The 54,704-nt window shown below is 65.4% G+C and carries 58 protein-coding genes and 1 tRNA gene (2 of these 59 cut by a window edge); 25 read left to right on the top strand and 34 right to left on the bottom strand.

Going from position 1 to position 54,704, the window contains the following annotated elements; all coding sequences use genetic code 11:
* The 3 genes in view from FFS35_RS15205 to FFS35_RS15195 are tightly spaced (at most 5 nt apart) and all read right to left on the bottom strand, a layout consistent with a single transcriptional unit that may run on beyond the window.
* Positions 1 to 404, bottom strand: the 5' portion of a protein-coding gene (locus FFS35_RS15205; protein ID WP_137787939.1) for a cytidine deaminase. 58 nt of this gene lie to the left of the window's left edge; the window shows 404 of its 462 coding nt (coding positions 1–404); the start codon lies at positions 402 to 404; its stop codon lies beyond the left edge, outside the window.
* The gene (locus FFS35_RS15200; protein ID WP_137787938.1) at positions 401 to 1,075 is read right to left on the bottom strand and encodes a GH25 family lysozyme; all 675 of its coding nucleotides are present in this window, start codon (positions 1,073 to 1,075) and stop codon (positions 401 to 403) included. Before FFS35_RS15200 ends, FFS35_RS15205 begins: the two co-directional genes overlap by 4 nt.
* A 5-nt stretch (positions 1,076 to 1,080) precedes the next feature.
* Positions 1,081 to 1,563, bottom strand: a complete 483-nt coding sequence (locus FFS35_RS15195) for a UPF0262 family protein (RefSeq protein WP_137787937.1) — start codon at positions 1,561 to 1,563, stop codon at positions 1,081 to 1,083.
* Between the two features lie 111 nt (positions 1,564 to 1,674).
* Between FFS35_RS15195 and FFS35_RS15190 the strand changes: the two genes are divergently transcribed.
* A complete protein-coding gene (locus tag FFS35_RS15190) occupies positions 1,675 to 3,171 on the top strand; it encodes a replicative DNA helicase (protein WP_137787936.1) in 1,497 nt (498 codons plus the stop codon).
* Positions 3,172 to 3,266: 95 nt separating this feature from the next.
* Here FFS35_RS15190 and FFS35_RS15185 read toward each other — a convergent pair whose 3' ends face one another.
* The 5 genes from FFS35_RS15185 to cobA are packed head-to-tail and all read right to left on the bottom strand — an operon-like array spanning position 3,267 to position 7,160.
* Positions 3,267 to 4,025, bottom strand: a complete 759-nt coding sequence (locus FFS35_RS15185) for a phosphoadenylyl-sulfate reductase (RefSeq protein WP_137787935.1) — start codon at positions 4,023 to 4,025, stop codon at positions 3,267 to 3,269.
* Positions 4,018 to 4,455, bottom strand: coding sequence for a DUF934 domain-containing protein (locus FFS35_RS15180; protein WP_137787934.1), 438 nt, complete (start codon positions 4,453 to 4,455; stop codon positions 4,018 to 4,020). Before FFS35_RS15180 ends, FFS35_RS15185 begins: the two co-directional genes overlap by 8 nt.
* A complete protein-coding gene (locus FFS35_RS15175) occupies positions 4,448 to 6,079 on the bottom strand; it encodes a nitrite/sulfite reductase (RefSeq protein WP_137787933.1) in 1,632 nt (543 codons plus the stop codon). The genes FFS35_RS15180 and FFS35_RS15175 overlap by 8 nt, the downstream gene beginning before the upstream one ends.
* Positions 6,079 to 6,375 (bottom strand): DUF2849 domain-containing protein, encoded by a 297-nt coding sequence (locus tag FFS35_RS15170; RefSeq protein WP_137787932.1) that lies wholly within the window; start codon positions 6,373 to 6,375, stop codon positions 6,079 to 6,081. The genes FFS35_RS15175 and FFS35_RS15170 overlap by 1 nt, the downstream gene beginning before the upstream one ends.
* A complete protein-coding gene (gene cobA, locus FFS35_RS15165) occupies positions 6,372 to 7,160 on the bottom strand; it encodes a uroporphyrinogen-III C-methyltransferase (RefSeq protein ID WP_137787965.1) in 789 nt (262 codons plus the stop codon). Before cobA ends, FFS35_RS15170 begins: the two co-directional genes overlap by 4 nt.
* A 116-nt stretch (positions 7,161 to 7,276) precedes the next feature.
* Here cobA and FFS35_RS15160 point away from each other — a divergent pair, with 116 nt between their 5' ends.
* The gene (locus FFS35_RS15160; RefSeq protein WP_137787931.1) at positions 7,277 to 9,112 is read left to right on the top strand and encodes a DUF885 domain-containing protein; all 1,836 of its coding nucleotides are present in this window, start codon (positions 7,277 to 7,279) and stop codon (positions 9,110 to 9,112) included.
* A 42-nt stretch (positions 9,113 to 9,154) separates the two neighbouring features.
* Here FFS35_RS15160 and astD read toward each other — a convergent pair whose 3' ends face one another.
* Positions 9,155 to 10,567, bottom strand: a complete 1,413-nt coding sequence (gene astD / locus FFS35_RS15155) for a succinylglutamate-semialdehyde dehydrogenase (protein WP_137787930.1) — start codon at positions 10,565 to 10,567, stop codon at positions 9,155 to 9,157.
* 72 nt (positions 10,568 to 10,639) lie between these two features.
* Positions 10,640 to 11,998, bottom strand: coding sequence for a protein adenylyltransferase SelO family protein (locus FFS35_RS15150; protein WP_137787964.1), 1,359 nt, complete (start codon positions 11,996 to 11,998; stop codon positions 10,640 to 10,642).
* A gap of 37 nt (positions 11,999 to 12,035) precedes the next feature.
* On the opposite strand from FFS35_RS15150, the gene FFS35_RS15145 reads away from it, so the two are divergent.
* From FFS35_RS15145 to FFS35_RS15125, 5 genes are all read left to right on the top strand, one after another.
* Positions 12,036 to 12,911, top strand: a complete 876-nt coding sequence (locus FFS35_RS15145) for an alpha/beta hydrolase (protein ID WP_137787929.1) — start codon at positions 12,036 to 12,038, stop codon at positions 12,909 to 12,911.
* A gap of 31 nt (positions 12,912 to 12,942) precedes the next feature.
* On the top strand, positions 12,943 to 14,058 hold the full coding sequence (locus tag FFS35_RS15140; protein WP_137787928.1) for a glycosidase: 1,116 nt from the start codon (positions 12,943 to 12,945) through the stop codon (positions 14,056 to 14,058).
* Between the two features lie 47 nt (positions 14,059 to 14,105).
* A complete protein-coding gene (locus FFS35_RS15135; protein WP_137787927.1) occupies positions 14,106 to 15,245 on the top strand; it encodes a glycosyltransferase in 1,140 nt (379 codons plus the stop codon).
* A gap of 83 nt (positions 15,246 to 15,328) precedes the next feature.
* Positions 15,329 to 16,732 carry a nitronate monooxygenase gene (locus FFS35_RS15130; RefSeq protein ID WP_137787926.1) on the top strand — a complete coding sequence of 468 codons (1,404 nt, stop codon included), beginning with the start codon at positions 15,329 to 15,331 and terminating at the stop codon, positions 16,730 to 16,732.
* A gap of 133 nt (positions 16,733 to 16,865) precedes the next feature.
* A complete protein-coding gene (locus FFS35_RS15125) occupies positions 16,866 to 17,045 on the top strand; it encodes a hypothetical protein (RefSeq protein ID WP_137787925.1) in 180 nt (59 codons plus the stop codon).
* Here the strand turns inward: FFS35_RS15125 and FFS35_RS15120 are convergent.
* Complete coding sequence (locus FFS35_RS15120; protein ID WP_137787924.1) at positions 17,042 to 18,040, bottom strand: D-glycerate dehydrogenase; 999 nt, start codon at positions 18,038 to 18,040, stop codon at positions 17,042 to 17,044. The genes FFS35_RS15125 and FFS35_RS15120 overlap by 4 nt on opposite strands.
* A gap of 96 nt (positions 18,041 to 18,136) precedes the next feature.
* Between FFS35_RS15120 and FFS35_RS15115 the strand changes: the two genes are divergently transcribed.
* The 4 genes from FFS35_RS15115 to FFS35_RS15100 are packed head-to-tail and all read left to right on the top strand — an operon-like array spanning position 18,137 to position 20,666.
* The gene (locus FFS35_RS15115) at positions 18,137 to 18,625 is read left to right on the top strand and encodes an SH3 domain-containing protein (protein ID WP_137787923.1); all 489 of its coding nucleotides are present in this window, start codon (positions 18,137 to 18,139) and stop codon (positions 18,623 to 18,625) included.
* A complete protein-coding gene (gene nadC / locus FFS35_RS15110; RefSeq protein WP_137787922.1) occupies positions 18,622 to 19,467 on the top strand; it encodes a carboxylating nicotinate-nucleotide diphosphorylase in 846 nt (281 codons plus the stop codon). The genes FFS35_RS15115 and nadC overlap by 4 nt, the downstream gene beginning before the upstream one ends.
* A gap of 57 nt (positions 19,468 to 19,524) precedes the next feature.
* Complete coding sequence (locus tag FFS35_RS15105; RefSeq protein WP_137787921.1) at positions 19,525 to 19,953, top strand: hypothetical protein; 429 nt, start codon at positions 19,525 to 19,527, stop codon at positions 19,951 to 19,953.
* Positions 19,950 to 20,666: a ribonuclease T gene (locus FFS35_RS15100; RefSeq protein WP_137787920.1), complete on the top strand. Its 717-nt coding sequence runs from the start codon at positions 19,950 to 19,952 to the stop codon at positions 20,664 to 20,666. The genes FFS35_RS15105 and FFS35_RS15100 overlap by 4 nt, the downstream gene beginning before the upstream one ends.
* Before the next feature lie 45 nt (positions 20,667 to 20,711).
* Here the strand turns inward: FFS35_RS15100 and FFS35_RS15095 are convergent, their stop codons facing one another.
* The 8 genes from FFS35_RS15095 to FFS35_RS15060 all read right to left on the bottom strand — a co-directional run bounded on the left by FFS35_RS15095 (position 20,712) and on the right by FFS35_RS15060 (position 29,272).
* On the bottom strand, positions 20,712 to 22,847 hold the full coding sequence (locus tag FFS35_RS15095) for a TonB-dependent receptor (RefSeq protein WP_137787919.1): 2,136 nt from the start codon (positions 22,845 to 22,847) through the stop codon (positions 20,712 to 20,714).
* Positions 22,848 to 22,928: 81 nt separating this feature from the next.
* Entirely contained in the window at positions 22,929 to 23,141 is a 213-nt protein-coding gene (locus FFS35_RS15090; protein WP_137787918.1) for a hypothetical protein, read from the bottom strand.
* Between the two features lie 60 nt (positions 23,142 to 23,201).
* Positions 23,202 to 24,458 (bottom strand): N-succinylarginine dihydrolase, encoded by a 1,257-nt coding sequence (locus FFS35_RS15085; protein WP_137787917.1) that lies wholly within the window; start codon positions 24,456 to 24,458, stop codon positions 23,202 to 23,204.
* Entirely contained in the window at positions 24,458 to 25,474 is a 1,017-nt protein-coding gene (locus tag FFS35_RS15080; RefSeq protein ID WP_137787916.1) for an arginine N-succinyltransferase, read from the bottom strand. The genes FFS35_RS15085 and FFS35_RS15080 overlap by 1 nt, the downstream gene beginning before the upstream one ends.
* Positions 25,471 to 26,670: a hydrolase gene (locus tag FFS35_RS15075; protein WP_171007649.1), complete on the bottom strand. Its 1,200-nt coding sequence runs from the start codon at positions 26,668 to 26,670 to the stop codon at positions 25,471 to 25,473. Before FFS35_RS15075 ends, FFS35_RS15080 begins: the two co-directional genes overlap by 4 nt.
* An 18-nt stretch (positions 26,671 to 26,688) precedes the next feature.
* Entirely contained in the window at positions 26,689 to 27,627 is a 939-nt protein-coding gene (locus FFS35_RS15070) for a DUF481 domain-containing protein (protein ID WP_137787915.1), read from the bottom strand.
* Between the two features lie 70 nt (positions 27,628 to 27,697).
* Entirely contained in the window at positions 27,698 to 28,177 is a 480-nt protein-coding gene (locus FFS35_RS15065) for an RNA pyrophosphohydrolase (RefSeq protein ID WP_137787914.1), read from the bottom strand.
* A 78-nt stretch (positions 28,178 to 28,255) separates the two neighbouring features.
* Entirely contained in the window at positions 28,256 to 29,272 is a 1,017-nt protein-coding gene (locus FFS35_RS15060; RefSeq protein ID WP_137787913.1) for an alpha/beta hydrolase, read from the bottom strand.
* A 190-nt stretch (positions 29,273 to 29,462) separates the two neighbouring features.
* On the opposite strand from FFS35_RS15060, the gene FFS35_RS15055 reads away from it, so the two are divergent.
* From FFS35_RS15055 to FFS35_RS15025, 7 genes are all read left to right on the top strand, one after another.
* Positions 29,463 to 31,331, top strand: a complete 1,869-nt coding sequence (locus FFS35_RS15055; RefSeq protein ID WP_137787912.1) for a 2-oxoacid:acceptor oxidoreductase subunit alpha — start codon at positions 29,463 to 29,465, stop codon at positions 31,329 to 31,331.
* A gap of 28 nt (positions 31,332 to 31,359) precedes the next feature.
* On the top strand, positions 31,360 to 32,394 hold the full coding sequence (locus FFS35_RS15050; protein ID WP_137787911.1) for a 2-oxoacid:ferredoxin oxidoreductase subunit beta: 1,035 nt from the start codon (positions 31,360 to 31,362) through the stop codon (positions 32,392 to 32,394).
* A complete protein-coding gene (locus tag FFS35_RS15045; RefSeq protein ID WP_137787910.1) occupies positions 32,394 to 32,816 on the top strand; it encodes a hypothetical protein in 423 nt (140 codons plus the stop codon). Before FFS35_RS15050 ends, FFS35_RS15045 begins: the two co-directional genes overlap by 1 nt.
* Before the next feature lie 24 nt (positions 32,817 to 32,840).
* Entirely contained in the window at positions 32,841 to 34,196 is a 1,356-nt protein-coding gene (locus FFS35_RS15040; protein WP_137787909.1) for a deoxyribodipyrimidine photo-lyase, read from the top strand.
* Positions 34,197 to 34,292: 96 nt separating this feature from the next.
* Entirely contained in the window at positions 34,293 to 35,465 is a 1,173-nt protein-coding gene (locus tag FFS35_RS15035) for a cyclopropane-fatty-acyl-phospholipid synthase family protein (protein WP_137787962.1), read from the top strand.
* A gap of 14 nt (positions 35,466 to 35,479) precedes the next feature.
* The gene (locus FFS35_RS15030; RefSeq protein ID WP_249341684.1) at positions 35,480 to 36,697 is read left to right on the top strand and encodes a serine hydrolase domain-containing protein; all 1,218 of its coding nucleotides are present in this window, start codon (positions 35,480 to 35,482) and stop codon (positions 36,695 to 36,697) included.
* A 77-nt stretch (positions 36,698 to 36,774) separates the two neighbouring features.
* Complete coding sequence (locus FFS35_RS15025; RefSeq protein WP_137787908.1) at positions 36,775 to 37,800, top strand: choice-of-anchor A family protein; 1,026 nt, start codon at positions 36,775 to 36,777, stop codon at positions 37,798 to 37,800.
* A 19-nt stretch (positions 37,801 to 37,819) separates the two neighbouring features.
* On the opposite strand, the gene obgE is transcribed toward FFS35_RS15025, so the two are convergent.
* From obgE to hspQ, 6 genes are all read right to left on the bottom strand, one after another.
* Complete coding sequence (obgE, locus tag FFS35_RS15020; protein WP_137787907.1) at positions 37,820 to 38,869, bottom strand: GTPase ObgE; 1,050 nt, start codon at positions 38,867 to 38,869, stop codon at positions 37,820 to 37,822.
* 1 nt (position 38,870) lies between these two features.
* Complete coding sequence (locus FFS35_RS15015; RefSeq protein WP_137787906.1) at positions 38,871 to 39,461, bottom strand: TetR family transcriptional regulator; 591 nt, start codon at positions 39,459 to 39,461, stop codon at positions 38,871 to 38,873.
* Between the two features lie 72 nt (positions 39,462 to 39,533).
* The gene (locus FFS35_RS15010) at positions 39,534 to 40,079 is read right to left on the bottom strand and encodes a GNAT family N-acetyltransferase (RefSeq protein WP_249341683.1); all 546 of its coding nucleotides are present in this window, start codon (positions 40,077 to 40,079) and stop codon (positions 39,534 to 39,536) included.
* A 177-nt stretch (positions 40,080 to 40,256) separates the two neighbouring features.
* Positions 40,257 to 40,526 (bottom strand): 50S ribosomal protein L27, encoded by a 270-nt coding sequence (rpmA, locus tag FFS35_RS15005; RefSeq protein ID WP_137787904.1) that lies wholly within the window; start codon positions 40,524 to 40,526, stop codon positions 40,257 to 40,259.
* A gap of 13 nt (positions 40,527 to 40,539) precedes the next feature.
* On the bottom strand, positions 40,540 to 40,911 hold the full coding sequence (rplU, locus tag FFS35_RS15000; RefSeq protein ID WP_137787903.1) for a 50S ribosomal protein L21: 372 nt from the start codon (positions 40,909 to 40,911) through the stop codon (positions 40,540 to 40,542).
* Positions 40,912 to 41,043: 132 nt separating this feature from the next.
* Positions 41,044 to 41,421 carry a heat shock protein HspQ gene (hspQ, locus tag FFS35_RS14995; protein ID WP_137787902.1) on the bottom strand — a complete coding sequence of 126 codons (378 nt, stop codon included), beginning with the start codon at positions 41,419 to 41,421 and terminating at the stop codon, positions 41,044 to 41,046.
* A 112-nt stretch (positions 41,422 to 41,533) separates the two neighbouring features.
* Between hspQ and FFS35_RS14990 the strand changes: the two genes are divergently transcribed.
* The 6 genes from FFS35_RS14990 to FFS35_RS14965 all read left to right on the top strand — a co-directional run bounded on the left by FFS35_RS14990 (position 41,534) and on the right by FFS35_RS14965 (position 46,658).
* Positions 41,534 to 41,623: transfer RNA gene (locus FFS35_RS14990), tRNA-Ser, on the top strand.
* Between the two features lie 110 nt (positions 41,624 to 41,733).
* Positions 41,734 to 42,591, top strand: coding sequence for a 3-methyl-2-oxobutanoate hydroxymethyltransferase (gene panB / locus FFS35_RS14985; protein ID WP_137787901.1), 858 nt, complete (start codon positions 41,734 to 41,736; stop codon positions 42,589 to 42,591).
* Between the two features lie 66 nt (positions 42,592 to 42,657).
* Complete coding sequence (locus FFS35_RS14980; RefSeq protein ID WP_137787900.1) at positions 42,658 to 43,365, top strand: tetratricopeptide repeat protein; 708 nt, start codon at positions 42,658 to 42,660, stop codon at positions 43,363 to 43,365.
* Complete coding sequence (locus tag FFS35_RS14975) at positions 43,365 to 44,690, top strand: PQQ-like beta-propeller repeat protein (protein WP_137787899.1); 1,326 nt, start codon at positions 43,365 to 43,367, stop codon at positions 44,688 to 44,690. Before FFS35_RS14980 ends, FFS35_RS14975 begins: the two co-directional genes overlap by 1 nt.
* Positions 44,691 to 44,721: 31 nt before the next feature.
* Positions 44,722 to 46,098, top strand: a complete 1,377-nt coding sequence (gene der / locus FFS35_RS14970; RefSeq protein ID WP_137787898.1) for a ribosome biogenesis GTPase Der — start codon at positions 44,722 to 44,724, stop codon at positions 46,096 to 46,098.
* Between the two features lie 128 nt (positions 46,099 to 46,226).
* On the top strand, positions 46,227 to 46,658 hold the full coding sequence (locus FFS35_RS14965; protein WP_249341682.1) for an Hpt domain-containing protein: 432 nt from the start codon (positions 46,227 to 46,229) through the stop codon (positions 46,656 to 46,658).
* A 30-nt stretch (positions 46,659 to 46,688) separates the two neighbouring features.
* Here FFS35_RS14965 and bfr read toward each other — a convergent pair whose 3' ends face one another.
* From bfr to bamD, 7 genes are all read right to left on the bottom strand, one after another.
* Entirely contained in the window at positions 46,689 to 47,171 is a 483-nt protein-coding gene (gene bfr / locus FFS35_RS14960) for a bacterioferritin (RefSeq protein WP_137787896.1), read from the bottom strand.
* A gap of 99 nt (positions 47,172 to 47,270) precedes the next feature.
* A complete protein-coding gene (locus FFS35_RS14955) occupies positions 47,271 to 47,441 on the bottom strand; it encodes a (2Fe-2S)-binding protein (protein WP_137787895.1) in 171 nt (56 codons plus the stop codon).
* Positions 47,442 to 47,524: 83 nt separating this feature from the next.
* Positions 47,525 to 48,766: a DUF418 domain-containing protein gene (locus tag FFS35_RS14950; RefSeq protein WP_137787894.1), complete on the bottom strand. Its 1,242-nt coding sequence runs from the start codon at positions 48,764 to 48,766 to the stop codon at positions 47,525 to 47,527.
* Positions 48,763 to 49,212, bottom strand: a complete 450-nt coding sequence (locus FFS35_RS14945; protein ID WP_137787893.1) for a hypothetical protein — start codon at positions 49,210 to 49,212, stop codon at positions 48,763 to 48,765. The genes FFS35_RS14950 and FFS35_RS14945 overlap by 4 nt, the downstream gene beginning before the upstream one ends.
* A gap of 155 nt (positions 49,213 to 49,367) precedes the next feature.
* Positions 49,368 to 50,318, bottom strand: a complete 951-nt coding sequence (locus tag FFS35_RS14940) for a cation diffusion facilitator family transporter (protein ID WP_137787892.1) — start codon at positions 50,316 to 50,318, stop codon at positions 49,368 to 49,370.
* Entirely contained in the window at positions 50,318 to 51,973 is a 1,656-nt protein-coding gene (gene recN / locus FFS35_RS14935) for a DNA repair protein RecN (protein WP_137787891.1), read from the bottom strand. Before recN ends, FFS35_RS14940 begins: the two co-directional genes overlap by 1 nt.
* Before the next feature lie 57 nt (positions 51,974 to 52,030).
* Complete coding sequence (bamD, locus tag FFS35_RS14930) at positions 52,031 to 52,963, bottom strand: outer membrane protein assembly factor BamD (RefSeq protein WP_137787890.1); 933 nt, start codon at positions 52,961 to 52,963, stop codon at positions 52,031 to 52,033.
* A 101-nt stretch (positions 52,964 to 53,064) separates the two neighbouring features.
* Here bamD and FFS35_RS14925 point away from each other — a divergent pair, with 101 nt between their 5' ends.
* Complete coding sequence (locus FFS35_RS14925) at positions 53,065 to 53,889, top strand: phosphoheptose isomerase (protein WP_137787889.1); 825 nt, start codon at positions 53,065 to 53,067, stop codon at positions 53,887 to 53,889.
* A gap of 46 nt (positions 53,890 to 53,935) precedes the next feature.
* Here FFS35_RS14925 and FFS35_RS14920 read toward each other — a convergent pair whose 3' ends face one another.
* Complete coding sequence (locus tag FFS35_RS14920) at positions 53,936 to 54,469, bottom strand: hypothetical protein (RefSeq protein WP_137787888.1); 534 nt, start codon at positions 54,467 to 54,469, stop codon at positions 53,936 to 53,938.
* Positions 54,466 to 54,704 carry the 3' end of a phosphoribosylformylglycinamidine synthase subunit PurL gene (gene purL / locus FFS35_RS14915; protein WP_137787887.1) on the bottom strand. The gene runs 1,975 nt beyond the window's last position, so the window shows 239 of its 2,214 coding nt (coding positions 1,976–2,214); its start codon lies beyond the right edge, outside the window — the gene reads right to left on this strand; the stop codon is at positions 54,466 to 54,468. Before purL ends, FFS35_RS14920 begins: the two co-directional genes overlap by 4 nt.

The following is a 54,704-nucleotide window of genomic DNA, read 5'->3' as shown; positions in this document are numbered from 1 at the left end:
AACTCGGAAAGGCGATAGGTGATGACCGCCCCGCCCTCCGCCGCGCCACAATGGACAATCAGATCGCGTCCGCCCATCTGTGCCGCCTCGTTCAACACTTGTCGGCACCGGCCGCAGGGGTTCACCGTCGTCGTGCCGATGGGGACGCCGTGCGTATCCATCAGGCCGCCGATCACGGCAACTTCGACGATCTCGGCGAGAAAGCCCGCCGCACTTGCGCTGGCCACCGCGACCGTTTCGGCGCACAGCGACAGGCCATAGCTGGCATTCTCGACATTGGCGCCAGTCACGATCGATCCGTCACGCATCAGCAGCGCCGCCCCCACCGCGAAGCGCGAATAGGGCGCATGGGCGTGGAGCGCGGCCGCGCGAGCGGCGGCGATGAGTGTGGCGCGATCGGTCATGGTGCGGCGACGTCCCAATTGGCCGGGCCGTCGATCCCGTCGACGCGGCGCATATCGTTGGCGCGCCACAGCCGCCACGGGCGCGCGGCATAAGATGGCGCGATGAAATTGCCGCTGGCCCACAGGTTGCGCGGCAGCGCGGCGCTGATGTCGTAATCCATTTCCACCGCGCGCGATATTCGCAGCAACACCGGCTTGCGCATATGCGCCTCGATCGTTCCGGCGAGCAGCTTCAGCTCGCTCACCAGCGTGTCGCGCTCCGGCCGGGTGGTGCAGCCTGGATCGTAGCTGATGTCGATCGCCACCGGCAGCGCGTCCGCATCGGCCGGGACGAACGTATTGAACGCATTAGCCTGCTCTCGCGCCGGCTGGCAGAAGGAATAGAGGTGCACAGCGCCGCGCCGCATGCCGACCGCTTCCATGCCATGCCAGTTCGTCTCGAACGCCGGGTCGCGCTCGCGTGCGCCGCGGGTTGCGACGGCATAGGCGAAATCGGCGCCGGCGGCGGATACGTTGTTCCATTCGATCGCGCCGTCGCTTGCGCTTACGTCGACGCCCTGCACCGGATAGCGCTCGGTCGAGGGGCGCCAGTGCGTCGCATATTGCCACGCGGCCACGCCCGACAAGGCTAGCGCGGCGACGATCAACGCGAAACGTCCCAACCCCCACATCGACGTCAGCCTTTGATATGCAGGACGCAGATGAGCGTGAACAGGCGCCGCGCGGTATCGAAGTCGATCTCGATCTTGCCCGCCAGCCGCTCCTTGAGCATTTCCGCCGCTTCGTTGTGTATTCCCCGGCGAGCCATATCCACCGTCTCGATCTGCTGCGGTGTCGATTGGCGGATTGCCTGGAAATAGCTGTCGCAGATCGCGAAATAGTCGCGAATCGGCCGGCGGAACCGACCCATCGCGATGATGTGCGTCTCAAGCGGTGCGCCATCCTCGCGCCGGATCGCCATCGACAGCCGCCCCTCCTCCACCGACAACGCGAGCCGATATGGCCCGGCGTAACCGTCAGGGTGGACCTTTTGCGGCGCGAAGTGATTGCCCTCGATCAGATCGAATATCGCAATCCGCCTTTCCTGCTCGATATCCGCCGAACGCCACAATATTGTGTGCTCGTCCAGCTCGACATCGATGATCCGGGGATCGGCCATTAGCGTTGCGATAGAGGTGAACGGCGCGCGCGACAATCCACCCGCATTATCCACATCATTTGACGCAAGACGGTTGAGCCGCCGGGGGACGCGAGCGTAGAAGCCGGTGCGATGGCCACGCTCGCATTCACCCACCCCGCCGCAAATTCCGCCGAGCCGATCCACCTGCCACGCAACGTGGAGGCGGAGGCCGCGCTGCTCGGCGCGATGATGATCGACAACCGGCTTGCCGACGATATCGCCGACCGGCTTGAGCCGGCGCATTTCTACGAACCGTTGCACGGACGGATCTTCGCCGCGATCAAGACGCTGCGCGGCAGCGACATGCTCGCCACCCCCGTCACTTTGCGCCCGATGTTCGATGCGGACGAGGGGATGAAGGAGCTGGGTGGCCCCGCCTATCTCGCCAGCCTCACCGGATCCGGTGCTGGCCTGATCGGCGCGCGGCAGTTCGCGCAGCAGATTTATGATCTGTCGATGTTGCGGGCGCTGGTTTCGGTTGGCCGCACGCTGGTCGATCGCGCCATGGATACGTCGGAGGAGGTGAACCCGCGCGCGCAGATCGAGGCGGCCGAGGAAGAACTGTTCAAGGTCGCCGCCGATGGCGGAGCGGAGAACAGCGTCAAGACCTTCGTCCAGGCCACCACCATGGCCGTGAAGATGGCAGAGCGCGCGCTCAATTCCGGCGGCAATCTGTCGGGCGTCACCACCGGGCTGGATTCGGTCAACGCCAAGATCGGCGGCATGCATCATTCGGATCTCATGATCCTCGCCGGTCGCCCCGGCATGGGCAAAACCTCGCTTGCTACCAACATCGCCTTCAACGCGGCGCGGCGCTGGATGCGCGATATGGCGGACGGTATCCCGCCATCGCAGTCGGTAGGCGCGAAGGTGGCGTTTTTCAGCCTCGAAATGTCCGCCGATCAGCTCGCAACGCGTATCCTGGCCGAGCAATCGGGCATCAGTTCCGAAGCATTGCGCATGGGAAAGATCAGCCGCGCCGAATTCGAGAAGCTCGCGACGGCGGCGGCCGAGCTTGAAAATCTCCCGTTCTTCATCGACGACACCGGCGGTCTCTCGATCAGCGCCCTCCATACCCGCGTGCGCCGGCTCCAGCGGAGGCACAACAACGAAATCGGGCTAGTGGTGGTCGATTACCTCCAGCTTCTCACCGGCAGCGGCAAATCGAGCGACGGCAATCGTGTGCAGGAAATCTCCGAGATTTCGCGTGGGCTAAAGACGCTCGCGAAGGACATGAACGTGCCGGTGCTGGCGCTTTCCCAGCTCAGCCGCGCGGTCGAGCAGCGCGAGGACAAGCGTCCTCAGCTCTCGGATCTGCGCGAATCCGGCTCGATCGAGCAGGACGCGGACATGGTGTGGTTCGTGTTCCGCGAGGATTATTATGTTGGCCAGAAAGAGCCGAAGCGGCCGATGGAAGGCGACGACAGCAAGGTGTTCGAGGAACACGCGCAATGGGCGACCAATATGGAGCGCGTGTTCGGGCTGGCCGAGCTGATCGTCGCCAAGCAGCGGCACGGCGCCACCGGCAAGGTCATGCTGCGCTTCGATCCGACGATCACGCGTTTCAGCGATTACGCCGGCTATTGAGAAGGCGGCGCACGCCGCGTCTCTATCCGTGGGGTGTTCTTGAGCGCCGCGGCAAGCGCGAACCCGCGCACTTCATCGCATCGTGCGCGCGGTCGTCAGAATGCCGGCTCTTCGCCCGGCCTTGTTGGCAGATGGATGCCGCATTCCACCTTGTCCCACCCGCGCCACCGCCCGGCGCGTGGATCTTCGCCTGGCTGCACTTTAGAGGTGCAGGGCTTGCAGCCGATCGAAGGATAACCGTCCGCCTCCAGCGGATGATGCGGCAGTTCATGCTGATCGAAATATTCCTGGAGGCGTGCGCGATCCCAGTTCGCCAGCGGATTTAGTTTAAGTCGCCCCTCATCGATCTCGAAGCGGGGAATGCCCGCGCGGGTCTTGGACTGGAAGCCCTTACGACCGGATATCCATGCGTCGAACGGCGCAAGCGCGCGCCGCAACGGCTCCACCTTACGGATCTCGCAGCAGCCGTCCGGGTCATATGACCAGCGCAGGCCGTTGGCATCCTTCGTCGCGAGAAGGCGTGGATCGGGGCGATAGACGCGCAAATCGGTGAAGCCCAGCCGCTCGGCCAGCTCGTCGCGATATTCCAGCGTTTCCCCGAACATCTTCTGCGTGTTGGTGAAGATCACCGGCACGTCGCGATCGATTTCCGCGATCATGTGCAGCAGCACGGCGGATTCCGCGCCGAACGACGATACCGCCGCGATCCGACCCTTGAGCTCGCCCCTCAGCAAATCCGCGAGCATATCCTGCGTCGAGATGCCGGCGAACCGCGCCTCATAGAGCGCCGCGTCTCCAGCAGCGAAGGCCGGCGTCACGTCGATCGTATCCAGTATGCGGGCGGGTTTACCCATGACGCAGCTTCCACACCGGCACGGCGGCATCGGCGGCGGCCTGATAGTGATGCGCATAGCGAGCGAGGCTGCGATCTAGCGCTGCTGCATCGATCGGCGCCTGCGGGGCGAAACTGTCAAAACCGCAACGGCGCATGAAGGTCACCTGATCGACCAGCAAATCGCCCGAAGCGCGCAGTTCGCCAGCATACCCTGCCTCGCGAAGGATTCGCGCCGCCGAATAGCCGCGCCCGTCCCGAAACGTGGGGAAGCTTACCTCGACCAGTGCGATCTGGCCGAGATGCGGCAGCAGCGCGCGCGCGTCGTCGCCAGCCTCAAGCCGCACTGCGCCGGCATTGGTCTGCCCCGCGAGGAAACTGTCCAGCGTAATGGCCGGCTCGTCATGCGCCTCGTCGTCGCGGAAGCGCAGCAGGTTATCGCCATCAGCCATAGATCGCTTCCTTGAACGGCTCGAAGCCGACGCGACGATACGTATCGAGGAAGCGTTCGCCATCCTCGCGCACGGCCAGATACTTGTCGGTCACACGCTCGATCGCATCGACCACGCCATCTTCGCTGAAGCCGGGGCCGGTGATCTTGCCGAGGCTGGCATCCTGCGCCCCCGATCCGCCAAGCAGAAGCTGGTAATTCTCCGTGCCCTTACGGTCCACGCCAAGGATGCCGATGTGACCGGCATGATGATGGCCGCACGCGTTGATGCAGCCGGATATCTTGAGCTTCAGTTCGCCCAGCTCGCGCTGCCGCCCGAGATCGGCGAAGCGCGCCGCGATCTTCTGCGCGACCGGGATCGAGCGCGCATTGGCGAGGCTGCAATAATCGAGCCCGGGGCAGGCGATGATATCGGTGATGAGATCGAGGTTCGCCTCGGCCAGCCCCGCGTCGGACAGCGCGGCCCAGAGCGCCGGCAGATCGCGGCGCGCGACATGCGGCAGGACGATGTTCTGCGCATGGGTGACGCGCAGCTCATCGAAACTGAAGCGCTCGGCGAGATCCGCGAGCACGTCAATCTGGTCGGCCGAGGCGTCACCGGGAATCCCAGCGACCGGCTTCAGCGACACGTTGACGATCGCATAGCCCGGCTGCTTGTGCGGCTTCACATTCTGATCGAGCCAGACCGCGAAATCCGGATCGCTGCGATCGACCGCATCGCCCAGCCCGGTCTCGAACGCGGGCGGCGCGAAGAAGGCGGTGATGCGTTCAAGCTCGGCGGCCGGGGGATCGATCCCCAGCGTTTTGACCAGCGCGAATTCCTCCTCCACCTGCCGGCGATACTCGTCCGCGCCAAGCTCGTGGATGAGAATCTTGATCCGCGCCTTGTAGATATTGTCCCGCCGGCCGTAGCGATTGTACACGCGCAGCGCCGCCTCGAGATAGCTGAGCAGATCGGCGGCGGGCACGAATTCCTTGATTTCGGGCGCGATCATCGGGGTGCGGCCCATGCCGCCGCCGACGAAAATGCGCGCGCCGAGCATGCCATCGCGCTTCACCAGCTCGATGCCGATATCGTGGAGCCGCATCGCGGCGCGATCCTCCGGCGCGGCGATCACCGCGATCTTGAACTTGCGCGGCAGGAAACTGAATTCGGGGTGGAAGGTGCTCCACTGCCGCAACAGTTCGGCCCAAGGGCGCGGATCCGCGACCTCGTCGGCGGCGGCGCCGGCATATTGATCCGAGCTGATGTTGCGGATGCAATTGCCGCTGGTCTGGATCGCATGCATCTCAACCGAGGCGAGATCGGCGAGGATATCCGGCGCATCCTCCAGCTTGATCCAGTTGTACTGGATGTTCTGGCGCGTGGTGAAATGGCCATAGCCGCGATCGTATTTGCGCGCGATATGGCCAAGCATGCGCATCTGTCGGCCGTCCAGCGTGCCATAGGGAATCGCGACCCGCAGCATATAGGCGTGAAGCTGTAGATAGAGACCGTTCATCAGCCGAAGCGGCTTGAACTGATCCTCGGTGATCTGGCCGGCGAGGCGGCGCTTCACCTGATCGCGGAATTCATCGACGCGCGCGTCGACGATCGCCTGATCATATTGGTCGTACTTATACATCAGATGACCCAGCTCCCAGCGTTAGGATCGGCGGGTTTGAGTGTCAGATCAGGGCGCACCGTGGGGCCGAGTGCACGGACGCGATCCTTGATGTGCGCGGGGCGCGGGCCGGCGGGGGTTGCCGTCGCGTCGATCACATAAGCGGCATTGACGCGTCGCGCGCCATCCTCGGCCTGCGCGATCGCCTCGCCCCGATCGCCGACGTCAACCGCATCCTCGACATGGCGCGACCAGCCCGTGCCCGTCCACCAGACGACATCGCCGGTGGGCAGATCATTCCCGGTCAGCAGCTTCACGCGATATTCTCCGCAACCTTCGCCCACCGGGCCAGTTTGTCCTCGGCGTCGCTGAGTTCCACCACCTCGCCGACAACGATGATCGCAGGGCTGCCAACCCCTTCACGTTCGACCATCGCGCCGAGATCGGCCAATAAAGTCTTGATCGCGCGATGCCCGGCCAGCGTGCCCTTTTCCAGTACCGCAACCGGCATGTCGGGTGCGACGCCATCCGCCATGAGCTTGTCGGCGATCTGCTCGGCAGTGGCGACGCCCATGTAGATCACGAGCGTGCGGCCCTGCCCGGCGAGGCCGGCCCAATCCTGCTCGGACAGGCCCTTGCACTGGCCGGCCACAAAGCTGACCGCGCTCGAATGATCGCGGTGGGTCAGCGGCAGCATCGCCTCCGCCGCGCAACCAAGCGCCGCCGAGACGCCCGGGATCACCTCGACCGGCAGGCCCGCGGCGCGCACCGCCTCCACTTCCTCGCCACCGCGACCGAAGATGAACGGATCCCCGCCCTTGAGGCGGACAACGACGCTGCCGGCCTTCACATGCGCGATGATGAGCGCGTTGATCGCTTCCTGCGGCAGCGTGTGCCGGGCGCGGCGCTTGGCGACCGAGATGCGCTGTGCGGCCGGAGGGGCGAGATCGAGTACGCGCAGGTCGATCAAGCCATCGTGCACCACCACGTCCGCCTGGCGCAGCGCCTCCGCCGCGCGCAGCGTGAGCAGGCCCGGATCGCCGGGGCCGGCGCCGACAAGGATGACGCGGCCGCGCGCGTCGGGATCGAGAAGGCTCGCCATAGTGATGCGCAGATGGGCCGCGGCGAGCGCGGCGGCAACGGAGGCTTGCTTGGCCACGGCCTAGACCAGCTTTTCTCCACCCGATAAGTGTTATATTCATCTGCAACACTTGATGGATGAGGATAACGCCGTTGCGTAATTTGTTCGCCGCCCTGTTGCTAACGGGCACCGCCTTCGCCGCGCCAGCGATCGCCGCTGCCCAGGCGGTGCCGCCACCCGCCGCGCAGCCGGGGGATGGCCCGGAAGATGCCAGGCTGAAGAAGCTGTTCCACGACAGCGACGAGGCGAGCCTGAAGCGTAATCCGGTCAGCGGCATCTTTCGCGGCGACCTGCGCTATGCCGCGCATCTGGGCAATTACCTGACCGATGCGTATCTCGCGGCCGAGAAGAAGGCGAGTGAGGACGATCTGGCGGGGCTGAAGCGGATCGATCGCGCGAAGCTCACGCATATCGACCAGATCGCCTATGACGTGTTCAAGAACCAGACCGAGATCACGCTGCGCGGGTTCGCCCCGGATATCCTGAAGGCGACGAACCTGCGCCCGATCGATCACTTCTTCGGCTTCCAGACTTTCTACCCCGATTTCGCCTCCGGGCAGGGGGCAGCGCCATTCAAGACGCTGGTGGATTACGAGAACAACCTGACCCGCAACGCCGAATATGCCCAGATCCTCGATCGCGCGATCGGGCTGTTCAGGCAGGGGGTAAAGGAGAATATCGTCCAACCCAAGCTCGTCGTGCGCAACATGATCGAGCAGTTCGACAATCTCATCAACCAGGGTGTCGAGGGATCGGTGTTCTACGGCCCGGTGAAGAAATTCCCGGACGGCATTTCCGCCGCCGATCAGGCCCGGCTCCGCGCGGCCTATGCGACGCAGATCCGCGACGTGCTGATCCCCGCGCACAAGCGGATGCGCGACTATCTCGCCAACGATTATCTCGCCCATGCGCGCGACAGCGTTGGCCTTTCAGGGATGCCGGGCGGCGTGAAGCTCTACGAATATCTGATCGAGAGCAACACCACGCTGCCGTTGAAGGCGGAGGATGTTCACCAGCTCGGGCTCCGGGAGGTCGCACGCATCCGCACCGAGATGGAGGCGCAGAAGAAGGCGGTCGGTTTCAAGGGGACGCTGGCGGAATTCTTCACGGAATTGCGCACCGACAAGAAATTCCAGCCAAGCTCGGCCGAACAGCTCCGCGAAGGTTATGAGGCGATCGGCAAGCGTGTCGACGCGCGGGTGCGCGAGCAGTTCTCGCTCATTCCCAAGACCCCGCTCGAGATACGCGCGGTGCCGGCCTACAAGGAAAAGACCGAGGCCGGGGGCTCCTATCAAGGCGGCACGCCGGACGGATCACGGCCGGGCGTTTTCTATTACAATACCTATGATCTGCCCTCACGCTACATGTGGGAAATGGAGACGCTGTACCTGCACGAGGCGGTGCCGGGGCATCACTTCCAGATCAGTATCGCGCAGGAGAATGCGGCGCTGCCGGCGTTCATGCGCTTCGGCGGCAACACCGCCTATGCCGAGGGCTGGGGCTTGTACGCGGAAACGCTGTGGCACGATCTGGGCGTGGAAACCGATCCCTATCAGCGGATGGGCGGGCTGAACGACGAGATGCTGCGCGCGATGCGGCTGGTGGTCGACACCGGCATCCACGCCAAGGGCTGGACGCGCGATCAGTCGATCACCTACATGCTCGAAAATTCGCCGATGGGAAAGACCGACGCTACCGCGGAGGTCGAACGCTATATCGCAATTCCCGGGCAAGCACTGGCTTACAAGATCGGCCAGCTCACCATCTCGCGGCTGAAGGCAACGGCCAAGACGGAGCTGGGCGCCAAATTCGATCCGCGCGCCTTCCATGCGCAAGTGCTGGATACGGGCGCGCTGCCGATGCCGGTGCTTGAGGAGAAAATCCACGCCTGGGTGACGGCGGGCGGAAAGTAGGCCACCGTCATGCCCTCCGCCGCCGCCGGGTGACGGAGGGCATCAGCCTTCGTTGAGGCCGATGCCGATCGTGGCGCGAGCGGCGTCCGCCTCGTTGCTTACTACAGGATAGGCGCAATAGTCCGCCGCGTAGAAGGCGCTCGGACGATGGTTGCCTGACCAGCCGATGCCGCCGAACGGTGCGCCGGACGAGGCGCCGTTTGTCGGCTTGTTCCAGTTCACGATGCCGGCGCGCGCCCGGGCCCAGAAACGATCGAACAATTGCGGTGTCTGGCTGATGAGCGACGCTGACAGGCCGTAGCGCGTATTGTTCGCCTCGGTGATCGCCGCGTCGAAATCATTGCAGCGGGTGATCTGCAATACCGGGCCGAACAATTCGGCGTCGGGAAGACCCTCTACGCCCGTTACATCGATCAGAGCCGGCAGCAGGAAGGGCCTGCCCGCGATCGGTCGCTCCAGATGGCGGATTGGCCGGCCGCCCTTCATCAACAACTCGAGAAAGCTGTCGCTGAGCTGATCCGCCGCGTCATTGTCGATGACCGGGCCCATGAACGGGGCGGGATTGGCGAACGGTTCGTCAACGATGAGGCGCGCGACCAGCTTGTTGAGCTGCTCCATCAGCGGCTCGTACAGATTGTCGTCCACGATCAGCCGGCGCGCCGCGGTACAGCGCTGGCCCGAGGTGGTGAAGGCGGATTGAGCGATAAGGACGGCTGCCTGCCAGAGATCGGGTGTGTCCCACACCACGATCGGATTGTTGCCGCCCATTTCGAGCGCGAGGATCTTCTCCGGCTTCTCCGCGAACGCGCGATTGAGCGCGAGGCCCGTGCGAGCGGAACCTGTGAACAACAGCCCGTCGATCCCGTCATGCGCGGCGAGCGCGCGGCCTTCGTCCGGGCCGCCGATCACGACGCGGATGCACGCCTCGGGAACGCCCGCCTCGATCAGGCAGTCGGCCAGGAACACGCCGGTCGCCGGCGTTTTTTCGGATGGCTTGAATACGACGGCATTGCCCGCGAGCAGGGCGGGGACGATGTGGCCATTGGGCAGGTGCGCCGGAAAATTATATGGCCCCAGCACCGCGAGCACGCCGTGCGGCTTGTGGCGCAGCGCCATGCGGCTGCCCATCGGGGAATCGAGCCGGCGCTGCGCGGTGCGCTCGGCATAGGCGCTGACCGAGATGTCGACCTTCGCGATGACCGTGTCCACTTCGGTCCGCGCTTCCCACAACGGCTTGCCGGTCTCACGCGCGATCAGTTCGGCAAAGGCATCGGCGCGCGCGCGGACCACGTTGGCAAAGCGGCGCAGCGTTTCGATGCGGACAGTCAGCGCGCGGGCCGCCCAGTTCGCCCATCCACTGCGCGCGGCTGCCACCTCGGCATCGACGTCGCTGATCGGCGCGCGCCACAGTTCGCTGCCGGTTGCCGGCTCGTATGAGACGAGTTCGGTGGCCATCGTAATCATCCCCCCAGCGATCGCGCGCGATCCCGCCATCGAGTGTAGAGAATATCTGCGGCATTCGACAAGCTACGCCAGCGCTTCCCCCATTTCCCTTATGTGCGACACCTTGGCGTCGAGCGCCGACCAGTCATCCGCTTCGGCGATGCGTGACCAGATCGCCTCCACTTCGTCGATCAGCATCGCGCATGGCCCGCCGCGCCAATAGCCATGCGTGCGCGACGAACGAAACGCATGGCGCGCCAGCAAGGCGCGTGAATCGTCCCATTCCGGGCCATATTCGGGGGGCAGTTCCTGTGCGAAAGCGTCAAAGAAGAAACGATCGACCGCGGTGCGGCTGGTGCGCAGGGCGCGTTCGATTGACTGAACGAGGGCGCGATCAGTCGCCGGGTCGATCGATGTGCGGCCAAGTCGCCATAGCATCGCTGCGGTAATAGCGGGCTGGTAGCGATCACCGAACTTGTCGAGCAGCGCGATCATCGGCTCCGCCTCCACCAGCAGCCGCAGCGAGATCGCCAGCTGCATCACGTCCCAGTGGATCGCCTCCGGCTGGCGGCCGAAGGCGTATAGATTGGCGTGATCGAAATAAGCGGCGGTGAAGCCGGGATCCCAGGTCTCCGCGAACCGCCATGGGCCGTAATCGAAGCTTTCGCCCGTGAGGTTGATATTGTCCGAATTGAGCACGCCATGGACGAAGCCCGCGGCCATATAGCGCGCGGCGAGCGTCGCGGTGCGCGTGATGACCAGGTCGAGCAGGCGAAGGGGATCGTCGCTGTCCTCGCCGTAAAGCTCGCGCAGGACGTAGCTGACCAGCCGCCGCATCGCGCCCTCGTCGCGCTGATAGGCGAGCCGCTGGAACGTGCCGATGCGGATATGACTGTGGCTCAGCCGGACCAGCACCGCCGAGCGGGTGGGGGAAGGCTCGTCGTTGCGCTGGAGCGCCTCGCCCGTCTCGATCAGCGAGAAGGTGCGCGACGTGGGGACGTTCAGCGCCTCCAGCATCTCGCTCGCCAGGATTTCGCGCACGCCGCCCTTCAGCGTCAGGCGCCCGTCTCCGAAGCGGCTCCACGGCGTCTGCCCCGACCCTTTGGTGCCGAGGTCGAGAAGCCTGCCCGTGCCATCGCGAAGCTGCGCGAAGGTGAAGCCCCGCCCGTCGCCGATCTCCGGGTTGTAAACGCGGAACTGATGGCCGTGATAGCGCAGCGCGAGCGGCTGCGGCAGCGAGCCGGGCAGCGGCGCGAATCTGCCGAAATGGGCGATCCATTCGGCGTCGGTGAGCATGCCCAGCCCCACCTCGCGCGCGGCGCGATCGTTGCGGAAGCGCAGCCGTGTTTCGGGAAAATCCGCCGCCGCGACGGGATCGTAAAAGGCATCTCCCAGCGAAAGGAGCGCGGCTTCCGGTCGATACGCTTGCGGGTCGAAGGGCATCCGGCGATATGGGGTGCATCGCAGCAAAGGTTCAAGCATGGCCGCCTATCAGGATCTGTATTGGTGGTCGAAGGATGGCCTCCGCCTTCATGCGCGCGATTATCCGGGCGATCCGGCTGCGCTGCCGGTGCTGTGCATGCCGGGCCTTACCCGCAACGCGCGCGATTATGCGGCGCTGGCGGAGCGGCTTTGCGGAACGCGGCGCGTGATCGCGATCGAGTTTCGCGGGCGCGGCGAGAGTGCCTACGCCAAGGATCCGATGAGCTATGGCCCGCTCACCTATGCGCAGGACGTTGCCGCGCTGATCGACGAAGCGGGCATCGGGCGTTTCGTTTCGATCGGCACGTCCCTGGGCGGGATCGTGACGATGCTGCTCGCCGCCATGCTGCCCGGGCGCATCGCCGGCGCGGTGCTCAACGATGTCGGGCCGGAGATCGATGCCGACGGGCTGGCGCGTATCCGCAGCTATGTCGGCAAGCCGAGCGTGTTCCCGACGTGGATGCACGCGGCGCGCGCGCTCGCGGAATCGAATGCCGATGTCTATCCCGCCTGGCCGATCGAGGCGTGGCTCGCGATGGCCAAGCGGCTGTATCGCCTGAACAACGCCGGGCGGATCGTGCTCGACTATGATCTGAAGATCGCCGAGCCGTTTCGTGTGCCGGGCGCGGAAGCGGGGCCGGACATGTGGCGTGCGCTTGCCGCGCTGGGCGACGTGCCGGTGCTGGTGGTGCGTGGCGGCACTTCCGATATCCTTTCCGAAGCCACGGCGGCGCGGATGATCGAGACGATGCCGGGGGCGGCGCTGCTGACGGTGCCGGGCATCGGCCATGCGCCGACGCTCGACGAGGCGGGGGTGGATGACGCGATCCTCCGGCTGCTTGCCCAAGCCGATCGGGAACCGGCACGGGCGTGAGGCGTCGTTCCGGTGCATTGCCGGAGCCATCATGACCTTTCCGCTCGACCATCTGATATTCGCCCCCGCCGACGTCGATCTCGCGCGTTCGCCGCTCGCGGGGCGGGTCGACGCGGAAACCTATGTGCTGGGGGCGTTCAATCCGGGGATGACGCGGCTTGCCAACGGCAATCTGTTGCTGATGGTGCGCGTGGCGGAGGCGCTGAAAGAGCCGATCGTGAACGGCCAGGTCCGTTCGATGCGATGGGACGGTGCGGGTTGCCGGCTCGATCACTGGCCGCTGCAACTGGTCGACATCGCCGATCCCCGCGTCGTGGCGATGCGCGGCGGCGGGTGGCGGGTGATCGCGCTGACCTCGCTCTCATGGCTGTTGCCGGTCGAGCTGGATGCGGACGGGCGGCGCGTCTTGGCCGTGCACTACGATCGCGCGATCGCCCCGCGCGCGCCGTGGCAATGCTATGGCGTGGAGGATCCGCGCATCAGCCGCGTGGGCGATCGATATCTGATGACCGCCTGCTCCGTCAGCCCGGAGCGGCTGGCGACCGCGCTCTACACCAGCGACGATGCACTGGACTGGACGCTGGAGGGCATCGTGCTCGATCACCAGAATAAGGACATGCTGATCTTCGAGGGGCTGATCCACGGAAAATACTGGGCGCAGACCCGGCCGCTGGGCGAACTCTACTTCGCCTATCCGCCCGATAGCGAATGGCGCGCGGGGCCATCGATAAACCTCGCCAGTTCGCCCGATGCGCTGCACTGGAAGCCGAGCGAGCATCCCGGCATCCGCCCGCATGCCGCCACCGTCGCCAGCGCGCGAATGGGGGGCGGGGCGCCACCGATCAGGACGGACGCCGGCTGGCTCACGCTGTGGCATGGCGTGGAGCCGCACGGCATGGTCGGCATCTATCGGACGTATTGGACGCTGCTGGACCGGGACGAGCCCTGGCGGATCATCGCCAGCGGCAGCGCGCCGCTGATCGAGCCGAATTCCGCGCTCACCGATCCGATCAGCGACCAGATGTATCTCGACAACATCGTCTTCACGACGGGCATCGCCGATGGTGGCGATCATTGGGTGGTGGCGAGCGGCGAGGCTGACCTCGCGTGCCGGATCACGCATGTGCCGAAGGGGGTGATCGGCTAGGCGCAGGCCTCTCCCGTTTGCGGAGTGGATGGGGTAGGGGCGCGAGCATGGCTGGGCCGATCCGCATTCTCCACCTCCATTCCACCTTCGATCTCGGCGGAAAGGAGGCGCGCGCGGTGCGGCTGATGAACGCCTTCGGGGATCGCGCGCGCCATGTGATCGTGTCGTCGATGGACGGGCATTACGGCGCACGCGACCAGATCGAAACGGGCGTCGCCTATGAGATCGCGCAGAGCCCGCCACCGCTGACGGGCAAGCCATCGGTAAAGCGCTACGAGGCGATTGCGCGCTACATGCGCGGGTTCGATCTGGTGCTAAGCTATAACTGGGGCGCGATCGACGGATCGATGGCGCGGCGCGTGTTCGGCAGGGGCGTGCCGCCGCTTGTCCACCACGAGGATGGCTTCAACGAGGATGAGGCGGGCGGGCTGAAGCGAGAGCGCAACCTCTACCGCCGCCTCGCGCTTGGTGCCGCGCATGCGCTGGCGGTGCCTTCGGAAACGCTGGAGCGGATCGCGCTGGAGGCGTGGAAGCAGCCGCGCGGCAAGGTGCACCGTATCGTCAACGGGATCGCCACCATGGCCTATTCCCGCGCGCCCGAGCCGAACGCGATCCCCGGCTTCACCCGCAAGCCGAAGGAGGTGGTGATCGGCACCGTCGCGGGCCTGCGCGCGGTGAAGGATTTGCCGGCGCTCGTCCGCGCGGTCGGCGGGCTGGCAGGCAAATACCGGCTCGTGATCGTTGGCGAGGGGCCGGAACGGGCCGCGATCGAGCGGCAGGCGCTGGCGATGGGGATCGACGACCGGCTGGTGATGCCGGGGTTCGTGGATCGCCCGTATCGGTATATGCGGCATTTCGATCTGCTCGCGCTTTCCTCGCGTTCCGAGCAGCTTCCGATCTCGGTGATGGAGGCGATGGCCGCCGGTTTGCCAATTGTCTCGACCCCGGTGGGCGATGTGGCGCGGATGGTGGCGGCCGAAAATCTGCCCTTCATCGCCGCGCAGGCGACCGAGGTGCAACTGCGCGACGCGATGCAGCCGCTGCTGCGGGACGCGGCGTTGCGCGCGGCGGTGGGCGCGGCGAATCAGGCGAAGGCGCGCGCCCAATATGATGAAAGCGTGATGATCGCGCGCTATACCGCGCTCTATGAGGAAGCGATCGGCCGGCCGGGCGCGCTTGGCGGCTGAGCGACGCGCAACGCAATTTACTCGCATCCCCGCGCTCTTGCGTTATAGCGAATGAAAATACGTCCGAAAGGTGTCGAATAGCCGTGTTCAAGGGTCTGAAGCCGATCGTCTACAACGGCCGCGAGGTGTGGCCGCTCGTCGAGGGCGGAAAAGGCGTTGCGGCAACCAATCACGCTTCGGCCGGCGCGTGGGCGGCGGCCGGCGGCATCGGCACCGTCTCGGCCGTCAACGCCGACAGCTATGATCCTGAGGGAAAGATCATTCCGCAGGTCTACAAGGCGCTCACCCGGCGCGAGCGGCACGAGGAACTGATCGCTTATGCCGTGGAAGGCGCCGTGCAGCAGGTGCGCCGCGCGTTCGAGATCGCCGGCGGCAAGGGCGCGATCAACATCAACGTATTATGGGAAATGGGCGGCGCGCAACGCGTGCTGACCGGTGTGCTCGAACGGACGCGCGGCATGGTGGCGGGCGTCACCTGCGGCGCGGGCATGCCGTACAAGCTGAGTGAGATCGCGGCGTCGTACGATGTGAATTATCTGCCGATCGTCTCCTCCGCGCGTGCCTTTCGCGCATTGTGGAAGCGCGCCTATTCAAAGGTCGCGCATCTCCTGGGTGCGGTGGTGTACGAGGATCCGTGGCTCGCCGGCGGGCACAACGGTCTGTCGAACGCCGAAGATCCGCTGAAGCCGGAAGATCCCTATCCCCGTGTGAAGGCGCTGCGCGAAACGATGCGCGAGGGCGGCATCCCGGATTCGACGCCGATCGTGATGGCCGGCGGCGTCTGGTATCTGCGCGACTGGAGTGACTGGATCGACAATCCCGAGCTAGGCCAGATCGCCTTTCAATATGGCACGCGCCCGCTGTTGACCAAGGAAAGCCCGATCCCGGAAGGCTGGAAGGAACGGCTGATGACGATCGAGGAGGGCGATGTCCTCCTGCATCGCTTTTCCCCGACCGGCTTCTATTCGTCCGCCGTGCGCAATCCGTTCCTGCGCCACCTCGAGGCGCGCTCCGACCGGCAGATCGCCTTTTCCACGCAGGAAGCCGGGGATCACGTCTTCCAGCTCGACGTTGGCGTGAAGGGCAGGAATTTCTGGGTGACGCGCAACGATCTGCTGCGCGCACGCGAATGGTTCGGCGCTGGCTTCACCGACGCGCTGAAGACGCCGGACAATACGCTCGTCTTCGTGACGCCGGGCGAGAAAACCGAGATCCGCAAGGATCAGGCCGATTGTATGGGCTGCCTCAGCCAGTGCCTGTTCTCGAGCTGGGCCGATACAGACACCAATTCCACCGGGCGCCTGGCCGATCCGCGCAGTTTCTGCATCCAGAAGACGTTGCAGGAGATCGCGCACGGCGGCGATACCGAGCAGAATCTGATGTTCGCCGGCCACGCCGCGTTCAATTTCAGGCGTGACCCGTTCTATTCGAACGGTTTCGTGCCGACGGTGAAGCAACTCGTCGATCGCATCCTGACGGGGGATTGAGTTTCTCACATGCGGCGGAGCTGCAGGATCTGCGGCCACGCCGAGGGAGATTGTTCCGCAACGTAACAGCGCGGACATGCTGGTGCAGCAATCGGCAACTATGCACCGAGGGGTCATCGAAAGGAAATTCGAGATGAGCCCGCACCTGAGCCCGGATCGCACCTATCACAGCCGCCGCGCCTATCAGGAGGCGGTTCACGCCATTCGCACGCCAAGCGCCGACGCCTCGGCCAGCCATGACGAGCTCTGCCGGCTGCATTGCCGTCGCTTCGTCGCCGCGATGAATGGCGAGAACCGGGCGGCGGCGGCTTAGGCCCAGCCCTCCAGCACCTGATCGGGCGGGCGGTGACCATCCGCCCACATGCGTATATTCGCGATTACCTTCTCACCGGTCGCCGCGCGCCCCTCATAGGTGGCCGAACCCATGTGCGGGGTCATCACGACATTGGACAGGGCGAGCAGGCGCGGATCGATCTCCGGCTCGTGTCGCCACACGTCCAGCCCGGCGCCGGCAAGCAGGCCCTGTTCCAGCGCCGCGACCATCGCATCCTCATCCACCACGCCGCCGCGACTGGTATTGATGAGATAGACGTGCGGCTGCATCAGCGCGATGCGGCGTGCGTCGAGCAGATCGCGGCTGTCGTCGTTGAGCGGCGTGTGGATCGTCAGAACATCGATCGCGCCGAGCATCTCATCGAGATTGGGGTGCCATTGCGCGCCGAATTCGGCCTCCACCACCTTCGGCAAGCGGTGACGGTTATGATAGTGGATCGAGAGGCCGAAGGCGCGGGCGCGCCGCGCCACCGCCTGGCCGATCCGCCCCATGCCGACGATGCCCAGCGCCTTGCCGCCGATGCGGTGGCCGAGCATTCCGCCGGGGCTCCAGCCCGTCCACTGGCCGGATCGCACCAGCTTCTCGCCTTCCGCCAGCCGGCGGGGCACCGAGAGAATCAGTGCCAGCGTCATGTCGGCGGTGTCCTCGGTCAGCACGCCGGGAGTGTTGGTGACGATGATGCCGCGCGCGCGCGCTGCCTTCAGATCGATATGGTTCACGCCCGCGCCGAAATTCGCGATCAGCTTGAGCCGCTCACCCGCGCCCGCGATCAGATCGGCATCGATCGTGTCGGTCATCGTCGGCACCAGCACGTCGCAGTCGGCCATTGCTGTGGCCAGTTGCGCGCGGGTCATCGCGCGATCGCTGCGATTGTTGGCGGTGTCGAACAGCGCCTCCAGCCGATCCATTACCGCGTCCGGCAGCTCGCGGGTAACGATCACCTTCGGATTGGCGCAGCGACGCGTTTCGACCATGAAAGGGGCTTGGCGAACGGCTTGGCTGTCGTCAACGGGATTGATCGATCGAGCGAAGCGTGAAAGGTCGGATCGCTTCGGCAAAAGGGGAATGAGATGCGGGCGCCGATGGTGTTCTTGGCCATGATGATGGCGGGTGTGCTGATCGCGGGCGAGGCGATCGCGGCCGATCCGCCGAAGAAGGGGCCGTATTTCGCGTCGCTCGCGCCGTCACGTGCGCGGATGCGGAGCGGGCCGGGGCGCACCTATCCCGCCACATGGCTCTATGTGCGCGCGGATCTGCCGGTGCGGGTCGTGGATAGCTTCCAGGACTGGCGCAAGGTGGAGGATCCGGCGGGCGTGCAGGGCTGGATGCAGGGCAAGATGGTCAGCCAGCGTCGAACTGCGCTGGTGCAAGGCGAGGTCGCCGATCTGCGCGAGAAGCCGGCGGCTGGCGCAAAGGTGGTGTGGCGGGCCGAGCCGGGCGTCGTGGGGCGCATCAGCCAGTGCGGCGGCGGCTGGTGTCGCTTCGACGTGACCGGACGCGCGGGCTTCGTCGAGACCGGGCATCTGTGGGGGGTATCGCCCGAGGAGACGTTGCCGTGACCTTCGCGCTCGACGGCTTCGATCTCGATGCGTTCGTCCGCGCGACACTGGCGGAGGATCTGGGCCACGACGGCGATGTCACCTCCGATGCGGTGATCCCGGCCGAGGCGCGTTTTCGCGCGGTGATGGCCACGCGCGATGCGATCACCGTCGCCGGGCTGGAAATCGCCGCGGCCTTCTTCCGCACGCTCGATCCGGGGGTCACGATCGAGTTGCTGGTGGCCGATGGCACGAAGGTGGCGCGCGGCACGCCGCTGATGCGGCTGGCGGGCGCCGCCCGCGCGATGCTCACGGCGGAGCGCTCGGCGCTCAACACCGCGCAGCATCTTTCGGGAATAGCGACGCTGACGCGCGCCTATGTCGACCGCATTGCCGGCACCGGCGCGACCCTGCTAGACACGCGCAAGACGATCCCGGGCCTAAGGCGGCTGGAAAAATATGCGACGCGCATGGGCGGCGCGAAGAACCACCGCATGGGCCTGTGGGATGCGGCGATGATCAAGGATAATCACGTCGCGGTGGCTGGCGGCGTGGCCGAAGCGGTGGCGCGCGCCAGGGCGGCGGCGATCGCGGAGATCATCGTGGAGGTCGATCGGATCGATCAGATCGAGCCGGCCCTCGCGGCTGGTGCCACCTATCTGTTGCTGGATAATATGGCACCGCCGATGCTGCGCGGCGCGGTGACGCTCATCGGCGGCCGCGTGCCGGTGGAAGCGTCAGGCGGCGTCACGCTGGAGACGATCCGCGCGATCGCGGAAACCGGCGTCACCTATGTCAGTGTCGGGCGGATCACCCAATCGGCCCCGGCGGCGGACATCGGGCTGGATTTCGCACTGGCGTGAATGGCTTGCGCGGGGGATTGCCGCCGCTAACCTCCGCCGCGAAAAAGGGGAACAATCATGCGCCGTCCACCATCGATCCTCCGGTACGAGCAATTGTATCTTGCCTCTTTCGTGCTCGGCCTGGCCGCCTCCGCGGTCAACTGGAAGGGCAGGACGGCGCAACTTTCGGCAAGCCCGGCGCTGGCGAACCTGCAATGGCTGGCGCCGGCATCACTCGCGGTGGGCATCGTGATCTCGCTGACCCTGTGGTATTTCACCGCACGCAGCCCCAGCCTCGCCGCGAAGTGGGTGGTCGTGGTGTTCGCGGCGCTTTCGGTGCTGGGCATCGCCGGCAATGTTTTCACGCTGTTGAAGGGGGGGCCACTGTTCGCGGTGCTCCTCGGTATTGTCGTATCCGCGCTTTACATCGCGGCGGCGGCGCTGCTGTTCAGGCCGGACGCCAGATTATGGTTCGGCGAAACGATCAACGGAAATGATGCGGCATGATTCGTAACCACGCGTTGCTGGCTGTTGCAGCCGCTGTCGCGCTTCCGGGCGCCGCCGCGGCGCAGGCCTATCGTTGCGCGGTGCCGGGCGACATCACCGCCCCGCACCCCGACCTGCCCAACGAGCGCGAGCCGCAGCGCCTGTTACCGACGGGCGGCTACACCCTCTCGATAAGCTGGTCCCCGCAATATTGTCGCACGCGGGTGCACGATCCCAAGGCGCGGATGCAGTGCGGGGCGAACCGCTTCGGCTTCGTACTGCACGGCTTGTGGCCCGACGGCGAGGGCAAGGAATGGCCGCAATATTGTGCCGCCACCGATATCCTGCCGCGCGCGGTGATCACGGCGAACCTGTGCGCAACACCGTCCGCACAATTGCTCCAGCACGAATGGGCGAAACACGGCACGTGCATGCCGGGCGAAACCCCGGCGAGCTATTTCCGGCGCTCGACCGGCATGTATGACCGGCTGCGATATCCGGACATGAACGCGCTGTCGCGGCGCCCGCTTACCGCAGGGCAGTTCGCCGCCGCCTTCGCGCGCGTCAATCCGGGGATGCGCGCGGAAATGATGCGCGTCACCGCGAACCGCGAGGGCTGGCTCGACGAAATCTGGCTGTGCGTCGACAAAAAGTTCGCCTTCGCGACGTGCCCCGCGCATCAGGGCGGCCTCTCGCCCGAAGCACGGCTGCGGATCTGGCGCGGACCACGCTGAGGCTGCTTCCGGCTCCTGCCGCGTTGGCGGGAACCGGAAGGCCGATCAGATGCCGATCCGAAGAGTCGCGCGGATATCCCGCCCCGCAAGCGGCGCAAAATCCTTCAGCACGCTGGCCGCGCGGCGCGCATCCACATCGAAGATATTGTTAGCCGCGATCGTTATGCTGGTCTTGCCGTTACCCGGGAACGGCTTGAACGAGAAAGAGGCGTTGACCATCGTGTAGGGCGCGGTGGTCGTTTCGAAATCGGCGACGCGATTCTGGCGGAACACATGCTCGAGCTCGACTCGCGCGCTGGTGCGGTCGCCCTGCGCTTCCAGCCCGCCGAGCACACGCAACGGTGGGATGCGCGGCACATGGCTGACGTCCACCACCGTCGCGCGGACATAATCGCCGAGGATATCCGCGTTGATCGTATGGCCGCCAATCGTCACTAGTCGCTTCGACGCGTCGATCTCGAACCCGTAATACCGGGCCTTCGCCTGGCTATATTGGAAGCAAGGAAAATCGACGCCGCGACCGGATGGTGCGGCCGCGGCTTCACATACCGCCTGCGCCGTCTGGTTCTCGTAGATGTAATCGTCGAACCAGTTGTAATACGCCGATGCATCCAGGCTGAATCCGTCGCCATGGGCGTGGAAGGTCGCCTCGAGTCCCCACGACTTTTCTGTCCTGAAGTTCGGATTGCCGAGCTCATATGCCTGCGTGCCGGCGTGGCCGCCGTTGGCGAAAAGCTCTTCGGCCGATGGCGCGCGCTCGGTGCGCGAGGCGTTCAGGCCGATGCGCATGCCGGTTGCGATCGCATAGGATGCGCCAAGCGAGCCCGAGAACGTATCGAAGCTGCGCCCGCCGCGAAAGAAGCGGGCGTCGTCCAGCGGGGTTTGTGCAGCAAGGTTCGTATGTTCGTAGCGCAGGCCGCCCTCCGCCTTGAACGCGCCATCCTCATATTGCTGGAGCGTGAAGAGGCCGGTCTGCTCGGTATTGTTGCGCGGCAGGAAGGCTTCGTCGCCAACGACGTTGAACTGCCGGCTGAAATATTGCGCGCCGCTCGCCCCGCTCCAGCCGCCGCGATCGGCCTGGAGGAACTCGACGCGGCCTTCGAGTCCCTTATTGTAGAATGCGGTGCCGACCGCGCCATCCTCTTGCAGCTCGAAATGCCGGTAGCTCGCGTAGGCGACGCGCGCGCGGATGCGATCGAGGAAGCCGCCGCCGGTCTTGATCTCGCCGCGCAGGTCGAACCGGTTCTGGACGACCGAGAGGCGCGGCGCCTCCTGCTCCTGACCGGGCTGGGTGGCATAGCGGACCGGCACGCCATACAGACTGTCATAATGGCTGTATGATACGCCCAGCGAGCCGCGATCGGTGATAAGCGCGGCGCCCAGACCGGCCGTCCAGGTTTCCGCAGCCGTATTCGGCAAGCGCCCCTTGAAACGCGCGGACGCGGCGAAATCGACCGGGTCTTCCGGCGCTGCCTGAGCGGCGGCCAGCGCCGCCGCGCGCGCGGTTGGCGACAGGACATAGCCCCCGACGCGCAGGTCGTCGGCCTTCAGATACGAGCCGTCGGCATGAATCACCAGGTTGTTCGTCACCGCCACATCGCCGGCCGCGCCAGCCGAACGCTCGCTCGCCGCGCTGCCATAGCCGCCGATCGCATTGAGGCGGTAACCGTTCTCCGGCACCGCGCGCGGGATACGAGAATCGATCACGTTGACGACGCCGCCGACCGCCGACGATCCATAGAGCAGTGCAGCAGGCCCGCGCAGCACCTCGACCCGGTCGGCCAGCAGCGGATCGATCACCACAGCATGATCGACAGAGGTGTTCGATACGTCGACCGAGCCGATCCCGTCGGTCAGCACGCGGATGCGATCGCCCTGAAAGCCTCGCAGGATCGGGCGCGAGGCGCTGGGGCCGAATGACGTTGCCGACACGCCCGGCAGCCGCGCCAGCGTTTCCCCGATCGTCTGGCGCAGTTCGCGGGCGAGATGGTCGCCCGACAGGACGGAAGTGCCTTGCAGAACATCCATTTCGCTGCGCGCGACCGGCGCAGAAACGATCACGTCATGCGCGGTGACGTCTTGCGCAGGTGCGGATGTGCTGTCGGCGAGGGCTGGGCTGGCGGCAAGCGCAGCGATGACACCGGCCAAAGAGCCGAGGGCGACGTTGTTTGTTCGTATCATGAGGCGGAGCTATACGGAATGTTACATCATATCAATTTCGATTTATCGTCTCACGCGTTCGGTTCGTCCCGGCCGGCAGCGTCAGGGATCGCGCTCGACGGATTCCAGGATTCGCGCGCCGGCCATGAACACGGCGACCGGCGAGGCTGCGAACAGCAGCCAGCCACCATAGCCCGGAAACTGATGCACGTAATGAAACCCTCGCTCTATCGCGCCCGCGCCAAGCGCGTAAATCACGAGAAAGGCGTCGAACTTCGTCTTGATGACGAACAGGCGAGCGATACGCGACCACATGCGCGTACAACACGCAAAGATCGGGCCAGTCGCAGATTTCCGGGCTTCGTGGGTGGCCGCTTATGGTTGACTGTCAATTAATCCGACGAGATCGAGCGCCTCCAGCAGCGCGCGGCGGGCGCCCTCGATCCGGCGGATCAGCGCGGGATCGCCGATCGCTTCAACGGCAATCGCCTCGGGCCAATGCGCCTCGATGACGCCCGCGAGCTGATCGAGTTTTGCGCTATCGACCATGAAGCGGGGATCGACAGTCGCGGGATCGGCGACGACGCGCAGCCGCAGGCAGGCAGGGCCGCCGCCGTTGGCCATCGATTCGCGCACGTCGACCACCTGCGCCGCACGAATCGGCCCGTTGCCCGCGATATGCTCAGACAACCATCGCCACACGCGCGCGTTTTCCCGCGTCTCGCCAGGGACGATCAGCGTTTGTTGCCCTGATGCCGGAGAAGCCAGCTGGGCGTTGAACAGATAGGATTGGATCGCATCCGCAAGGCTGACGCGATCGGCCGGCACCTCGACGATCTCCACCTCGGGCATCAGCGCGCGAAGTCGTTCGTAAAAGCCATCCTTGTCCGCAAACGCCTCCTCATGCGCGAACAGGGTACGCTCATTGGCGACTGCCACCACGTCATTATGAAACGCGCCGGCGGCGATCGCGGCGGGGGATTGTTCGACGAAGATCGTGCGGGCCGGGTCGAGACCATGCGCCCGCGCGATCGCCTCGCTCGCTTCGCGATGCTGACGCGCCGGGAAGCGGCCGCCCGCTTCGCCATAGACGAATATCTCGATGCCGGGCGCGCCATGGCTGGCGCACAAGCGCATGTGGTTCGCCGCGCCCTCGTCGCCGAAAGGCGCGGGCACCGGGCCGTGCACCGCGAAGGCTGGGTTCGCGAAGGCGATGCGCAGCTGCGCCAGCGTCGCAGGCCATTCATGGCTGCGATGCGGCATGGTCATCAGATTCGCGACGGTGAGGTGGCAGCGCCCATCCCGCGTATCGGCCGAGGGAGAAACGGTGGCGGCATTGGCCGCCCACATCGCCGAGGCGGACAGCGCGCGCGCCTGCAAATGCGGTGCGGCGTCGGCGTAATTGGTGGCCAGCGCCGCCAGCCAGCGATGATCCGGGCGCGGATGCGGAAGCAGGATGCCCTGCGCCAGCCCCAGCGCAAGATTGGCGCGCATCTTGGCGATACCCTGCAACGCCGCCGCGCGCGGGTGGGCGACATTGCCGGCGTTGCGCGTCGCGGCGAGATTGCCGGGGCTGAGTCCGGCATAATTGTGGCTCGGTCCGACTATGCCGTCGAAGTTTATCTCCCGCATCACGCCCGCGCCATATAGGTGACGATGCTGTCTTCCTGCGCGTGGATCGCGTTCGCGCTCTCGCTGCTTATAACGACGGTGTCACTCACCTCGCGCACCTCGCCGAGCGTGCAGCGGAAGTTCGCCAGCTTGCCATGCGCGATCAGCGCCTGCGTTCCGCCCTCGCGGTCTATCGCCACGACCGGTGCATCGCGCGCGTCGCGGATCGAGCGCACATTATCCGTGCGCGCTGTCATCGTCGGGCCACCATCGAAGATGTCGACATAGCTTTCGAACGCGAAGCCTTCGTTCTCCAGCATGCGCATCGCCGCGCGGCCGGACGGATGCGGCAGGCCGATCGCGGCGCGCGCGCTTTCCGATAGCATCGCGGTGTAGATCGGGTGCTTGGGCATCAGATCGGCGATGAACTGATGGCCGTGGATCGCATTGTAGTGATCCGCATCCTGGAAGTTCATGCCGAAGAAGCGCCCGGCCAGCCCATCCCAGAACGGCGATCCGCCCGCCTCATCGATGATCCCGCGCAATTCCGCCAGGATACGATCGGCGAACCGCTGGCGGTGCATCCTGATGAACAGATAGCGGCTGCGGGCGAGCAGCATCCCCAGGCCGCCCGCGCGTTCGCCGGGGTGGAGGAACAGCCCGCCGACCTCGCTCGATCCTTCGAGATCGGTGGTGAGCGACAGCATCTCCGCACGGAAGGTGCGCCCCAGCTTCTCGCTGTTCTGCGTCATGGTGCTAAGACGGTAGCTGTAGAAGGGGTGTCGTTGGCCGACGTGGGTGAAAAGCTGGCAGGTGCCGCGCACCTCGCCGGTTTCCACGTTTTCCAGGATCAGCACGAACAGTTCGTCGCCATTCGCGTCGCTCGTCTGGGAGAATGCGGCGTGGCTGCGGTCAAGCTTCGCCTTGAGTGCAGGGCGATCGGGCGGCAAATTGGTGAAGCCGCCGCCGGTGAGCTTGGCCATCTCATAGAGATGCGCGAGATCCTCGTCGCGCGCGGCGCGGACGACGAAGCTCACAGCCGTCCCCCCGCGATGCGCAGCATGGTGATGGCGGAGAGCGCCGCGCGCTCGGCCAGACTGTCCACGATCAGAAATTCCTCCCCCGAATGGATCGCGCCCCCGCGTACCCCCATCGTATCGACGACCGGCACGCCACAGGCAGCGATATTGTTGCCGTCGCATACCCCGCCCGTCGCGCGCCAGCCGATGTTCAGCCCGAGATCGGCGCCGGCGTCGCGCACCAGATCGAAAAGCCGCGCGGCGCCAGCGTCGATCGGCTTGGGTGGCCGGTTGAACCCGCCGTGCACCTCGATATGCACGTCGCGCGCGGCGGCCACTTCTGCCACGGTTACCTCGATGTGAGCGCCGACGCGGACAATTTCGGCGAGGTCGCCAGGGCGGAAGTTGACCCGCAGCACGGCGAGATCGGGCACGACATTGTTCGGGCCGCCGCCATCGATCCGCGCGGGGTTCACCGCGAGGCGGGGGGATCGCGCGGCGGCGAGGCGCAGCGCGATATCCGCTGCCGCGACAATCGCATTGCGCCCGTCATCGGGATTGCGCCCGGCATGGGCGGCGCGCCCGCGCACGACGATCGAGAAATTGCCCGTGCCGCCGCGCGCGCCCGCGAGCGTGCCGTCGGGCAGCGCGGGTTCATAGGTGAGGGCGGCTTCTTTGCCCTGCGCCAGTTCGGCGATCAGCGCCGCCGAAGAAAAGGAGCCGGTTTCCTCATCGGAATTGATGAGCACGTCATAGCCGATCGGGCTCCCGGCCGCTTCGATGCCCTCGAGGGCGGCGAGCATCACCGCGAGGCCACCCTTCATATCGGCCACCCCCGGACCGTTGATCGTGCCATCCGCGCGATCGATGAGCGCCTGAAACGGGTGGTCGGCTGGATAGACGGTGTCCATATGGCCCGTGAGCAGCAGCCGGATCGGCGCATCGGGGCGTACCGCCAGATGCAGATGACGGCCATGCTCGATCGGCTCTACGATGCCCGCCGGGGTAATGCGCTCGGCGGCGGCGGGATCGATCAGCCGCACCTCACCGGGAAGCGCGGAGAAGGCATCCGCCAGCATATCCGCGACGGTCGCCAGCCCGCCGAGATTGCCGGTGCCGCTGTTCACCGCCGACCATTGCCGCACCCGCGCCAGCATCGGCGAAGCGGTGGCCCGCTCGATCGCTATCCTCTCGTCAACCGACAATTGCTTCATCCGCGAGTGTTAGCGCGGTCAGAACGTATAGACCAGTGAGGCCCTGCTCGTCGTATCGGTGGTGCGTCGCCCGGCGGGCGGCATGCTTTCATATTGCACGACATAGGAAAGCTGCGCCGAGAGCGGCCCGAGCAGCCGCGCGGCGACGGCAGTGGTGCCGCTGACGGTGGAATTATATTGCTGAAGGTAGGCGGACGCGACCTGCGTGAGCTTCAGCCCCGGCGCGAACTTCCAGCGGAAATCCATGCTGCCACGCGCGGCGAGGCTGCTCTGCGCGGTCTGATCAGTGAACGCGGTGTAGCGATAGGCAGGCCCCAGCTCCAGATCGAGCTTCACCGCCGGCGTCTGGATCGCGCTGTAGCCGGCGCCGACCGACGAGGAATAACGCTGCGTATAACCCAGGAAGCGATCCGCCTCGAACTGAGCCGCGCCATAGATGTAGCGGCGCGAATCGATCTTGTAGTTCGGCTCGTAGCTCGCGAGATAATGCTCGCGCGTCGTGATCCCCAGGCTGCGCTGGTAATCCGCCTGCAGACGCACCTTGTTGCGCCACTGGATGCCCTCGCGCGTCAGATCGAGCACGCCGGTCGCGCCGACTGTCTCGCTGTTGCCGGTGGTGAGATAGCCGCCAAGCTCTGCCCGACCGCGCCACAGATCGAACAGGCCGGCTTCGCGCACGCGCGTGTCGTGCGCCCGTGCGCGCTCGTCACGCCACGCCGCTGCTACCTTCGCGACCGCATCGCCGCTCGCCGGATCGGCGGTGCGGGCATATTTGACGATCGTCGCGACTTCAGCGTCGTTGCCGGCGGCGATCGCGGCATCCAGCATCGCGCGGATCGGCGCGGGTATCACGACTTCCCCCTCCGCCTGTGGATTATCGTCCGCGGGGGGATGATCGACACCGGCGATCGCGGTGTTGGCCAGCAGCAGCGGGAAAGTGAGAAGAAGCGCGCGCATCCCGCGGACTCTAAACCTGTTTGCGGCGATTTTGCAGCCTCGCCACGGCCCGCCGTCGACGCAGCGGTGCTCAGCCGAGATGATCGGAGAAAGCGGCGAGCACCTCTTCGTAGAGTTTGCGTTTGAACGGCACGATGATGTCGGGGAGTTCGGAGGGCGCCGCCCAGCGCCATGCGCGGAATTCGGGATGGGCGGTCCCGATGTCGATAAGGTCGTCGCTGCCGGTGAAGCGGAACAGGAACCAGCGCTGCCGCTGGCCACGATAGCGCCCCTTCCATACCTTGCCGATCAGCTCGGCTGGCAGATCATAGGTAAGCTCTTCAGGCGCTTCCGCGACGAATTCGAGATGCCCGGGCGCGACGCCGGTTTCTTCGCCCAGTTCGCGGATCGCGGCGGTGCGCGCATCCTCGCCGGGATCGATACCCCCCTGCGGCATCTGCCATGCCTCGAGCGTGGTATCGATCCGCTGGCCGACGAACACCAGCCCGTCGCGGTTCATCATCATCGCGCCCGCGCACGGGCGATAGGGAAGCGTGGCGGGGTCGGTCATGAGCGGCATCCATGCTGGAGATCGCAGCGCCCTGCACCTTCCCCGTCGGTGCTGACAAGCCCGAAGCGGCGAACGCCGTCAGCCGCCCGCCGCCTGCCTCATCACCCTGGCGCCTTCCGCCTCGACGATCGCCTCCTTCACCGCCGAGAGATAACCGGCGACATCGCCCTGGCTGGACGGGATCGCCTGACGCAGCGTGATAAAGCCGTGGATATTGCCTTTCGCCTCTCGGAACGTGACCGGCACGCCCACCTGGATCAGCGCGGCGGCATAGGCGCGCCCCTGATCGCGGATCGGATCGAGGCTGGCGGTGACGATCACCGCAGGCGGCAGCCCGGCGAGATCGCCCGCCAGCGGCGAGCCCTTCACATGCAGCGGATCGGCGGCGTAATGTTCGCCGAACCAGATCATCCCGTCGCGCGTCAGCAGGAAGCCTTCGGCATATTCGTTGAACGAGGGATATTCCCGGGTCATGTCCGCGGCGGGATACATCGGTGCCTGCACGATCACGGGAACGGCGGCCGGATCGTCGCGCAGTGTCATCGCCACGACGATCGTCAGGTTGCCACCCGCGCTGTCGCCGGACAGGACAAGCCCGGTCGCCGTCCGGCCCAGTTCGGCCGGATTGCTCGCCACCCAGCGCGCCGCCGCCTCGCAATCGTCTGGTGCCGCTGGCCATTTCGCCTCGGGCGCAAGGCGATAATCGACCGAGACGACCGGCAGATCAAGCTGGCGCGCCATCTCCGCGGTGAAGCTGGCATGCGTCTCGATATCGCCGATCACGAAGCCGCCGCCGTGATAGAACAGAACGACCGGACCGCGCGCGCGCGTGGCGCGTGGGTCGAACAGCCGCGCCCTGATCGTGCCGGCCGGGCCGGGAATCTCGAGATCCTTGATGACGGCAAGCTCGCCGACGGGCGGATCGGCGATGTCCTTCATGGCGTGATAGACGGCGCGCGCCTCCGCCGGCTGCTGCTCCTGCATCTTGGGGCCGGGCACGTTGTTGAGGTAATCGAGGAAGGCGCGCACGTCGGGGCGCACATAGGGGCCGGCATCGGTACCGGCGGCAGGGCGATCGATCAGCGTGTCGGTCATCGCGTCAACTCTCCTCTTCGGTTCGCTTTTGCAACCAGGTTTGCCGTATCGCGGCCGCCGCGTCCACCTTTCGCGCCACCTTTCGTGATAGTGCGGCTTGTCACGCCTCCATATCATTCTAGGTTGGATCATGGAGAGATGAGGGCGTAAGGCCCCCGCACGATAACCGAGTGCCACAGGAAACTGCCGCATGGCGACCGCCGCCCACGAAGTGACCCCGCAGGAAGCATCCGCAAATCCACCCGCCGAATCCATCGTCGTCCGTTTCGCGGGCGATTCGGGCGATGGCATGCAGCTCACCGGGGGGCAGTTCACCCTGTCCACCGCGCTCGCGGGCAACGATCTGGCCACCTTCCCCGATTTCCCGGCGGAGATCCGCGCGCCGCTCGGCACGCTGTTCGGCGTATCCGCCTTCCAGATCAACTTCGGCTCGACCGAGGTGGAGACGGCGGGCGACGAACTGGACGTGCTGGTCGCGATGAACCCGGCGGCGCTGAAAACCAATGTCGAGGCGCTGAAGCGCGGCGGGCTCATCATCGCCGACGAGGGCGAGTTCAACGATCGCAACCTCGCCAAGGCGAAATACGACGCGAACCCGCTGGAAGACGAGAGCCTTGCGCGATGGCAGCTGATGAAGCTCAACATCTCGCAGTTGACGCTCGACGCGGTGAAGCCGTTCGGCCTTGGCAACAAGGAGGCGCTGCGCTGCAAGAACATGTGGACGCTCGGGCTGGCGCTGTGGATGTTCGATCGTGATCGCGCGCCGCTGATCGACTGGCTGAAGGCGAAGTTTGCCAAGGCGCCGACGCTGGCCGAAGCGAACATCGCCGCCCTCAATGCCGGCCACGCTTATGGCGAGACGGCGGAAATTGCGGGCCCGATGAGGCAGCATCACGTGCCGGCCGCGCCTGCCGAACCGGGGCTGTATCGCACGATCACTGGGGCCGAATCGATCAGCCTGGGGCTCGTCGCCGGATCACAGCTTGCCGACGTGCCGATGTTCTTCGGCGGCTATCCGATCACGCCCGCGTCGGCGATCCTGCACCACCTGTCGCGCCTCAAGGAGTTCGGCGTCACCACCTTCCAGGCGGAGGACGAGATCGCCGCGATCGCCAGTGCGATCGGCGCGTCCTATGCGGGGCAGCTCGGCGTTACCTCGTCGTCCGGCCCGGGCATCGCGTTGAAGACCGAGGCGATCGGGCTTGCGATCATGACCGAGCTTCCGCTCGTCATCGTCAATTCGCAGCGCGGCGGCCCCTCGACCGGCCTGCCGACCAAGACCGAGCAATCGGATCTGTACCAGGCGGTCTATGGCCGCAACGGCGATGCGCCGATGCCGGTGATCTCCGCGCGGTCCGCCGCCGATTGCTTCGAGGTCGCGATCGAGGCGGTGCGGATCGCGACGCAATACATGACGCCGGTGATGCTGCTGACCGACGGCTATATCGCCAACGCCGCCGAGCCATGGAAGGTGCCGGACACCAGCGCGCTGGCGCCATTCCCGGTATCGTTCCTGCGCGAAGCGCCCGACGGCGGCTTCCTGCCCTATGCGCGGGACGGCAACGGCGCGCGTCCGTGGGTGAAGCCGGGCACGCCGGGCCTGCTGCACCGGATCGGCGGGATCGAGAAGGCGGCCGGAACCGGCAACATCGATTACTCGCCCGCCAATCATCAGCTCATGACCGACGCGCGCCGTAATAAGGTGGCGTCGATCAAGGTGCCCGACCAGACGGTCGAGGCCGGCGAAACGAGCGGCAGGCTCGCGGTGGTCGGCTGGGGCAGCACCTTCGGCCCGATCCACCAGGCGGTGCGCCGCGCGCGTCGCCGGGCGCTGGACGTGAGCCACATTCACCTGCGCCACATCTGGCCGATGCCCGCGAACCTGGGGTCGCTGCTCAGGAGCTATGAGCGGATCCTGGTGCCGGAGATGAACACCGGGCAACTCAAGACGGTGCTGCGCGATCAGTTCCTGGTCGATGCGAAGCCGCTCAACAAGGTATCCGGCCAACCCTTCCGCATCGCCGAGATCGAGGCGGCGATCGAGCAGGCGCTGGCGTGAGCGCGGACGGTATCCAGGGATTCAAGCAATGAACGAGATGACCACCATCGCCAAATCGTCGCCCAAGGATTGGGAGACGGATCAGGAAGTTCGCTGGTGCCCGGGCTGCGGCGATTACGCGATCCTCAAGGCGGTGCAGCGCACCATGCCGGAGATCGGCGCGCGGCCGGAGAATACCGTGTTCGTCAGCGGCATCGGCTGCTCCTCGCGCTTTCCCTATTACATGGAAACATACGGCTTCCACACGATCCACGGCCGCGCGCCGGCGGTGGCGACCGGGGTGAAGCTCGCCAATCCCGAACTCGACGTGTGGATCATCACCGGCGACGGCGATGCGCTGTCGATCGGCGGCAACCACACGATGCACCTGATCCGCCGCAACCTCGATTGCCAGGTGCTGCTGTTCAACAATGAGATCTACGGGCTGACCAAGGGGCAATATTCGCCCACCAGCCGCGTCGGCACGCAATCGCCCTCCACGCCGTTCGGTTCGGTCGATCGTCCCGCCAACCCGTGCGCCTTCGCGCTCGGCGCTGGCGCGCGCTTCGTCGGGCGCGGAATAGACGTGCACAAGAGCCTGCCGACGGTGCTGAAGGCCGCCTATGCCCACAAAGGCACCGGCTTCGTGGAGATATTCCAGAACTGCATCGTTTATAACGACGATGTATTCGCGCCGTTCACCGCCAAGCCCAATGCCGCGCCAAACCAGCTCTGGGTCGAGCATGGCAAGCCGCTGTTGTACGACAACGGCACCAAGGGACTGGTGATGGACACCGATCGGCTCGTGCTCAAGGTGGTGGAAGTGACCGACGGCGACTGGCAGGGCGCCGGGGTCATCGTCCACGATCAGACCAATCGCGGGCTGGCGCACATGCTGGTGGAAATGCCGGCGGGGGCTTTCCCGGTCGCGCTCGGCGTCATCTTTGACGATCCCGCGCCGACCTTCGAGAGCGCGGTCGTCGAGCAGAATCGCAAGGCGAGCGAAGGCAAGAAACCCGATCTCCAGAAATTGCTGTCCAAGGGTCAGACCTGGATGGTCGACAAACAGCCGAGGGCCGAATGATGCTGACGTTTATCCTAGCCGCCACACTGCAGGCGGCGGCGCCGGCCGCAGCTCCTCAGGCGACGCCGGAGCAGCGCACGCGTCTGGCGCTCGCATCGCGCGGCATGTCTCAGGCCGGCATCAACACGATGATCGATACCGAGAAGAAACATGGAGCCGCGCTGCGTTCGATCGCGGAGCGCGGGCAGGCGGCGCAGAACAACATCCGCGCCGCGCTGGACAAGCGCCCGGTGGATGCCGAGGGTTTCATCGCAGCAAACAGCGTGCGGGCGGAAGCGGCGTCGGCGCTCCAGCGCGAGGCGGCGGAGGTGGCCAACGAACAGATGCGGGCGCTGTCTCCGGCCGATCGCGCGGTGCTGGCGCAGCTTGCCGTATCCGCCCCGCAGCAGCAGCGTACGCCGGCCACCAAGCCGAAGCGCTGATCCCGATCGCGCCCCGACCAGGCAATGGCCGAGCCCTCGATCCTGTGGTTCCGTCAGGATCTGCGCCTGTCGGATCACCCGGCGCTGGTTGCGGCCACGCACGATGGCGCGGTCGTCCCGGTCTATATCCTCGATGACGAGGGGCCGGGGCGCTGGCGGATCGGCGCGGCGCAGCGCTGGTGGCTACACCACAGCCTTGCGGCGCTCGACGCTGCGCTGCGAGAGCGCGGCAGTCGGCTGGTCCTCCGGCGCGGGCCGGTGGCCGAGGTGCTGGCCAGCTTGCGAGAGGAAACCGGCGCGGATCATATTCACGCGATCCGGCATCAGGAGCCGTGGTGGCGGCGCGCCGAAGAAAAGCTGGGCGATGTCCTGTCGCTTTACGACGGCAATCATCTCGCGCCGATAGAAGACGTCACGACCGGATCGGGCGGCCAGTTTCGCGTGTTCGGCGCATTCTACAAGGCGCTGGGGCGCTTCCTGCCGCCGCCCGAACCGCTGCCGCCGCCGGCGACGATAGCGGCGCCTGCGCGGTGGCCCGCAAGCGACACGCTTGCTTCATGGAAACTGTTGCCGACCAAGCCGGACTGGGCCGGAGGGTTTACCGTATGGACCCCGGGCGAGGCCGGGGCTGCGGCGGCGCTGGATGATTTCGCCGATCGGGTCGCAACCTATCATCCCGCCCGCGACATGCCATCGATCGAGGGCACGTCGCGCCTGTCCGCCCATCTGCATTTCGGGGAGATATCGCCACGGCAGGTGTGGCACGCGTTGCCGGGCCGCGGCGAGGGCCTCGCGGCGTTTCGCCGTGAACTGGCATGGCGCGATTTCGCCGCCGGAGTGGTCCGCGCGCTGCCCTATTATGCGCTGCGCAACGGGCGCGAGGTGTTCGACAAATTCCCGTGGCGACAGTCGCGCGCGGATCTCGCCGCCTGGCAGCGGGGCCGAACCGGATATCCGATCGTCGATGCCGGAATGCGCGAATTGTGGGCGACCGGCTGGATGCATAATCGCGTGCGGATGATCGCCGCCTCGTTCCTCATCAAGCATCTGCTGATTGATTGGCGCGCGGGCGAGCGCTGGTTCTGGGATTGCCTGGTCGATGCCGATTACGGAAGCAATGCGGTAAACTGGCAATGGATCGCCGGGACGGGGGTGGATTCCAACATGTTCGTGCGGATCATGGCGCCGCTGGTGCAATCGGAGAAATTCGATGCGGCGGCCTATATCCGCCGCTGGGTGCCGGAACTGGCGGACCTGCCCGACGCGGCGATCCACGATCCCGATTCGGCCGGTTGCCGGCCGGACGATTATCCCGCCAAGATCATCGAGCATCGCGCGGCGCGCGAGCGCGCACTCGCGGCCTATTCCATGCTCCGCTGACCCCACTTTTACGCTATCGCCCGCGCCGCCCGATATGCCAAAGGCGCGCGCGTGAATCGAGGGGCAGACAGCGAAGCGCGGCGCGAGGGGGGCCGCATGGCGCGCCTTGCCGCGCCGCTCTTCCACATCGTTCTGGACCGGATCGATGCCGGGCTTGCGGTAGGCGCGATCGAGGCGGTGTTGCCGGATGGCACGCGACGACTGCTCGGCGGGCGGGCGGACGGGCCGCTGGCGATCGTTACGGTCCATCGCTGGCATGCGCTGGGGCGGCTGATCCTCGGCGGATCGATCGGCTGGTATGAAGGTTGGGCGGCGGGCGACTGGTCCAGCCCCGACCCGGTGCCGCTGTTCGATCTGTTCATGCGCAACCGGGTTACGCTGGGGAATGTCGCGCGCGCCAAGAACGGCGCACGGATCGCCCGCCGTGTGATCCACGCGCTTCGTCGCAACGATCGCGCCGGCGCGCGGCGCAACATCGCGGCGCATTACGATCTGGGGAATGATTTCTACAGCGAATGGCTCGATCCGACGCTCACCTATTCCAGCGCGATCTTCACTCCCGGCGACACGCTGGAACAGGCGCAGCACCGCAAGCTCGCCGCGATCCTTGCGCGTACGGCCGCCAGGGCGGGAGATACGATACTGGAGATCGGCTGCGGCTGGGGATCGTTCGCGCTCGCGGCCGCGGAGCGTGGCGTGCACGTCCATGCGATCACCCTGTCGGCGGAGCAGAAGGCGGTGGTCGAGCGCCGCGCGGCGGGGCTTCCCGTCTCCGTCTCGCTCACTGATTATCGCGACGTCGCCGGCAGCTATGACGCGGTCGCGAGCATCGAGATGGTCGAGGCGGTGGGGGAGCGATACTGGCCGGACTACCTCGCCACGATCGCGCGTGTGCTGAAGCCGGGCGGGCGCGCCGCGATCCAGCTTATCTCGATCGCGGACGATATCTGGGAAGGATATGCCCGCAACGTTGACTTCATCCAGCGGCATATCTTCCCCGGCGGGATGCTGATTTCGGAGAGCCGTTTTGGCGCGCTGGCCGAGGCGCGAGGGCTGGCATGGCATGATCGCACAGGCTTTGGGCTCGATTATGCAGAAACCCTGCGGCTGTGGCGCCTGCGTTTCGATGCCGCGGTGGCGGACGGGCGGCTGCCGCGGCGCTTCGACGAGAAATTCATCGACCTCTGGCGCTATTATCTGATGTACTGCGAAGGCGGCTTTCGCGGTGGTGGAATCGACGTCGCGCAGGTTACGCTTATCAAAAGATAATCGAGGAGCAGGGAATGCGTTGGACGGGACTGATCGCGATGCTGGCGCTGGCCGGCGGGGCTACAGCACAGAGCGCGCCACAGGCCACCGCCCCGGTAGACGGTGGTGTAGCCATCACCGATCAGAACCGCGCGCATCTGCAACAAATCGGCGCGGAAATCCTGTTCTGGTCACAGGCGCAGCGCGACGGGAATTTCCCGCACATGGAGAAGATGTTCCCCGGCCACGTGGTGAAAGCAGGAAAAAAGGTGCTGGCGTTGCCGCCTGGTCCGCCGCTGCCGATATCGGCAGCGGATGTTGACGCTTTCATGGCGGCGCAGAATGTCGCCGGGCTGATCGTGGTTCAGCAGGGCGCCGTGCGGCTCGAACGCTATGCCCGTGGGCTGACCCGCGAGGGACGGTGGACGAGCTTCTCGGTCGCAAAGTCCTTCACATCGACGCTGGTGGGCGCGGCGATCCGGGATGGCTTCATCAAGTCGGTCGACGAGCCGGTGACCAGATACATCCCGGATCTTGCCGGCAGCGCGTATGACGGGGTGACGATCGCGCAACTTCTGACGATGACGTCGGGGGTGAAATGGAACGAGGATTATACCGATCCGGCATCCGATGTGGCGCGAATGTTCTCGATTCCCGTCCCGCCGGGGATGGACGCGACCGTCGCCTACATGCGCACCCTTCCGCGAGACTCCGCGCCCGACAGCAAATGGGTCTACAAGACCGGTGAAACCAATCTGATCGGCGTGCTCGTGGGCAATGCGGTGAAGAAGCCGCTCGCGACTTACCTAAGCGAGCGCGTGTGGCAGCGTTACGGCATGGAGCAGGACGCGTTCTGGATGACCGACCCGAGCGGGCACGAGGTCGCGGGCTGCTGCCTGTCCGTCTCACTGCGTGACTATGCGCGCATGGGCCAATTGGCGCTGGAGGGCGGCCACGGCATCGTCGCCCCCGGCTGGTTCGCTCAGGCCACGCGCGCGCAGGCAGAAACCGGTGCCGGCGCCGGGTTCGGCTATGGCTATCAATGGTGGACCTATCCGAAACAGCGCTTTGGTGGGGTCGGCATTTTTGGGCAGAGCATCACCGTCGATCCTGCGAGCAAGACGGTGATCGCGATCGTCAGCGCATGGCCGAAGGCGACGGACCAGGAGCTGTCGCGGCGGCGGCTGGCGTTTGTAGAACGTCTTTTCGCCGCTTCGCAGGGCCCGCTGGTGCGCACGCCGCGGCGACGCTGACTGTTGTGCCATCATGGCACGGGCTGCCGTTTCCGGGCTGATGACGCTGATTGCTGAAAGGGTTATCGGATGCGGCCATGAAAACCGCATTCCGATTCGCCCTTCTTTGCGCGATCGCCGCGCTGCCGCTCCCAGCAACTGCGGCCACCGTCGTTGGTGTCGATGCGCTCAAGGAGTGGAATTTGATCGTGTTCGGCGATCTCTCATCCAGTTCGGAAGTGGAGGGGCGTACCTTCGTCGGTGGCAATCTTTCCGGCAATTCCTCGAACTACCAGATCAAGACGCCAGCCGCGTCCAGCTATGGCTGGCCGGGGCTTACGGTGGTCGGTAACGTCACCGGAGGTACGAAAAACCTCAACAATGGCGCCGGCGCGATCGTCGGCGGCAATGTGGTGAGCGGTTTCAACCTCAACGGCCCGCTCCAGACGGTTAAGGTCGGCGGCACGATCCAGAATACCAATATCAACGGCAATACGGTGCTTTCAGGGCAAGCGGCGGTGCCGGGATTCACGTCCGCGCTTACGGATCAAAAGGCAGCGCTTATCAACAGCCTGTCCGATCTGTCGTCCGCCTATGCCGGTCTTACGTCCAACAGCCTGATCTCGATCGCCAGCAACCGCGCCACGTTCAATGCGGCGCCCGGGGGCAACGGCGTCGCGGTTTTCACACTGACGGCAGCGGATTTCAGTTCGTTCGGCGAAATCCAGTTCAATCTGAATGGGGCGAGCACCGCGATCGTGAACGTGATCGGCTCGAACGTCCTGTTGAACGACAATTTCCTTGGCGGCACCCAGAACCTTGGCCAGAAGGTGATCTGGAACTTCGCCGATGCGGCTACGCTGAACCTGACGACAGCGTGGGGCGGATCGGTGTTGGCGCCGCATGCAGCGGGCACGATTGGCAATTACATCCAGGGCTCGGCAGTATTCAGCAGCCTGGTGCAGAACGGCGAAATCCACCTCGCCACGTATAACGGCGGCTTCACTCCCCCGACCGTCAGCGTGCCCGAGCCGGCCACATGGGCGCTGATGATCCTGGGCTTCGGCGGCATCGCCGGGGCGTTGCGTCGCCGTGGCGGTCAGGCGCGCCGCGCCGCCGCCTAAGAACCAAGCGCGCGCCGGATCACACAGGCGACCATTCGATCGCGTCCTCGCCCTCGTCGTCCTCGCTGACGGCGCCTGCCTCGGGGCCGATTTGTTCCATCAGTTGATCTAGCGCCCAGTCGACCCCCACCCCGCTCGCGCCGGAAATGGGGATCACCGGCGCGCCGCTTGCCGTTTCAAGCTCGGCCGAAAGCGCCGCGACCAACTCGTCATCAAGCGTGTCGATCTTGTTGAGCGCGACCACCACCGGCTTCTCGTCCAGCCCGGCGCCATAAGCGATGAGTTCGTCACGAACGATGCGATAGCTTTCCGCCACGTCCGGATCGTTGGCATCGACCAGATGCAGCAGCACACGACATCGTTCGATATGGCCAAGGAAACGATCGCCGACCCCCGCGCCTTCCGCCGCGCCCTCGATCAGGCCTGGAATGTCGGCGATCACGAATTCGCGTGCCCGATGACGCACCACGCCCAGTTGCGGTCGCGTGGTGGTAAAGGCGTAGGCGCCCACTTTCGCCTGAGCATTGGTGACCGCGTTAATGAAGGTCGACTTGCCCGCATTGGGTAGCCCGACCAGCCCGGCATCGGCCAGCAGCTTCAGCCGAAGCCAAACCCACGCCTCCTCCGAAGGCCAGCCCGTGCCATGCTGGCGCGGGGCGCGATTGGTAGAGGTCTTGTAACTGGCGTTGCCGCGCCCGCCATCGCCGCCGCGCAGGAATATTTCGCGCTGGCCGACTTTCACCATATCGAGAAGCAGGGTGCGTTCTTCGTCGTCAGCGAGAATCTGCGTTCCGACCGGAACCTTGATGACCAGATCGTCGCCGCCCGCACCAGTGCGGTTCGACCCCGCTCCGCCATTGCCGCGCGGGGCCCGGAAATGCTGCGTGTAACGGAAATCGATCAGCGTGTTCAGCCCTGCGACCGCCTCGAACACGATGTCGCCGCCCTTGCCACCGTTGCCGCCATCAGGGCCGCCATATTCGATGAACTTTTCGCGCCGGAAGCTGACCGCGCCAGGCCCACCGGCACCAGAACGGGCGAAAATCTTGGCTTGGTCTAGAAAATGCACGTCAGTTGATCCGGTCCTGAATAAGCATGGCGCGGGCGAGATGGCGCGCGCGGTTGCGCGGCAGCCCAAGCGCACGGGTAAGTGGTGCACCGAACAGCGCATCGCCCAGCGCCATCAAAACGAGTTGCAGCGTTTCGTCCTGTAGCGGCCGTCCATCTTTCAGATGATCGACGGCAAGATCATCGACGAGATCGTGGATCGCCTCGAAGATCGGGTCGAGCGCATCCTCATTGCCGTTGAGGATCATCCAGCTTGCCAGCGCACCCGCGCCGCCCGTATCGAATGCATCGAAGGCAAGATCGACAATCTCAGCCGGTTCCTGGTCGGTTTCCCGCTGGCGAAGTACGGCATCGCGGATCGTGCCGGTGATGAAGCCGGCCATTCGCGCGATAAGCGCCTTCTGCAACCCGTCGGCCGAACCAAAATGGTGCAGCAGATTGGCGTGGGTGCGCCCGATGCGCGCCGCCACTGCCTTAAGCGTAACCGCCTGCGGCCCGACCTCGACCAGAAGAGCGCGCGCAGCCTCCAGCGCGGCTTCGCGCGATTCCTCCGGGCTCAGCCGCCGGCGGGTGGAAAGGGGGGTTACGGACATTCGCTGGCTGTCGACGCTTTACAGTAGAAATACAATCCTTCCCGGCGCGGCTGATGCGCCGGGCAGGATCATTCAGGCCGCGATCTGGAGCGGGGCCAACTGGCCATCGTTCTCGAAATCGAGCGCCAGCACGGCGCAGTCGATCTCCTCGCGATGGGCAAGCGAATAATGCGGCTCGCGGCATATCTCGCGGAAACCGAGCTTGGTCAGTACCCGGCGCGATGCGGTGTTGTCCAGGTGGTGGCTCGCTTCAATCCGCTTGACGCCAAGCGCGTGGCGCGCCTGTTCGATCACGATCCGTGCTGCCTCGGTAGCGTAGCCGTAACCCCAACTTTGGGGCGTGAGCCAATAGCCTAGCTCATGCACACCGTTTTCGCAGCGCAGCCCGATGCCACCGATCAGATTCGGATATGCGCTGTCGTGCGCCAGAATGGCAAAAACCGGCTCCGCGGCGCCGCGGGGTCGCGACAGGAACGATTCCGCATCCGTCGCCGCGTATGGCCACGGCATCCGCGCCAGCTTCTTGGCGATCGCCTCGTGCGCAATCGCTCGCGTCAATATCTCGGCATCCTCGGGCCACCATGGCCGCAACGTCAATCTCTTCGTCCGCGCGAACATCATCGCTCTCCTCGGCTGCCCGCGCCGCTACGCCGCCCTTGTTAAGGACTCGCGACACAAGTGGTTCCGGGAGCATGAAAAAAAGGGAGCCGGGGCGGACCCGTCTCCCTTGATCTGGCTGGTTCCGCGATCGGAACCCGGGTCGCCCTGGTGGGCAACCCGGCTGGTTGCCCGATGTTATTCGGCTGCTGCCTGCATAATCTCGACCGAACAGAATTTGCGGCCAAGCTTGCCGTCGTGAAACACGACACGGCCATCGACGAGCGCAAACAGGGTATGGTCCTTGCCGATACCCACATTGCGGCCCGGATAGAATTTGGTCCCGCGCTGGCGGACGAGGATGTTGCCGGCCACGGCTTCCTGCCCACCGAACTTCTTCACACCGAGACGACGGCCGGCCGAATCACGACCGTTACGCGACGAACCGCCTGCCTTTTTATGTGCCATTGCGATCTACTCCTTACGCTTCGGCGGCCTGGGCGGCGTCGCCCTCGGTCTTCTTGGCGGCCTTGGGGGCAGCCTTCTTCTTATCGGCGGCGCCGATGGCGACGATCTTCAGGATCGTGTGCTGCTGGCGGTGGCCGTTGCGGCGACGGTAGTTGTGACGACGGCGCTTCTTGAAGACGATGACCTTATCGCCTTTAGCCTGCGCGACGATTTCGGCAGCGACGGTCAGGCCGTCAGTCGGCTTCAGCTCAGAACCTTCGCCAGCGAGCAGCACGTCGCCAAGCGTCACCGAGGCGCCTGCATCACCCTCGATCTTTTCAACGACGATCTTGTCTCCGGCGGCTACGCGATACTGCTTGCCGCCAGTGCGCACGACTGCGAACATGGCCCTTGTCACTTTCCAAATGCTATTGCCCGAACAGGCGCACCCGTCGGGAGAAGCGGGGCGGTTAAGCCGGCTGCGCGATTCTGTCAACCGATTCCCGGCAATCAAACGGGCCGGTGTCGCCGCATCAACTCAGTGTCGATGCTCGCGCCGAAGAGTATACCGCCCGTCCGTGTAATCTGTGAACAGCCCTGCGATAGCGGGATGTTCGATCGGATCGTCACTGTCGTCTGACACCAGGTTTTGCTGGCTGACATAGGCGACATAGGTCGATTCCGCGTTCTCGGCGAGAAGATGATAGAACGGCTGATCCTTGCGGGGCCGGATCTTTTCCGGGATCGCCTCATACCATTCGTCGCTGTTGTTGAAGACCGGATCGACGTCAAAGATCACGCCGCGGAAATCTAGCATGCGGTGACGCACAATCTCCCCAATCGAGAAACGCGCGTGCGAAACAAGCGGCGGGGCAACGGATTCTTTATTGGAGGAGGGTGCGTGTTCGTTCGTCATGCCAACTATCTAGTGGCTCCGTAACGCGTGGCAATGGGTGGGTTGCGCACGCCCTGCAATGCGGTTAGAGGCGCGCCCTCGATCGCCCCGCGTACGCTGCGGACGACCTCGCGGAGAGGTGCCAGAGTGGTCGATTGGGACGGTCTCGAAAACCGTTGTGCCTTTACGGGTACCGTGGGTTCGAATCCCACCCTCTCCGCCATCTCCCAGTCGCCCCGCTTGCATTGACGGTTTTGCCATGCGGCGGGCGGATCGGCTTCAGTAAAAGGTACGGACTGGCATCCGCTTGCGCCACGCGATAAGTCCGCGCCTATGTCCACCACCTTCACCATAGACACTTCCACCAGCCGCGCCACGCCGGTCTCTGCGCCAATGAAGCGCGTCACAGTGCCGGCCGTTCGCAAGCGCAAGGGCGGTGAGCCGCTCGTGATGCTGACAGCCTATACGGTGCGCACGGCGCAATTGCTCGATCCGTATTGCGATCTTTTGCTGGTCGGCGACAGCCTCGGGCAGGTGGTCTATGGCCTTCCTTCCACTGTGCCAGTCACCTTGGAGATGATGGCGGCGCATGGCGCGGCGGTCGTGCGCGGCAGCTATCACGCGATGGTCGTCGTGGACATGCCGTTCGGCAGCTATGAGGCGTCTCCCGAGAAAGCGTTCGAAAGCGCATCCTGGCTGCTAAAGCAGACCGGCGCGGCTGGGGTGAAGCTGGAAGGCGGCGTGACGATGGCGCCGACAGTCAAGTTCCTCGTAGAACGCGGCATCCCGGTTATGGGGCATGTCGGGCTGACGCCGCAGGCGGTCAACACGCTTGGCGGTTATGGCGCGCGCGGGCGAACGCAGGAGGAAGCAACCAAGATCATCGACGATGGCCAAGCAATCGCGCACGCGGGCGCTTTCTCGATCGTCGTGGAAGGCGTCATCGAGTCGATCGCGATCGAGCTGACGCGCTCGATCGACTGCCCCACGATCGGGATCGGTGCATCGGCCCATTGCGATGGCCAAGTGCTGGTGAGCGAGGACATGCTCGGCCTGTTCGAGCGGACGCCGCGCTTCGTGAAGCGTTACGGCGATATGGCAAGCTTCATTTCGGAGCGCGCGGCGGCTTATGCCGGCGAGGTGCGTGCGCGCTCTTTTCCGGGTGTGGAACAGACTTACCAGCCGAAATAGCAAGCCGCTTCCGTTTCGCGCGCCGCGCCGCTAAACAGGCGCGCTTTTCCTGTCCCGGAGTTAACCTTGGCCCTGACGCCGCAAAATAACGAAGCTTTCCTGCGCGAAGTCGACGAGGAGTTGCGCAAAGATCAAGCGCTCGATTTTTGGCGGCGTTATGGCCGGTTGATGATCGTTGCGATCGTCGGCGGCCTCGCGCTTTTCGGCGGCTTCCTGTTCTGGCAGAACCAGCAGCAGAAGACGGCCGATCGTGAAGGCGAACGGCTGCAGGTGGCGTTCGATAACATGGGATCGGGCAAGGTCGATGCGGCATCCACGACACTTGCCGAGCTCGCGCAGTCGAAATCGGATGGCTATCGCGCCGCTGCGCGCTTCACGCAGGCGGATATCGCGCTTCAGAAGAACGATCTGAAGGGCGCAGCGCAGCAGTTCGCCACGATTGCGGGTGATCAGTCCATGGCAAAGCCGTTCCGCGATCTCGCGTTGATCCGCCAGACCAGCGCGGAATTCGATACGCTTAAGCCCGATGTCGTGGTCGGCCGGCTGCGCGGACTTGCGATTGCTGGACAGCCCTATTTCGGCAGCGCCGGCGAGCTGGTGGCGATCGCCTATCTAAAGCAGGGGCGACGCGATCTCGCCAGCCAGCTTTTCGGGCAGATCGCCGCCTCCGAACAGGTGCCACCATCGCTTCGTCAACGCGCGGTTCAGATGGCCGGGGTATTGAGCACGGGTGACGCGAACAACGCGAGCGGCAACGAGAAGGCCAAACAGTAATGAAGAAGGTTTTGGCTGCGCCGCTGGTGATCGCCGCGTTGATAGGGTTGAGCGGATGCGGCATCTTCAAGGGACATGGTCCCAAAAAGACGCCTACGCTGGGCGAACGGATACCGATCCTTGTTTCAGAGAATGGCGCGGCGGTAGAGCCGTCACTTTCTGGCATCGCGGTAACGCTGCCGCCCGCCGCGGCGAATGACGCCTGGGCTCAGCCCGGCGGCAATGCCGCGAAGAATATGGGCAACCTCGCGCTCGCCGCGACCCCGACGCGCGCGTGGAGCGCGCGGATCGATGGCGGATCGAACCGCCAGCGGCTCGGCGCCGCGCCAGTGGTGGCGGACGGCAAGCTCTTCGTCGTGGATGTCGATGCCGTCGTTCATGCTTTCCGCGCGGATAGCGGCGCTGCATTGTGGACGACGCCGATGGCGACGGAGAAGAAGAACAGCGCCGCGCGCTTTGGCGGCGGCGTATCGTACGAAGATGGTAAGGTTTTCGCCACCGACGGTCTTGGCGATGTAGTGGCGATGAACGCAGCCGACGGCGCGATCGTCTGGCGCGCCAAGCCGGGTGGCCCGTTGCGTGGTGCGCCGACTGTGGCCGGCGGCCAGGTTTATGTGCTCAGCCAGGACAATCAGCTCTTCGCGCTTAGCGAGGCCGACGGCAAGGTCGTGTGGGCGGAATCCGGCAGCCTGGAAACGCAGGGTGTGTTCGGTGTCGCCGCGCCCGCGGTCGACGCGGGCACGGTAGTCGCAGGTTTCTCTTCGGGCGAGCTCAATGCCTATCGCTACGAGAACGGACGCACCTTGTGGCAGGATGCGCTTTCGCGCACGTCAATCTCCACCTCGGTATCCAGCCTTGCGGATATCGATGCCGATCCGGTTATCGCCGATGGCCGCGTCTATGCGGTCGGGCAGGGCGGACGCATGGTTGCGCTTGAGATTTCCACCGGCCAGCGGCTTTGGGAGCAAAATCTCGCCGGCACATCTACACCGGTGCTGGCGGGCGAGTGGCTGTTTGTTGTCACCGATGATGCGCGACTGATCTGCCTTTCGCGCGCGAACGGGAAGGTGCGATGGATTTCGCAGCTTCGCGGCTACAAGAATGTGAAGAAGAAATCGGGCGCCTACGTGTGGTTCGGGCCGGTGCTGGCGGGCAACAAATTGTGGTTGACCAACACGCGTGGCGAGATTGTCGGCGTTTCGCCCGCCGACGGCAGCGTCGTCACCACGATTCAGCAGGGTGCCGAGCTTGGTTTGCCGCCGGTCGTCGCCAATTCGACGCTTTACGTGCTCGATCAGAAGGGGCGTTTGACCGCCTACAGGTGACGGCGGCGTCTGTTGCCGCTATTGCGCCGCGATGCCGCTTCCCATCGTCGCGATCGTCGGCCGACCTAATGTTGGCAAATCGACCCTGTTCAACCGTCTTGTCGGAAAGAAGCTAGCGCTTGTCGACGATCGCCCGGGCGTCACGCGTGACCGGCGCGAGGGTGATGCGCATCTGCTGGGGCTGGACTTCCGCATCGTAGATACGGCGGGTTATGAGGACGAGGACCCGGAAACGCTGCCGGGCCGAATGCGTCGGCAAACAGAATCGGCGGTGCGGATGGCGGATGTAGCGCTGTTCGTGGTGGACGCGCGGGCGGGGATCGTGCCGCTCGATGAGGAAATAGCGCGCTGGCTGCGCGGATCGTCCACGCCGATCGTCCTCGTCGCCAACAAGGCTGAGGGGCGCGCGGGCGATCAGGGCGTGCTCGAATCGCTTGCACTCGGGTTCGGCGATCCGGTGCAGCTTTCCGCCGAACACGGCGAAGGCCTCGCCGATCTGTTCGAGGCGCTGCTGCCGCATCTCGAACGCGAAGAGGAAGATCAGCCCTTTCTGGCAGAGGAGGCCGAGCATGATCGCCTCGACGCGCCGCTGCAGCTCGCGATCGTCGGTCGCCCAAACGCCGGCAAATCGACGCTGGTGAACCGGATGCTCGGCGAGGATCGTATGATTACCGGCCCCGAAGCGGGCATCACCCGCGATTCGATCGCGATCGACTGGGAATGGCAGGGGCCGAACGGGCCGCGCGCGGTTCGCCTGATCGACACCGCCGGCATGCGCAAGCGCGCCAAAGTGCAGGACAAGCTGGAGAAACTGTCGGTCGCGGATGCGTTGCACGCGGTCGATTTCGCCGAAGTGGTGGTGCTGTTGCTCGATGCGACGCTCGGGCTGGAGGCGCAGGATCTGCGCATCGCGGACAAAGTATTGTCGGAAGGCCGCGCGCTGGTGATCGCGCTTAACAAATGGGATGTCGCGGCCGATCCGTCGTCGCTGTTCAACGGCGTACGAAAAGCGCTGGAGGACGGGCTCAGTCAGGTGAAAGGCGTGCCGTTGCTCACCGTCTCGGCAGCCACGGGAAAGGGGATCGATCAGTTGATCGGTGCCGCTTTTGCCACCCGCGCCGCATGGTCCCGGCGGGTCGGCACCGGCGAACTCAATCGCTGGTTTGAGCGCGCGATCGAGGCGAACCCGCCGCCCGCGCCCGGCGGCAAGCGCATCAAGATGCGGTATGTGACGCAAGTGAAGACGCGGCCGCCGAGCTTCGTCATTTTCGGCACGCGCGTCGATCAGTTACCGGCGAGCTATGAGCGCTATCTGATGAACAGCATGCGCCGCGATCTCGATTTCGGCGCTGTTCCGATCCGGCTGACGCTGCGTGCGCCGCGCAACCCGTTCGATCATCAGAAATAATGCGGCGAGCGAAGTCGCCGCGGGCGACGGAAGTATACGCGCCGTAACTCATGCTTACTCCGTGTTTACGTTCGGCGATTATGGACAGTGGCAGACGTCGTGATCGATCCCCGAGCACGGAGGGACAAGTGTCGTTCGAAGGCTCAACGCTGATCGACTGGAATACGTTTGCACGCGCCCGCACCGAGCTGGGCGCGGGCTTTATCCGCATTCTGGGCTATTTCCGTGAGGATGGAGTCAAATCGCTCGCCGCGATCGAAAAAGCGGCGCAGGATCAGAACGCCGCCGCGATGGTGATACCCGCGCATACGCTGAAGGGCGAAGCGCTTCAGTTCGGCGCGGAACCGCTGGCGGCGCTGGCCGAATCGATCGAACTTGCCGCGCGTTTTTGCGTAGAGACGCGCGATACGCCGACCGCAATGATCGAGGATATCGTCAAGCTCCGTCCATTGTTCGACCAGACGCTTGCGCTCCTCGAACGCGAGGCAAACCCACTCGCCCAGCGCCGCTCGTCAGGCTTCGGGCGCCGGCCGGGGCAGAGCGGCTTCGGCAACGGTTGAGCCGCCAGCTTAGCCGGCGGCCACCGGGCTTCAGCTATCGTGCTCGCTCTTGGCGTTTAGCTGAACGTAGTTCTGCAGGCCCATACGCTCGATCATTTCAAACTGACGCTCGAGCGTATCGACATGCTCCTCCTCGCTTTCGAGGATCTTCGCGAAAAGATCGCGGCTGACGTAATCCTTCACTTCTTCGCAATAGGCGATCGCGCCCTTCAACTGCGCGACCGCCTCTATTTCCAGCGCGAGATCGGCCTTGAGCACCTCCTCCACCGATTCGCCGATGCGCAACCGGCCGAGAAGCTGAAAATTGGGCAGCCCATCGAGGAACAGGATGCGCTCGGCCAGCCAGTCGGCGTGCTTCATCTCGTCGATTGATTCGTGACGTTCGAACTCGGCGAGCTTCTTCACGCCCCAATGATCGAGCATGCGGTGGTGCAGCCAATATTGATTGATCGCGGTCAGCTCGTTCTTGAGCGTCTCGTTCAGAAATTCGATGACGCGCGCGTCGCCCTTCATGCCACTATTACTCCCGTTGCAGCGCGTGTTTTACCCCGCGACAAGGGGTTGCGGCAACGGGAAAATGGCGGATTTCCGCGGCTTATATTGCTGCGACTGTTACGCAGCAGCGCGCTCCTGATCGATAATGGATCGCGCGAACGTGACGCATTGGCCGCACTTCGGCTGCCGGCCAAGCGAGCGATAGGCCTGGCAGGCCGTTCTCGATCCGGCGCGCGCAGCCTCGCGCACCTCGCATTCCCGAATGGCATTACAAACGCAGACGACCATGCGGCACTCCCTCGCTCCAGACATGATCTACCGTTATTGCGACGCGCTCGCAAGACTTTTTGCGTTTGGTTCGCAATCGCGTGTCAATCGTCGCGCCGCATCGTTTGCACGCGCCCGCGCGCGATGCTGCGCCACAACCATTCCGCCGGCTCGTAGGCGAATCGTTCCAGCCACGGCCTCGACCAGAGGAGCATCGCGGCCCAGACGAGCATGACGACGGCGTAAAGTTGCCACCGCTCCAGTCGGCCATACCAGCCCAGGCCATAGCCGTAGAATATCAGCGTACACAGAATGCTGGTGCCGAGATAATTGCTGAACGCCATCCGCCCGACGGCGGCAATGCGCGCCGTCAGCCATCGCGCCCGGCCCGATGTTACGCACAGGATCACGATTGCGGCATGCGCCATCGCCATCCACGGGCGCAGCAGCACGAGATGCAGCGGCTCGCTCAGGATCATCACGATCGGGTCGAAATGCGCGCGGGTCAGCCACACGGTAAGCGCGATGTAACCGGGTATCGTCAATGCATATCCGCCGATCGCTACACGCCAATATGCCCGGCGCTCCCATCCGCCGGAGAAAAACCCGGTGCGAAAAAGGGCCATGCCGAGCAGCATCAGCGCCACCGTTTCCGGCAGCATCAGCGGCATTACCTGCGTTTCGAGCTGGAAAGCCTCATGCGCGCGGGCGATTGCGATCTCGCGCCAGCTGCCACGATAGGTGGCGATATCCTCCGCCGCCGGCTGAACTGGCGGCAGGAGCGCGGCACGGTAGTCTGCCCATCGGATGCGCAGCGCTGCGCCTGCATCCGGCGCGGTCGCAGCCGCCTCGAACCGCCGGGTATCGACATAACCGATCACCCCTGTCGCGAGTTGCCACAGCAGCAGCGCCCCCGCCACGCCCGCAAGCAGGCGCGGCGGCCAGCGCCACAACGCAAACACCAGCGCGCCGCAGACGGCGTAGAGCGTCAATATGTCGCCCGCCCAGATCAGATAGGCGTGGACCAGGCCGATCGCGAAAAGACTTGCCATGCGGGCATAATGTACCCGCGCCGCATTCTCGCCGCCCGCCAGCGCGCGCTCTGCAACCAGCACGGTGGACGCGCCGAACAGCATCGTGAAAAGCGCGCGCATTTTCCCGTCCGCCAGCACGAACACGATCGCCCATGTCCACCAGTTCGCCCCCGCCGCGCCGCCGGCGAACGTCGGATCGACATAGGCATAGGCAGGGAGCGCGAATGAGACGATGTTGAGCAACAGGATGCCCATCACCGCGACGCCACGCACCGCGTCCAGCGTCGCTATCCGATCGGTTGCGGGCGTCACCGGCGGGCGATGAAGGCGATCGGCAGGCCGACAAGCACGATGTGGCAGAACAATTGCGTCACCATCCCGGCGACCGATGGCATCACCCCGAAGCGCAGCGGCACGACGATCAGGTTCATCGCCGCGAAGGTGATGAGGCCATAGCCGATGCCGCCCGCCATCGGCTGTCGTCGCAACCCTGACGAGCGCTCAGCCGCGATCACGAACACCGCCGCCATCAACGCTATCAGCGCATAATGCACCGCCAGCCCGAGCAGCGCGACCGGCAGTCCGCGCACCGGCACGCCCGGAAACGGGCCGGAGGCGACATAGGCGAGCATCTCCGAAACGGTGCGTTTGCCGTAGAACAGCGTCAGCCCGATCGCCGCCAGGATATCGAGCGTACCCGCGACCAGCGTCGCCCGAGCGATCCGCCCGGTTGCTGAAAAGGATGAGGGCTGCTGCATGGGATGCGATCCAGTTGCCGGTTATCCCGATGGGCATAACCGTGGTGAGGGCGGAAGAACAATCGCGACGGCATTGTGCGGCGGTTCGTCCGTGATCTGTCCGCCAAACGAGTTCAGCGCGCCCCGTCACTGGGTAACGAATCGGGGCACACGCCTTAAACCGTCGCCGCGCTAGCGAGCCGGCATGTGGCCTCGCCGGTCTCGATCTGGATTGTCGCATGGCCGATGCCGAAACGATCGTGAAGCATCGCCTGCGCGCCGTGGAGGAAGTCGTCGCCGGGGTGGCCGGCGGGAAGCCGCAGGTGGGCGGTCAGGCCCGGCTCGGTGGTGGACATCGGCCAGATGTGAAGATCGTGTACCTCGCTGACGCCGGGGAGCGCGGCGAGCGCCTCTTCCACCCCGTCATAGTCGATCCCGCGCGGCACGGCGGCTAGCGCCATCTCCACGGTCTCGCGCAGCAGCCCCCAGGTCTGCCAGAAGATCAGCGCGGCGATGATGAGGCTGACGGCTGCGTCGATCCAGGTTGCGCCGGTCGCCCAGATTACGATCCCTGCCACCACCACCCCGGCAGACACCAGCGCATCCGCCGCCATGTGCAGATAGGCGCCGCGAATGTTGACATCACCCTTGCGGCCGGACGCGAACAGCAACGCCGTCCCGGCGTTGACCGCGATACCCACGCCCGCGACTAGAGATACTGTCAGCCCCGGCACCGGTGTTGGCTCGCCGAAGCGCTGTATCGCCTCCAGCGCGATCGCTCCGAGCGCGACCAGAAGCAGCAGCGCATTGGCCAGCGCGGCGAGGATCGTCGACCCCTTCAAGCCATAGGTGAAGCGCTTTGAGGGCGCCGTCCGCGCCAGCGCCGCCCCGCCCCACGCCACGGCGAGGCCCAGTACATCGGAAAGGTTGTGACCGGCGTCTGCGAGCAGCGCGACCGAGTTGAACAGGAAGCCCGCCGCGCTTTCGGCCACGACATAGACGAGGTTAAGCCCGATACCGATCGCGAAGGCGCGGTCCCAGCGGGCGGGGGCGGCATGATGGTGATGCCCGTGCCCGTGCCCGTGCCCGTGGCCATGCCCGGCATGTCCGTGATGATGCGATCCCATCAGGCGACCTCCAGCAATCTTTCCGCCTGCGCGCGGGCTTCGTCAGTTATGATCGCGCCCGACAGCATCCGCGCGATCTCCTCGCGGCGGGCTGGCGCGTCAAGCGCTGTAACGCCCGTGCGGGTGACGATCCCGTCGTGGCGCTTGGCGATCAGCAGATGCGCGTCCGCGCGCGCGGCCACCTGCGGGCTGTGCGTGACGACGAGCAATTGCGCATGACCAGACAGGCGCGCCAGCCGCTCGCCGATCGCGGATGCGACCGCGCCCCCGACGCCGCGGTCGATCTCGTCGAAAACCATCGTTTCCGCGCCGCCCTCCGCCGCCAGCGCCACTTTCAGCGCGAGGATGAAGCGCGACAATTCGCCGCCGCTGGCGATGCGGATCAGCGGCGCGAATGGCGCGCCCGGATTGGTCGATATCTCGAATTCGACGCGGTCCTTGCCCGCCGCCCCCCAGCCCTCCTGTCCCGCGGGCGCGATGCTGGTGCGAAAGCGCGCGGCATCAAGCTTGAGCGGCGCAAGTTCCGCCGCCACCGCCGCATCCAGCCGCCCGGCGGTGGCGGCGCGCGACGCGCTCAGCGCCGATGCGGCTACGTCGTAGGCGTGCGCCGTTTCCGCCACGCGCTTCTCCAGCGCCGCGATGCCTTCCTCGCCGGCATTGAGCCGGGACAATCGCCCGCGCAGATCGTCCGCAAGCGCCGCAAGATCGTCAGGCTGGACGCGATGCTTGCGCGCCAGCCCGCGCAGTTCGAACAGCCGCGCCTCGTCATGCTCAAGCTCGCGCGGGTCGTAAGCCAGCGCGAGGCGGGCGTCGTGCAGGCGCTCCTCGGCGGTGCCGGCCTCGGCAAGTGCGCGATCGATCGCATCGAGCGCCTCTGCAAGCGCGGCGTGATCGGGGGCAATACGCTCCAGCACGCGCGCCGCCTGCCGCAAACGCGCCAGCGCGCCCTCCGAGCCTTCGAGATGGTCGGCGACCGCGCCTAGATCTTCTGCCACCTTGGCGGCGCGCTGCATCGAGCGCCGCTTGTCGGCGAGCGCCTGTTCCTCGCCGGGTTCGGGTGCGAGCGTGTCAAGTTCGGTGACGGCATGCTCCAGCCATTCGCGATCACGTGCCGCCGTATCGACTTCGGCCCGCGCTGCCGCCAGCGCATCCTGGGCGGCGCTGTGCGCGGTCCAGGCGGCAGTTGTGGCGTGAAGGTCGATTCGTCCGAACATGTCGAGCAAGGCGCGATGGCCGGCCGGCGCCAGCAGCCCGCGCTCATCATGCTGGCCGTGGATTTCGACAAGTAACGCGCCGATCTCACGCAGGAGACCAGCCGAAGCGGGCTGATCGTTGATGAAGGCGCGGCTGCCCCCGTCCGCCTTGACGATGCGGCGAATGATCAGCGGCTCGCCCGGCTCTACCTCGAAACCGTTGATGTCGAGCAGGCGCGCGGCATCGGCCGGCGCATCGAACGTAGCGGTGACGGATGCCTGGGTCGCGCCGTGCCGTACCAGCCCGCTGTCCGCGCGCTGGCCGAGTGCCAGCCCGAGCGAGTCCAGCAGGATCGACTTGCCCGCGCCCGTCTCACCCGTCAGCACGCCAAGGCCGGGGCCGAATTCGAGATCGAGCGCCTCGATCAGCACGACATCGCGGATCGACAGCGCGGTCAGCATCGTTCGCACGCGCTGACGCCGGACCGGGCGGCAGTGATCCGCGCCCGGATCATGCCATCAGTTTCCCGGCGTGGTCGAAGACGGGGAGGCAGGAGTCGGCTTGCCGGGCGCTTCCAGTGCAGGAGCGGCGGACGGCGCCGCGGTGCCGGGAGTCGCGACCGGGGTGGTCGCTTGCGTGACCACCGGCTGGCCGGGCGCGAGCGGCGCGATCGCCGTCGGCGGATATTCCTTCACCAGCTTGTACGCCCGCTCATACCAGTCTGTGCCGGGATAGTTCGCGCCAAGTACGGCGGCCGACTTTTCCGCCTCGCCGCGCACGCCGAGCGCCAGATAGGTTTCGGTAAGGCGCATCAGCGCCTCGGGCGTGTGCGTGGTCGTCTGATAGTCGTCGATCACCTTGCGGAAGCGCAGCGTCGCGGCGAGCCACTGACCGCGCCGTTCATAAAAGCGGCCGATCTCCATTTCCTTGCCGGCCAGATGATCTCGGACAAGATCGACCTTCAGCCGTGCGTCGCCGGCGTAGCGCGTGTTGGGATAGCGGCGGATCAGTTCACCCAGCGCGTCCTGCGCCTGCGTGCTGATCTTCTGATCGCGGGTCACATCGCTGATCTGCTCATAGTAACACAGGGCGATCAGGTAATAGGCGTAGGCCGCATCCTTGTTGCCCGGATGGACCGAGATGAAGCGCTGCGCCGACTGGATCGAATCGGTGTAGCTACGCGCAAGATAGTGGCTGAATGCCCCCATCAACTGCGCGCGGCGCGCCCATACCGAATAGGGATGCTGCCGCTCCACCTCGTCGAAGAGGGCCGCCGCTTCCTTGTAGCGATGCTGATCCAGCCGCGTCTTCGCCGCCGTATACAGCGTCCCCACGTCGCGCGCGACATACGGCAGGTCGCCCTTGGTGCGGTTACGCGCGCAGCCGGCGATCGGGAGGGCAAGCGCTGCGACCAGCGCCAGTGCCAGCGGACGAGAGAAAGGGGTACGCATCTGGAACGCCTTTAGCCTATGCCGGACGCCGCGAACAACGGGGAAACGCATTCGCCGCGCCGCGCGTTGAATGCCGGTGATCGGGCTATGCGGAGAAAGACATGACTGCGACCTTGCTGGCGACCAAGCGTGTGGAAAAACCATGGGGGCGACACCGGCTTTATCCCGGCTTTCCCGATCCGGTGCCTGGCGGCGAACCGATCGGGGAGGTGTGGTTTCAGTCACCGCACCCGGAAGAGCCGGAACTGCTCATCAAATATCTGTTCACCAGCGAGAAACTGTCGGTACAGGATCACCCGTCGGACGCCGAGGCGCGCGCGCGCGGGCTGCCGCGCGGCAAGGACGAATGCTGGGTGATCCTTGATGCCGAGCCCGATTCGACCATCGCGATCGGCCCGAAGGCACCGCTGACCGCCGACGAATTGCGCGCGAGCGCGCTCGACGGATCGATCGAGCACAAGCTGGACTGGAAGCCGGTGAAGGCGGGCGATTTCTATTATTCGCATTCCGGCGTGATTCACGCGATCGGCGCGGGGCTGACCGTGATCGAGGTACAGCAGAATTCGGACGTGACGTATCGTCTCTACGACTATGGCCGGGGGCGGGAACTGCATCTTGACGATGGCGTCGCGGTGGCCGACCTGAACCCGTGGACCCCGCCACCAATGCCGGGAGAAGTGTCGCCGGGGCGGACGATCCTGGTGGAAGGGCCGAAGTTCGTCCTGGAGCGCTGGGGCGGCGGGACGCGCAAGATCACGCTGCCTGAGGGCAAATCGGGCTGGCTGGTGCCGATCACCGGCGCGGGCTCGGTGGCCGGCGTGAGGTGGCACGCGGGGGAATGCGTGCTGATTTCGGGCAGCGAGGAACTGCACGCCGAGGCCGGCAGCGATTTGCTATTCGCCTATTCCGGCGCTCAGCGGCTCTGATCGCGCCTGCGCACCTCCCTGCCCCGGCCACGCGCCGGGGCGGGGATCACCGGTTGCCGGATGCCTTCTCGAACATTTCCAGCCGCTCGCGATCCTCGTTCGAGACGAACTCGCACGCCAGCATCGTTTTGCCCTTCAGACCCGGGCCCTGTCGCGCGACGATGGAAACAAGCCCCATGTCCTTCATCGGCTGGTCGGCATCGGGCAGGACGCGCGAGAATCCGAGCGAGGATGCGCCCAGTAATCTGATCTTCTCAGGCACCAGATTATAGGTTTCGGCCAGCTTCGCGGCGACCTGCCCATCGATCAGGACGCCCAGCGCCGATCCCGCGAAGAACACTTCCTGCGTCTCGAAGCCGTCGCGCCCGGCGGGGGCGGGCAGGCGATATACGGCCGCGCCGAACCGCGCCGTATCGGGCTTACCCAGCTTCTGCGCCTCTTTGTACAGCCTGGTGGCCGCGTCGTACGAATAAGGCGGCTGGCAGATCGCGGCGGCGAAGAAATCCGGCGCCGGCGTGGCAGGCTCCGCCGCCGGGGCAGGGCCGGCGGCGGCGAATGCGAGCAGCGCGAGCGCGATCATGCCGCAGCAGTGCCCATCAACTTGGGGAAGAACCCCTCATGTGCGACGCGCAGCGCCTCCAGCGTTACAACATCGTCGCGATTGGGGCGTTCGAAGATCAGCCTCTTGCCGCCCGTGCGCCCGAGCGGCTCCGCCTCGACTCCGGCTTCCAGCGCGGCCTGGAGGAAATCCGCCAGCGCGTGATCGTGGACGGTTACGACATAGACGCCCTGATCTTCTGCGAAAAAGGATTCGG

It is taken from the genome of Sphingomonas sp. 3P27F8, assembly GCF_005502745.1.
Lineage (GTDB): Bacteria > Pseudomonadota > Alphaproteobacteria > Sphingomonadales > Sphingomonadaceae > Sphingomonas.
Note: the sequence above shows the minus strand (reverse complement) of the source record. Positions and strands in the feature narration are given on the sequence as shown.

What these genes read in the sequence shown, in the direction of transcription:
- FFS35_RS15200 (WP_137787938.1), bottom strand. Translation starts at nt 1,075, where the DNA reads ATGTGGGGGTTGGGACGTTTCGCGTTGATCGTCGCCGCGCTAGCCTTG.
- FFS35_RS15195 (WP_137787937.1), bottom strand. Translation starts at nt 1,563, where the DNA reads ATGGCCGATCCCCGGATCATCGATGTCGAGCTGGACGAGCACACAATA.
- FFS35_RS15190 (WP_137787936.1), top strand. Translation starts at nt 1,675, where the DNA reads ATGGCCACGCTCGCATTCACCCACCCCGCCGCAAATTCCGCCGAGCCG.
- FFS35_RS15185 (WP_137787935.1), bottom strand. Translation starts at nt 4,025, where the DNA reads ATGGGTAAACCCGCCCGCATACTGGATACGATCGACGTGACGCCGGCC.
- FFS35_RS15180 (WP_137787934.1), bottom strand. Translation starts at nt 4,455, where the DNA reads ATGGCTGATGGCGATAACCTGCTGCGCTTCCGCGACGACGAGGCGCAT.
- FFS35_RS15175 (WP_137787933.1), bottom strand. Translation starts at nt 6,079, where the DNA reads ATGTATAAGTACGACCAATATGATCAGGCGATCGTCGACGCGCGCGTC.
- cobA (WP_137787965.1), bottom strand. Translation starts at nt 7,160, where the DNA reads ATGGCGAGCCTTCTCGATCCCGACGCGCGCGGCCGCGTCATCCTTGTC.
- FFS35_RS15160 (WP_137787931.1), top strand. Translation starts at nt 7,277, where the DNA reads ATGAGGATAACGCCGTTGCGTAATTTGTTCGCCGCCCTGTTGCTAACG.
- astD (WP_137787930.1), bottom strand. Translation starts at nt 10,567, where the DNA reads ATGGCCACCGAACTCGTCTCATACGAGCCGGCAACCGGCAGCGAACTG.
- FFS35_RS15150 (WP_137787964.1), bottom strand. Translation starts at nt 11,998, where the DNA reads ATGCCCTTCGACCCGCAAGCGTATCGACCGGAAGCCGCGCTCCTTTCG.
- FFS35_RS15145 (WP_137787929.1), top strand. Translation starts at nt 12,036, where the DNA reads ATGGCCGCCTATCAGGATCTGTATTGGTGGTCGAAGGATGGCCTCCGC.
- FFS35_RS15140 (WP_137787928.1), top strand. Translation starts at nt 12,943, where the DNA reads ATGACCTTTCCGCTCGACCATCTGATATTCGCCCCCGCCGACGTCGAT.
- FFS35_RS15135 (WP_137787927.1), top strand. Translation starts at nt 14,106, where the DNA reads ATGGCTGGGCCGATCCGCATTCTCCACCTCCATTCCACCTTCGATCTC.
- FFS35_RS15125 (WP_137787925.1), top strand. Translation starts at nt 16,866, where the DNA reads ATGAGCCCGCACCTGAGCCCGGATCGCACCTATCACAGCCGCCGCGCC.
- FFS35_RS15120 (WP_137787924.1), bottom strand. Translation starts at nt 18,040, where the DNA reads ATGGTCGAAACGCGTCGCTGCGCCAATCCGAAGGTGATCGTTACCCGC.
- FFS35_RS15115 (WP_137787923.1), top strand. Translation starts at nt 18,137, where the DNA reads ATGCGGGCGCCGATGGTGTTCTTGGCCATGATGATGGCGGGTGTGCTG.
- FFS35_RS15105 (WP_137787921.1), top strand. Translation starts at nt 19,525, where the DNA reads ATGCGCCGTCCACCATCGATCCTCCGGTACGAGCAATTGTATCTTGCC.
- FFS35_RS15100 (WP_137787920.1), top strand. Translation starts at nt 19,950, where the DNA reads ATGATTCGTAACCACGCGTTGCTGGCTGTTGCAGCCGCTGTCGCGCTT.
- FFS35_RS15095 (WP_137787919.1), bottom strand. Translation starts at nt 22,847, where the DNA reads ATGATACGAACAAACAACGTCGCCCTCGGCTCTTTGGCCGGTGTCATC.
- FFS35_RS15090 (WP_137787918.1), bottom strand. Translation starts at nt 23,141, where the DNA reads ATGTGGTCGCGTATCGCTCGCCTGTTCGTCATCAAGACGAAGTTCGAC.
- FFS35_RS15085 (WP_137787917.1), bottom strand. Translation starts at nt 24,458, where the DNA reads ATGCGGGAGATAAACTTCGACGGCATAGTCGGACCGAGCCACAATTAT.
- FFS35_RS15075 (WP_171007649.1), bottom strand. Translation starts at nt 26,670, where the DNA reads ATGAAGCAATTGTCGGTTGACGAGAGGATAGCGATCGAGCGGGCCACC.
- FFS35_RS15070 (WP_137787915.1), bottom strand. Translation starts at nt 27,627, where the DNA reads ATGCGCGCGCTTCTTCTCACTTTCCCGCTGCTGCTGGCCAACACCGCG.
- FFS35_RS15065 (WP_137787914.1), bottom strand. Translation starts at nt 28,177, where the DNA reads ATGACCGACCCCGCCACGCTTCCCTATCGCCCGTGCGCGGGCGCGATG.
- FFS35_RS15060 (WP_137787913.1), bottom strand. Translation starts at nt 29,272, where the DNA reads ATGACCGACACGCTGATCGATCGCCCTGCCGCCGGTACCGATGCCGGC.
- FFS35_RS15055 (WP_137787912.1), top strand. Translation starts at nt 29,463, where the DNA reads ATGGCGACCGCCGCCCACGAAGTGACCCCGCAGGAAGCATCCGCAAAT.
- FFS35_RS15050 (WP_137787911.1), top strand. Translation starts at nt 31,360, where the DNA reads ATGAACGAGATGACCACCATCGCCAAATCGTCGCCCAAGGATTGGGAG.
- FFS35_RS15045 (WP_137787910.1), top strand. Translation starts at nt 32,394, where the DNA reads ATGCTGACGTTTATCCTAGCCGCCACACTGCAGGCGGCGGCGCCGGCC.
- FFS35_RS15040 (WP_137787909.1), top strand. Translation starts at nt 32,841, where the DNA reads ATGGCCGAGCCCTCGATCCTGTGGTTCCGTCAGGATCTGCGCCTGTCG.
- FFS35_RS15035 (WP_137787962.1), top strand. Translation starts at nt 34,293, where the DNA reads ATGGCGCGCCTTGCCGCGCCGCTCTTCCACATCGTTCTGGACCGGATC.
- FFS35_RS15030 (WP_249341684.1), top strand. Translation starts at nt 35,480, where the DNA reads ATGCGTTGGACGGGACTGATCGCGATGCTGGCGCTGGCCGGCGGGGCT.
- FFS35_RS15025 (WP_137787908.1), top strand. Translation starts at nt 36,775, where the DNA reads ATGAAAACCGCATTCCGATTCGCCCTTCTTTGCGCGATCGCCGCGCTG.
- FFS35_RS15015 (WP_137787906.1), bottom strand. Translation starts at nt 39,461, where the DNA reads ATGTCCGTAACCCCCCTTTCCACCCGCCGGCGGCTGAGCCCGGAGGAA.
- FFS35_RS15010 (WP_249341683.1), bottom strand. Translation starts at nt 40,079, where the DNA reads ATGTTCGCGCGGACGAAGAGATTGACGTTGCGGCCATGGTGGCCCGAG.
- rpmA (WP_137787904.1), bottom strand. Translation starts at nt 40,526, where the DNA reads ATGGCACATAAAAAGGCAGGCGGTTCGTCGCGTAACGGTCGTGATTCG.
- rplU (WP_137787903.1), bottom strand. Translation starts at nt 40,911, where the DNA reads ATGTTCGCAGTCGTGCGCACTGGCGGCAAGCAGTATCGCGTAGCCGCC.
- hspQ (WP_137787902.1), bottom strand. Translation starts at nt 41,421, where the DNA reads ATGACGAACGAACACGCACCCTCCTCCAATAAAGAATCCGTTGCCCCG.
- panB (WP_137787901.1), top strand. Translation starts at nt 41,734, where the DNA reads ATGTCCACCACCTTCACCATAGACACTTCCACCAGCCGCGCCACGCCG.
- FFS35_RS14975 (WP_137787899.1), top strand. Translation starts at nt 43,365, where the DNA reads ATGAAGAAGGTTTTGGCTGCGCCGCTGGTGATCGCCGCGTTGATAGGG.
- der (WP_137787898.1), top strand. Translation starts at nt 44,722, where the DNA reads ATGCCGCTTCCCATCGTCGCGATCGTCGGCCGACCTAATGTTGGCAAA.
- bfr (WP_137787896.1), bottom strand. Translation starts at nt 47,171, where the DNA reads ATGAAGGGCGACGCGCGCGTCATCGAATTTCTGAACGAGACGCTCAAG.
- FFS35_RS14955 (WP_137787895.1), bottom strand. Translation starts at nt 47,441, where the DNA reads ATGGTCGTCTGCGTTTGTAATGCCATTCGGGAATGCGAGGTGCGCGAG.
- FFS35_RS14945 (WP_137787893.1), bottom strand. Translation starts at nt 49,212, where the DNA reads ATGCAGCAGCCCTCATCCTTTTCAGCAACCGGGCGGATCGCTCGGGCG.
- FFS35_RS14940 (WP_137787892.1), bottom strand. Translation starts at nt 50,318, where the DNA reads ATGGGATCGCATCATCACGGACATGCCGGGCATGGCCACGGGCACGGG.
- recN (WP_137787891.1), bottom strand. Translation starts at nt 51,973, where the DNA reads ATGCTGACCGCGCTGTCGATCCGCGATGTCGTGCTGATCGAGGCGCTC.
- bamD (WP_137787890.1), bottom strand. Translation starts at nt 52,963, where the DNA reads ATGCGTACCCCTTTCTCTCGTCCGCTGGCACTGGCGCTGGTCGCAGCG.
- FFS35_RS14925 (WP_137787889.1), top strand. Translation starts at nt 53,065, where the DNA reads ATGACTGCGACCTTGCTGGCGACCAAGCGTGTGGAAAAACCATGGGGG.
- FFS35_RS14920 (WP_137787888.1), bottom strand. Translation starts at nt 54,469, where the DNA reads ATGATCGCGCTCGCGCTGCTCGCATTCGCCGCCGCCGGCCCTGCCCCG.